Genomic DNA, 55371 nt, shown 5'->3' on the forward strand with positions numbered 1-55371 from the left:
CTACGCTGGAATCATGGGGATGATGACAGCTTCAGGGCTAGCTATTTGGATTTCTAATATTTTTGCAGATATTGCAACAACTAAAACATTACCACTTTTCACATTCTTTGCGGCTGGAATTTTAAATATGTTTGTTCCTTCTGGTGGTGGTCAATGGGCCATTCAAGCACCAATCTTTTTACCGACTGCCATGGAGTTAGGCGTAGACCCAGCGAAAATTGTTCTTGCAGTTGCATGGGGAGATGCGTGGACTAACATGATACAACCATTCTGGGCATTACCGTTATTAGCTATTGCAGGGCTAAAAATACGTGATATTATGGGCTTTACAGTGATTACTCTACTATACACAGGGATCGTCATCTCAGCAGTGTTCCTTATCTTATCTTAATATGTTAGCGCTTTCAAATATTCATTGGAAGAGTTAGCTGTTTGATAACTTAGTTGTAAGAGGCAAGAAAAAAGCTTAGTTTGCGTAGAATGGATGCGCATGACTAAGCTTTTTTCTTGTGCTGGCGAGTCAGGGGGAAGCCCCTGAAATACCTCCATTATTTTATCCATGGGAGTTGAAATCGTTTGGGTGGCCCTTGATTAGGTTCTATCACCGTTTTTTCGATCAGGTTGAAGTTTTGAATATTTGTTTCTACCGTGATATTCACTTTAGCTTCTTTAAATGCTTGATCCCAATCGTCTTGAACTTTTTTCCAATACTCAGGATGCCGGCGGCGAACTTCTGTCCCCATTCCGAGTACATCGGTGACAGGTTCTTCTTTCATCTTTTCCAGCAGCTTTTCCATCCTCCATCGAACCTCGTCAGCATATCCTTTTTGTATTTTTTTAAACATGTGTGCATCTATTTCAGCACTTGAGTGCCATTCATTGATATTGGCTAATGTACTGACGGATACATCGATAACTAACTGATTGTTTTGTACTTTCGGAAGAATGGAGGTTTGTGCGCGCAACCGCTCTAAGGCGAACCAATCATCTCCATCTGGCACCTGAAATGTAAACGTATCGTTTCCTGCTTCATTGCGATATAAACGAAGGGCATCGGCTAGGATGTCATTGATATCCTTTACATAAACTCCTTCTTTAATAATTGCTGTTCCATCTAAATCGATATGCGGTTCTTTTTGAGCATCATCGGAATGCTTTTTTAATCGTATAACATAAGCACTCCGGCCGGGTTCATAGCTCATTTCGAGAAATTCTTTTAATGTAGGGGTAATGACCCTTTGGTGACTATCTTCAGCGGCTTCAATTCCGTTGGCTAAGCTTATTCCTGACAATGGGTCTACTGGAGAAGGTAAAGCAAGTAAGGTGGATGGTTGGTCAGCAATAAACAAATAACTTGTCAGACGGAACATTTGATCACGAAAGATAATATCAAGTGCAGGAAATATTCCTTCTTTAGCGATTTCACTACTCACGATAAACGTTTGGGCGTGTGAGAAAAAAAGTCGTCGATGCAGTCCTTTAATGGCTGCTCGTCCCGCTCCGAGATGTGAAAAACCTTCAGTAGCAATCATGATATGGGCATCAGTGGCACCTTGATCTAACTTGACAGGTTGAAGAAATTGAAGCTTCGGTGTAAATAAATCACCTTCTCTTTCAATCGCAACTGCTGCAACGAATGCAGATTCCCCAAGTTCTTTGGAACTCCAACAACCAGTGAGTAAACTGCAGATTAATAAGCTTAAAAGCGCTTTTTTCATAGATGCTCATCCTTAGGTTCTATTCGATGTATGGTTGCTTTTATTTTCCATAATATATTATGTAATTTCCCACAGATCCACATTTAATATCCATGTAATTTCCAGTTATCTTACATTTTATGAGCATTTTTGTTTCAATTAAATGTTAATAGCTTGTTTAAAGGTGAAATCCTATTGTAGTTAGTTATTGTACAAAAGGGTTTCTTTCCTTTTTGTTAAGTAGGAATGAACATCGAAAATAGAGCCTATTTCTTAAGTTAAATAGGGGAAATCGCTACTAAACTTTCAGTATATATCCCGATAACAATTTCTAGTAACTGACGATAAGATTTAAAAGAGGTAGCAGATAAACCATAAACGTATGAAAGGAACACTCACATGGAAGTTAAACAAAATACGCAAAGACCACTCTTACATTATTTCTTAATCTCAATGTTAGTTGTAATCATGCTTAATGCATTTGTGTTTCCATTTATTTCAGATCAACAGGTTAAGGAAGTCGATTATGGTACTTTTTTAAAAGAAATTGAAATGGGAAATGTTAAATCCGTAGAAATTCAAGATAGTCAAATAGGATTTACCTTACTCAATCAAAGTGAAGCAAATCAGATCTATGTCACTGGTCGAATGGAAGATCCGGATTTAGTAAATCGGTTGTATCAAGAAAATATTGTATTTAATCGAATCATTCCAAAAGAAAGTTCTCCAATCCTAACGTTTTTATTAATGTGGATCCTTCCGTTTTTCCTATTTATTCTAGTTGCCCAATATTTTATACATAAGCGAATAGGAAGCGAGACTAACGTTCTAAAGTTTGGAAAAAGCAATGCTAAAATCTATGTAGAGGCACAAACCGGGAAGTCGTTTAATGATGTTGCTGGGCAAGATGAAGCGAAAGAGGCTCTGATAGAAATTATTCATTTCCTTAATAATCCTAATAAGTATAAAGAGATTGGGGCAACCATTCCTAAGGGTGCTCTTCTTGTAGGACCTCCTGGAACGGGAAAAACACTGATAGCGAAAGCCGTAGCAGGAGAATCAAAGGTTCCTTTCTTTTCGATCTCTGGTTCAGAGTTTGTTGAAATGTTTGTCGGTATGGGGGCAGCTCGAGTCCGAGATTTGTTTAAACAAGCCGAGGAAAAAGCACCTTGTATCGTGTTTATTGATGAAATTGATACGATTGGGAAAAGTCGTCAATCGACGGGGTTTTCTTCCAATGATGAAAGAGAGCAGACATTAAATCAACTACTCTCAGAAATGGATGGGTTTGAGGCAGATAAAGGAGTTGTCATTTTAGCAGCAACCAATCGACCAGAAACATTGGATAAGGCCTTGTTACGATCAGGAAGGTTTGATCGTAGAATCCCAGTGGAATTACCTGATATTGCAGGAAGGGAAGCCATCTTAAATGTTCATGCGAAAAAAGTAAAGTTAGCTGACGATGTCGATTTGAACATGATCGCAAAAACGACGCCAGGGGCTTCAGGTGCTGATTTAGCCAATATTATGAATGAAGCCGCTCTGCGTGCCGTAAAATTGGACCGGAATCAGATTATCCAAGCAGATTTGGAAGAAGCGGTAGCGGTCATTATCGCAGGTTATCAACGGAAAAACACAGTTCTATCACCGGAAGATAAACTAACGATATCCTATCACGAAATTGGCCATGCCTTAGTGGCAGCGAAGCAAACGAATTCTGCCCCCGTGCACAAAATTACAATTATTCCAAGGACATCAGGAGCTTTAGGATATACGATGCAGTTAGAAGAAGTGGAACAGGTGCTGCTGAGTAAGGAGCAAATTCTCGATAAAATTTCCGTGTATATGGGCGGACGTGCTGCAGAAGAGTTAGTCTTTCAAAGAATAACTTCAGGTGCAGCCAATGATATTGAACAGGCGACCAAGCTGGCAAGAGCGATGATCACTAGATATGGGATGAGTGACGAGTTTGGAATGATGGCATTAGAAACTGTAAATAATCAATATTTAGGCGGTGATACATCGCTATTGGTATCGGAAGGGACAGCAACCAGAATTGATGATGAAGTGTTAAGAACAATTAAAAGCTGCTATCAAAATGCCGTGAAGATTTTAGAAGATAATAAGGGAAAGCTCCATGAGTTAGCCAAATACCTTTGTGAGAAAGAAACCATTTCAGGCGACGAGTTCATGAAAATCTTAGAAAGGAAGGATTCGAGTTTATAAGGTTAGTATCGGGACTATTAGTTATGGGATCATTCAAAAGTGTGTAGGATTACGATGGTTCTTGGCAAAATAGCCAATTTTAAGGCGGCAGCAGCAGTTGGATCGTTGGCAGGGGAATGAGATTTTTAGCGGACTGAGAAGCCCTTATTTTCAGAAAAACCGCCATTGCAGAATTGTTATCGGACTGAGAGGACCCTATTTCCTATAAATCACGTAAAAATCAACGCTATTTTGCTAGATAAGGGCCTCTCAGTCCGTTCCAACCGCAAATCATTGATAATGCAACAAATAACGGCCTCACAGTCCGCTTAGGGATGGGAGGTCCACTATATTTGTGTGATCACTATTCGTGTCATGTTTTAATTATAATTTTGTATCGAAATGAATTCATCATATCGTATATAAACTAGAAAGGGTTTGAAAAGTGAATGTTACACTTAAAATTTTTGGGTCTTTTTGTCGTTGCCCATACCGTTTCGTATTTAATTGCAGGAGCTATTTCTTTAAGATTTAGTAAAGATATTTATGAAAGTAAGCAGAGGTTATGTACGTTTTTAATGGACATGTCCAACGAACAAGAGAGAAAGCATGTTGAAAAATACTTTTTACCTGCTCAAATATTACGTGGAATTCTGATGGCAATTGTGCTATTACCTATTTTAAGTAGTTTAGGAGAGCTATCTTTTTTATTAAAATTTTTCTTCTTTGCTAGTTTAATGTTTGTATATTCTCACTTGGCTGCTGTGTCCCCGTTTTTGGATAACATCGAAGGTCAAGTTTATTTTAGAAGAAAGTACATTCAAAAAAAGTCATTTTACAAATTTCAATTAGAAATGCTTATGTACTGCATCTTGTTCGGATTACTAATGGCTGTTTTTCTTGGTTTTATTTTATAGTAAAAAAAGGGGGGGCGAGATATTTGGAGCTGGTAAAATAGCGGTCCAGTTATTTACAATACATTGACCGACGAATGAAGTGGAGGAGAGTCCTCGTAATTACGTGATGTAGTTGAATATAATTTAAGTGGTTAATGATTAACTGTTGATGTAGTAACATTTGCACAGGAATGGACTGAGGTTCTGTTCAAAAGAGGAGCCAAATAGGTGGGATAGACCGTTGGCAGGCGAATGAGATTTTTTAGCGGACTGAGAAGCCCTTATTTTCAGAAAAACCACCATTGGAGAAGTGTTAGCGGACTGAGAGGACCCTATTTCCTATAAAACACGTAAAAATCAACGCTATTTTGCTAGATAAGGGCCTCTCAGTCCGTTCAGACCATGAAATCATTAATAATGCAACAAATAACGGCCTCTCAGTCCGCTTAGGGATGGGAGGTCGACAATGATAACAGCTTGATTTTCTGCTGGGGTTAAAACATATGAAAATATTATATTGACAAAATTTCAAGTTTCATAGATAATAATCTTAATTTAATACTGGTACCTTTAATTCAGTCCTGTGAGGCTGACAAGGTAGGTCGTTACAGATAGGGGATTCGTGTGTCTTTTGAAGCCTTGTCTATTTATGCGTATCTAGGTTTCTTGTCAGCAAAAAAGGTTGACGAGAAACCTTTTTTGTTGTCTAAAAACCACCGATCGTAACGAGAGCTTCAACCTCCATGGTGCCAGGTACCTAATATATTGGAGGAATGTATTATGAAACAAACAGTTGATCGAGATTATGCCCTACAACCTGTCCCGCAATCGGCACGACAAGGATTTTGGAAAATGTTCGCGGTGATGCTAGGACTCACCTTTTTCTCAGCGAGTATGTGGTCTGGGGGAAGTCTTGGTGCAGGGTTAACGTTTACGCAGTTTATTTTGGTCGTCATTGCCGGTAATTTAATTCTTGGTCTTTATACGGGCACACTAGGTTATATCGGTGCCAAAACAGGGTTATCAACACATCTTTTAGCACGTTACGCGTTTGGTGAAAAAGGTTCTTATGTTGCATCATTCATGCTAGCGGCAACACAAGTTGGCTGGTTTGGAGTAGGCGTTGCGATGTTTGCTTTACCTGTACAAAAAGTGACAGGCATTGACTCTTATATTTTAATTGCGATTGCTGGTGTGTTGATGACAGCGACGGCTTATCTGGGAATGAAAGCACTAACGGTTTTAAGTATTATCGCTGTACCTTCGATTGCTGTACTAGGAAGTTATTCGACGTTTGAAGCGGCAAATACCGTTGGAGGACTTGGTGGATTACTCGAGTACCAACCGACGGAAACGATCGCGATCGCTGCGGCGTTAACGATTTGTATCGGTTCTTTTATTAGTGCGGGAACATTAACACCAGACTTTGCTCGTTTTGCTAAAACGAAAAAGACAGGATTTTTTACAACGGTGATTGCTTTCTTTATTGGAAACTCATTAATGTTTCTTTTCGGAGCTGTTGGTGCGATTGCAACAGGGCAATCAGATATTTCTGAAGTGATGTTTTTACAAGGGCTAATCATTCCTGCTATTATTATCCTAGGCCTTAATATTTGGACAACGAATGACAATGCGTTATATGCTTCCGGATTAGGGTTTTCACACATTACAAAGATCTCTAAAAACAAAGTTGTCATTTTTAACGGGATTGTTGGTACGATATTTGCGATGTGGTTGTACAATAACTTTGTGGGCTGGTTAACGTTCTTAGGTTCAACATTACCGCCAATCGGAGCGATTATTTTAGCGGATTATTTTCTTGTTCGCCGTAAACAAGGTTTAAAAGAAAGTGCAATCAAAGTCGTGAACTGGACGGCATTAGCGGCATGGGTGATCGGGGTATTAGCGGCAACATTTATCCCTGGAATTGCACCGCTAAATGCACTTTTCGCATCAGCTCTAGCTTATGTTGTACTCACATTTATACAAAACCGTAGAAACAAACAAGAAGAGGTAGTCATTGAACAGAAAAAGGTGAGTTAATTTGTTAGTAAAAAATGCAAAATTACGTGGCCGTGATGGCCTTTGGCAAATTTTAATTGAGGACAATCAATTTAAAATGATCTCTGAAAATGTAGAAGGATATGAAGGAGAGATTTTAGATGTGGAGGGCAATCTTGTCCTTCCTCCATTTGTAGAGCCCCATATTCATTTGGATACAACACTAACAGCCGGAGAGCCTGAGTGGAATAAAAGTGGAACGCTCTTTGAAGGTATTCAACGATGGTCAGAGCGAAAAGAGTCTTTAACGAAAGAAGATGTAAAGACGCGCGCCAAAAAAGCATTAACTTGGCAAATGGCACAAGGAATCCAGCATGTACGTACACATGTTGACGTAACAGATCCATCTTTAATTGCCTTAGAAGCCTTGTTAGAAGTAAAAGAAGAAATCGCTTCTAATGTTAATTTACAAATAGTTGCTTTTCCTCAAGAGGGGATTTTATCTTATCCTAACGGGGAAGAGTTACTTGAGGAAGCGCTTCGGATGGGAGCAGATGTCGTTGGAGGCATTCCGCACTTTGAATTCACTCGCGAATATGGAGTCGAGTCGATGAAAAAAGCGTTTGCACTTGCGGAAAAATATGATCGTCTCGTTGATATTCACTGTGACGAAATTGACGATGAACAATCACGTTTCGTGGAGGTTGTCGCCGCCGAAGCGTATCGTCTCGGGATGGGAGAGCGTGTGACGGCGAGTCATACTACAGCGATGCATTCTTACAATGATGCCTATACGTCTAAGCTGTTTCGTCTATTAAAACTTTCCAAAATTAACTTTGTAGCTAATCCACTTGTGAACATTCACTTACAAGGTCGTTTTGATACGTACCCGAAACGAAGAGGGATTACACGAGTGAAGGAGTTACAAGAGGCAGGGATTAACGTCTGCTTTGGGCATGATGATATTTTTGATCCTTGGTATCCACTGGGAACAGGGAACATGCTGCAAGTTCTTCATATGGGAATCCATGTATGTCAGCTATTAGGCTATGATCAGATCGTTAATTCGATCGACTTGATTACGAAGAATAGTGCAAAAACGTTACACATTGAAGATCAGTATGGCATTGAAGAAGGAAAAGTAGCGAATTTCATTGTTCTTCACGCTGAAGATGAATATGATGCGATCCGCCGCCAAGTTCCTGTGCGATATTCGGTTCGTAACGGAAAAATCATATCGGAAACGAAACCAAGTGAAACTACTGTTCTAATGAATGATCAAGTCCAACACATTACTTTTAAAAAGTAACATAATACCTATTACTATAGTGAATGGTTCGGTTTACATGCCGAGCCATTTTTCTTTTGTTAAGATGGTTTTTCTTTTTATATGAGTGTGTAGTTTAGACAATCTTGTTGAAATGTCTAGAAGTAACTCACAAAATACTCCAAGCATAGCGTTTGAATATAAAATAATAAATATCATAGAATGAGTATTCTATTTTTATATATGATGTTATAATTTACAAATTGGCGAATGTATGATCGCTTTGAATACTATTATTCTCAAAATTAGGAAAGAAAGGACTGTTTATATTGTTATCTCTCATGTGTGGAACATGTGCCATAGAAGGAGAACTATCTGTCGAGCAAAGAAAGGATTTGTCCAAAAGATTAAGGCCGAATAAAGTACATCAATGTCCAAGTTGTAGCTTCTATTTTGGCACGTTTAACTATCAACCACGTAGAGCTAAAGAAGTAGATAGTTTACTGGACCTTGAAGAAGAAGGAGAAGAACAAATCGTAGAAGAAGAAAATGAAGTAATTGAAGAAAAGAAGCCAAAAATCATTGAGGAACAAATTAGTTTGTTTTAATGGAAAGGGACGTATAATGAAAGGATCATCTCATTTAGTAGTCGGTATAGCACTAGGGGGAGCCTTTGCATACATCGGTCAATATGAGCTAGTGGAGACGATAGGAATTGTCACAACTTGTGCAATAGCATCGGTCATCCCTGATACGGATACGAACAGTAAGATTACAAGAAAACTAACGATCCCAGTTACGCTGGTTTATGCCTTCTTAGGAATTGTTGGATTCATGATTACCGGATATGGATACTGGCTATTGGACGGAACAGAAAAACTAGTAGGAATCGTCATTGGATGTAGTTTAATCATATTACCACAATTAATTATTAAGCCTAAATCCATGCTCATACTCACTGGTTCAGGTACATTCGTGATTGGCATCTTACTATCTCACCTTTGGATTATTGGACTAGCAATTTTTATGATTATATCCGTCTTTGCGCCTCACCGTGGCATCACTCATAGCATCTGGGGATTTGCTTTTTTTGGCTGGATCTTATATGAATTTCAAGCCTTTGTTGGGATGGATATGTTGATGGTAGCAGGATTAATCGGGTATGCTTCGCATTTAATTTGTGATATGAAATGGCTCCCTACCAATCGCAAAGGAATTAAGCTTTTTCAACCGTTTATTCGAATAGAGTTTTAGATTAAAAAAACACTTACATATTAGTGAAGTAGCAGAAAGAATTCTAACTCTTATTTTTTATTAATAGGGGCTCGCATCCAGCACTTATTTTTCTGGTTGCCGGTATTTGTATAACCTTTAATGCTTTCGCGAACGGTAAAAAAAGCAGTGGTAATTATTTTATTAAATTCCTTACATACACACGTAATGATGTGATAGTTTCGAGCTATCTTGTTGCTATCATTTATATATACTTATAGCTATCGGGTTTACAAGTCTAGCATTATTTGTCTTCAACCGACCTTTTATAATAACTGATATTGCGATCGGTGGAGGCTTATTCTTAGTGTTTGCCGCATTCACTTTCCCGTATTTTTAGATATTCAGAGTAGTATTTTTTATTTTCATTGAGGAAATGGTCTCATGACATGATGAAAAACTATTGGAGCTAAGACTTTGGGTTATGCTTTTGACAAACTGAATGCGAATATAATCGAATATAATTAACGCACAGCTATTCTTCAAAAGGAGAATAGCTTTTGCTATTGAGATAGAAAGGTATTATCGTTGGATAAAACAAAACCTAAACCTATAGAGGATGTTTGGATTGCAGATCTAAGCATGCTTTTTTTATCTTTAGTCTGTTTATTCCTCTATAAATCTCACTTAATAAATAATAGAATTAAAAATAAATGAGGAAAAATATAAATGGTGAAACATTTTGTATGTCTATATCACTCTAATTAGTGAGAGGAGGGAGTGATGACACGATGAAACACGATCTACACACTGTAAAAAGAGCCATTAATGGAGACCCTGAAGCTTTTGAAGAATTGCTTCTGAAAGAAGAAAAAATGCTATATTACAAGGCGCTTTCTTATGTTGGTAAAAAAGAAGATGCTTTAGATGCCATTCAGGAAACCGCGTGTAAAGCATTTCTTGCGATAGGGCAATTGCGAAATCCGGAGTATTTCTCAACTTGGCTGTTTCGAATTTTAATACGTGAATGTTATAGCCTGCTGAGAGAACGAAACCAATTGATTGTTTATGAGGAAAGTGAATTATTGAAAAGATTAGACCGTAAGCAGGACGAAGAAATCGATTCTTTTCATTTAAGCGAGGCATTGTCGAGGCTAAATTCATCCTATCAGACAACCATTATCTTATTCTACTATCATGACCTGTCTATTAAGGATATTGCTGAGGTGATGGAGAAGCCAGTTGCTACAGTGAAAACGAATTTACGTAGAGCGCGGAAAAAATTAAAAAGTGAATTAGAAAGGAGATATCAATTAAATGAAAAAGTCACATGATCCTTTCGAGGAGTTTCCACAAGACGAAGTTCGTTCAGCTATTCGTTCCGGAATCGCACAAGCTAAAGAGAAAAAAGAGACGCCTCGTACTAGAATGACCACTGGGAAAAGAAAAATAATGTATGCTTTGTCTAGTGCTGCGGCTATTTTTGGACTATTGGTTGGTTCCTCTTACTATTCTCCAGCTTTGGCAAGTAGCTTGTCCCAACTACCGATTATCGGCTCAGTTTTCGGCAATTCGGATCTGATCAGTTTACAACAAGCTCAAAAAAATGGGTTGACGAATGAAATTGGTGAGACACAGACGATCAATGGAATTTCCGTTACGCTTGATGAAATTTTATATGATCAAAATAATATTACAATTGGCCTTTTCATTGAATCTGATAAGGAACTTGATGAATTTTATTTTGGTGCTGGTATGGATTTTACGATTAATGGGAAGTTCCCTGCTACTGCCTCTGGAAGTTACGGTGAAGAGAACCTTTCGCCGACAACTTTGACTGCTATTCAAGAAATCAATGTGAACGAAGGTTTGCCGGAGGAATTTGAACTAGGATTAATGCTACATGGAAAAAATGGAGAAACGTGGTACTTCTCAGCTCCTGTTGAGAAAATTACTGGCATTCATAAAATTCCTGTTCAACATTCACAAACGGTAGATGGTTTGACGCTAACTGTAAAAGAATTGTCAATAAGTGAAACAGGCGTAAGTATATCCTATGAGAGTTTAGAAGAGGAAACAGATTTTGATCTAAGTCGTGGAGGAAATATTGAATTCTTGGTAGTTGATCAAGATGGAAATGAAATTACTGGCCGCTCGGGTGGCGTAACAGGTGAAAGGGTGAAGGATAAATTACAGTTCAAGAGTAATAAGCAATTTGATCCCATTAGTTCTAATGTTACTGATTTGACAATTACTCCTTATGTAGTCATCCCTTCTTCCGGTGGAGGAGTTGAAATAGACGAAGAAGGCAACGAAAAGGAATTAGAATATAAAGGACATACAATCCAGCCGGTTGATTTTGATTCTTTTAAAGTGAAAATCTCAAATTAAATTCATTGTTTTAATAGAGTTAGTTCTTATGCTATCTAAATTATATTATTCCGTTCGTGCTAAGAGTTAGTTTATAGAAATATTGTAAATAAAAATTTATTTGAGTGTATTGTTTTTATTCAACTTAAGGGAGCATTTCTTCGTTTAGAAGGAGTGCTTTTTTGTAAGTTATTAAGCGACTTGTGAAGAAATCAGCACTATTGGTTTATTATGTTAGTTTAAGTGTAGTCTTTAGTATAAGGTTATATAAGGTATTCAAATTTATTACTAATAAACTACGAGTTGAAGCACTAGGCAACGAGGGGGAAATTGATATGGAAGAAAATAAAATAGAGGCGAATAAGATCGCATGGGGAAAAATCGCATTCGATCATTATGTTCATTTTAAAGTCCAGTTAGCTCAAGATGATTTTAAACTAAATCCGATGGTTGAAGAAGAGCTTGGCGACGTTACAGGTAAAAAAATCCTTCATCTTCAATGTAATACTGGAGCGGATTCGATTCTTTTAGCAAGAAAAGGCGCTTTAGTTACAGGTGTGGATTTAGTTCCTGAGAATATACACTACGCAAGAAAGTTAGCAGAAGATTTTGGGTTAACCAATGTTCAATTTGTAGAATCTGATGTTTTAAAATTAATGGACGTACATACGGGCGAATACGATATCGTCATGACAACGGATGGAGTCCTTGGCTGGCTGCCAGATCTAAATCAGTGGGGGAAAGTCGTTGGACACTTTCTAAAAAAAGAAGGTTTCTTCTATATGCATGATTCTCATCCTTTTATGATGATCTTTGATGAGATGGCATTAACCGAAGGAAACTTAATTCCTAAATATCCTTATTTTAAAATGACAGCTGATATCGAAACGTCTATTGGAGGTTATGCCTCAGATGTGAAAGAAGCAAAGAACTTCTTCTGGGGTCATCAATTGAGCACAATTGTTAACGGACTTTTAAGTGGAAATTTATATGTCTCGTATATAAGAGAATATGATCGATGTGTTCCTGGAATGGGTGGAAGTACAATAGATGAGAATGGACTAAACTACTACCCGGAACTTGAAGGTAAAATCCCATTAACTATAAGTATAAAGGCAGAGAAGATATAACCTAATTTATTTTGTTAATACACTCTATTTTTTAAAGGACGCATTCCTTTCGTAAAGGATGCTATTCTTTTAATACTAAACAAGGCAGGATCCTTTAACGCAAAGTATGTATTGCTAGATTAAATGTTCGTTTCAAGATCACTTCGTAACTACGGAATTGGAAAACAGTTATTTCAAAAGTGTACAGAAAAAGCAAAGGGATGGGGAGCCGATAAACTTTATATGTGTGTAGCTTCTTCACAAGAAACCATTGCCTTTTATCGCTCTCTTGGCTGCGTCGAAGCAAAAGAAGTGAATAAACAGCTTTATGAAAGCGACCCACGCGATATCCAGCTTGAATATGAACTAATTAATTTAGGCAGTAATTCCACTTTTTAATGACTATCATTAGTTCTAAGTTAAGGAAAGTAAAAAAGATTAAGCAACTAGAAGATGATTCCTATATTTGATTAGGAGGCATCTTCTTTATTATTCCAATTATCTTAGGGATAGGGTATTCCAATGATGAAGCATCATTCTGCAAAATAAGGGATGCTTTTTTGTATAAACAACTCAAGCCGGAAAGTCTAACAGGAAGTATAATATTTGAGGTAATTTTAAAAGTCCTCTTGAACCCCCAGTTACGTGAGGATCTATAATGAACTTATATTTTTTATCGGGGGATGTTGATGGATGAGAATAATAAATAAGTTTTCCATTGGCGATTTTTTAGAAAAGACAGAAGTATCTAATCGTACGCTGCATTATTATGAAATCGGTTTATTTCGACCAGGCTTACCCTTCTTCTAAAAAGAGCTCAATCGCTATTTTTTACTGGTTATTACAGAACCGAAACAGAAAAAACAACCTTTATTATTTTAAACCTTATATGAACCCGCTTCATTCGTACACAAAGGAGCGGTTTCTTTTTTATAAACACTGCACAAACTCGAACTAAGGAGGACCGCATCATGACACCATATGAAGAAGTATATCAATGAATCAACATAATGGGGAGGTGAAGGAAATTACCAACAAAGATCTGATGCAGAGTATTTTGATTCTTACCAATTAGACCAACTAATGACCGTCTCTAGAGAAGTCATCACCGTTGCACAACATTTAAAAAGATTTAGGTATTGGAGAGTTTAACTATACATGACTATAAAGTTTGAATAGCATAGTAGAAAGTCTTATAGAGATAGGAGTTAGAAAATATGGGAAAAGGGAAAAAAGGTTGTTCTTCATGTATTTGCAAACAATTAAAAAAGCTAAAGAAAGGCACCATTGTTCAGCTTTTCTTTAAAAAAGGAAGTAAAATTATTATATTAGACCGTGTAAAAAATAATTGCATTAAAGGAAAAAATAGAAATAACTTTACGACGGTGATTGATTGTAAATTTGTAAAAGCATTTACTAAATTACCAGAATTACCACCTCCAGGACAACAACAAACATTTAACTTTACAGGAATGATCGTTACAACTACTGTTCCAGAAGGTGTAACTACGGCAACAATCCAGGCGATTGGAGCTGCGGGAGGAATAGGAACTTCAGATAATGGACTTGGGGCATCTATCCAAGGTGATTTCCCAGTTACACCTGGTGAAACTTTGAGTATATTAGTTGGCCAACAGGGACAAACTGGCTCAAATTTTCCTGGATTGTTTAATGCAGGAGGAGGAGGGGGTAGCTTTGTTTGGCGGGGAACTGAACCTGTTACTCCTTTAAACCTTCTTGTTGCAGCAGGAGGAGGAGGAGGAGCTAGTAATGTACCGGATGCAAGTGGAGTTGATGCATCTCTTACAAGCAGTGGCACGAGCGGAAATCCTGGGGGCACAGGTGGAACAAATGGTAGAGGTGGTAACAGCAGTTTTTTCTCCGCTGGCGGTGGTGCAGGAATTTTACCAAGTCCTCTAGGGGATGGTGGAAGCAGCTTAGGAGCTGGGGGACAATCGATATTTAACGGGGGCGCTGGTGGTGCCGGATTTACTACTGGAACTAATGGCGGCTTCGGAGGTGGAGGCGGCGCTGGATTTGCTGAAGGCGGTGGAGGCGGCGGATTTAGCGGTGGCGGCGCTGGTGGCACTGATAATTTTATTGGAGGCGGCGGTGGTGGTGGTTCCCAAAATAATGGAACTAACCAAGTTAATACAGCTGGCGTAGGTATTGGCAACGGTCAGGTAACCATCAGCTATATGTAGAATATCATCAAGTAAAAACAGTAACACACCAAAATAAGCGCTATTCGCAGCAGCGAACGTTTGAACGTTTTATAAAGGTAGGCGAATACGTCATGTTATGAACAACAAACCGTCATAGTAGTTTGTGCAGTCGATAACAACGACCCTGGAGAGTTTCCAATAGACTCTTCAAAGAGAATCTCGAATGAATACTTTATAGGAAAAGAACGGAGAATTTTTTCCCTTTGTATATTAGTATTATTCCATCGGTACACCTTGAAATTGGATTTCAGCATTTACTGATCACCTTTATATCAGCTGAACTTCCATAAAAGTGAATGGCGTTACTTTATTCCAATATAGAATTCAAATATTACTTAAGTGAAGGTAATTTTTACTTCTGTAATATCGGTGAGCGAATTCAAAAGCCAATTGAAGAAGATCATTTTCTACATTGGGTGGATCCATCTGAAGCGACAGAAAACTTATTTCACGAACATCAAGGCTGGGTCATTTTTCAGGCAGTAAAAAAATTGAGTTCTTAGTTTCAGGGTTGGGTTGTAAATTTTTTTCTAGAGGGAACCAATGACAAAAAAGGCTAAAAGAAATATGATGGCAGTGTTCACCATATTTTGTCCATTTTATTACCAACAGTAGGGATGGTATTAGGAATGATCGGTATTGTTTTTCAGTCGTTGCCAAAAAATCAAATCAAGAAAACAAATGAAACGGGAAGAGGCATTGCTACAGCTTGAATGATATGAAGTATTGTTGGTGCGTGTATTCAATTGCTCTTAATAGTTATAGGTATTATTTCGGTATTTTCTTCACCAGTTGGATAGGAAGAGTTGTGGAAATATAGTTAGTTAGAGGGGAGAATGATGAGAGGAATCTGCAAAATTTGAGAATTAATATTATTTATAAGCATAATTGAAGGTCTGGTCTGTTGTGAAAGTTAAATTGTTTACGATGCAAGTTCAATGAATACTCACTCGCGGGAACGGAGAAAAAAGTGCCTGTTCCCAGTACTAAAAGTGACTAGAAATAGGCACATAAATAGATTAAATCTTTAATTTCATTAATTCACTTTCAGATAACCCGGTGATCTCACTAACTTCTTTTAGAGAGAAACCCTTCTTGAGCATTCGTCGAGCAATATCATTCTTGACTTCAGCTTTTCCTTCCATTTTCCCCTCAATCTTTCCCTCCATTTTTCCTTTCTCAATTCCTTGTTCAAGTCCTTTTTCCATGCCTTTTCGTTCCCATGAAGTCATTAGTTCCATAATGTGACTCACCTCATTTTTTGGAATGTGTGTAAGTTGTCCTCTAAGTTCATTCTCTTCGTCCGTCGATAATTTAAAATAGTTTTCAAAAATCCCTGCAACTAATTGTTGTCGCGCCGGATCAAGTTCAAGCTTAAGCAGCATCCGTAAAAAAATGAAGTTTTATCATTACTTTTTCACTTTGATCGTAGCCCATTTTCCCTAATAACGCAAGGGCTACAGGATTTGGTTGATGAATAAACTCACGCCTATTTTTATTTTTAATTGAACAGTAAGGTAATTAAATGAAAGTACTTTTTTAAAAGGGAAATGAATAAAAAAGTGATCCACTTCGCGTCTCGGTTGATCGTAACTAAATATGGCAATAGGTATGATTGGACGGCGGTAAGTTTCGTATAGGCGACTATAATAGAAAAACATGCGGTCGTTAAAATGACTATCATAATAGGATTGTGGTTCGATATGAACAATTATTAATGCGTCTTGTCCTTTTAGTTTGGTTTCAGCCACGATGTCGACAGTTCCTTTTCTTCCTTTAAGGATATCTGTAAACACCTCTTGTTGTAGGAAAGTATTGTGATGAAAGTCAAGATATTCATATACATCAGGAAAGAAAGCTAGTATAAACTCTTCAAAAAACGTAGTAATCAGTTCTTTAAACCAACGATCATGATCATACCTTTCTGTTTTCATCCATTTCACCTCACATAGGAATATATGTTCTTATTATAGGTTAAGAACGCTCGTTCGTTTGTGGAGTTTATGTAAATATTTCTTTTCTTTTTTATTACCCGCTTTAATGGAAAAAAGGCTGTAAGTACCAGGGGTTATCGCGAAGGTATTATCTTGACTTTTAAAACTGTACACTTCTCAAATAGTGAATTTACTTTTAGGGCACATGCTAATTTACATTTTTTTAGTATCGATTTTTTGCTGCCCTAGATTATATAATATTAGATATGTCGTTATTAGTACGAACGCATTTATATGCTTTTATTGAACTAGTTATATATTAAATGTAATAAACGAAAGGGGTGTCCATGGTGGATGCAATTTGGATTGTAGCTGAGGATAAAATTAAGGCTGCTATTAAAAATGGGGAACTTGATAATTTGCAGGGTATGGGGAAACCGATCGTTTTTAAAGATGTTCTGCCAGGAATGCCCCAGGAAACGAAGATGGCTTATCAAATGTTGCGGAATGCCGGATTTGATCCTTTAGAAGTTGAAAAAGAAATTGAGGAACAAACAAAAGGTGCAAAGTTAGACGATTTATTAGAGGAACGTCAGACAAAAGAAACCAAGTCGTTCAAACAGTATGCTAAAAAAATCTACAATAAGTTTTCTAAGTAGGACAGCGGCAGATCCGCCTGTCCCTTATATATGATCGTCTGTCTCTACCTTTAGAGGAGAGGCTTTTTTTATTGAAAATCATCAGATAAGAATCATTGCTGTGAGCGCACGGCCTTTTTACTTAATTTGTGACTGTAGCTCATTTTACCGCACTCACAGGCCCTTATTTTCATTAAGTTTAGTAGTTTCGGTACTTTAGCGGACTCCAGGGCCCTTATTTCTTAATTTTTCACTTAAAACCACATGCATTTGAGCAAATAAAGGCCTCTCAGTCCGCTTAACTTCTCAATCAGTGGATTACCCTCTAAATAAGGGCCTCTCAGTCCCCTAATCTATAATTCTCCTTTTGTTGAATAGTTTTTTTCTCTCCAGATCAACTCATGGCAGTTCTTTCCTCCATAACCATGGAAGACATTACAGGTTTAAAGACTATTCCATATTTGTTATGGTGGTATATGAATTAAATTTTTGACGTTTAGAAAAGCTTGATTTGCTTTTCTTTTTTATTAGATCGATCATTTGACCATAAGGAGGTTTTACAAATGGTTAATATTATTACTACATTGTTATTATTAACGGGAGCAGAAGTTCCGGAAGAACATTTGCCAAAGTTATATGAGGAACAATTACCACAGTTACACGAGGAACGTCTCGTTTATAAGACTGAAAAAGATATAGAAGAATTGAATGGACTAGCTGTACGAATTTCCCTCACTGAAGAAGAGCAAGACCTTTTAGAACGACTTGTCACTGCAGAAGCAAAAAGCGAACCGTTCGAAGGGAAAGTTGCAGTCGCTGAAGTCGTTTTAAATCGAATGGAAAGCGAGCACTTCCCAGACAAATTAGAAGAGGTCGTGTACCAAGAGAACCAGTTCTGTCCTGTAACAAATGGTTCCATTCATAAAGAAGCTACAAAGAAGGCCGAGAAAGCGGTTGAGGTAGCTTTGAGAGGAACTAATGAAACGAATGATGCGTTGTATTTTTATAATGACAACATTGTTAGGACCAGCTGGCTCCAAACCAAACAAACGACAGCTCGAATTGGGCAACATGTGTTTAAAAAATAAATAATTTACCAACCAACTATTCCTTATAAATAGTTGGTTTTTTTACGTGATTTTTGAGGATGGACAAAGACCCGCTCTTGCAACTGATGAAAGGTTGACACAGCTCGAATACATATCATAACCATATCTAGGGAAATATACTCCTAACACAGAACAAATGAGGGTGAGCTATGAATAACTTTAACCCGACAAACCAAGAACGCAGATTTAAGGCCTACGTAAGTTCAATTGGAACAACGCAGCTACATCTAAGGAATCCATATATCATTGCATGGTGGTCAGCCGCATTTCCTGGTTTTGGTCACCTTTTATTATCAAAATACCTTAGAGGTTACTCCCTTTTTTTATGGGAAATCCTCGTTAATAATATGTCTAACTTAAATCATGCGATTATGTATTCCTTTACTGGCAATATTGAAATGGCAAAAGCGGTACTTGAACCTAGATGGTTACTTTTGTATCTTCCTGTATATATCTTTGCGATATGGGATAGTTATCGAACATCCGTCGATATGAACAAAGTCTTCATACTAGCGGAAAGAGAAAATGCTGGTTTTAATTCATACAACATAGGTGCTCTAGAAATTAATTATTTAGATAAAAGAAGACCATTGATGGCAGTATTATGGTCACTCTTTACTCCTGGATTGGGACAATTATATATCCACCGTGTTCTAACAGCCGTTTTTACTATGGTCTTCATGATTATTTTCGTGTATTTTTCGAACATTCTCGTCGCTGTTCACTATCTTTTCTTAGGAGAAATTGGACAAGCAACACAAGCTATGGATCCACAGTGGTTTTTATTTCTACCATCGCATGTTGGGTTTGCTGTTTATGATTCTTACGTTAATACAGTAGAAAACAACAAACTATTCGAAAGTGAACAAAGAAAATTTTTACAGAGTCAATATCAACAATATCGTGTGAGATTTCCTAAAAAGGCATGAGGTGTGGAACCTTGCAAATTTTTTCGACTTTTGAGCATTCAACGTATCTGGAGTTAGCCATTTCTGCTTTAGAGAAAGTAGGAATAAAGAAAGAGAACATACTAGCGGTCCCATTAATTAATCGGGTGGAAGAAAGAAGACTTTTTGATACACTTCATAGAGCAGATGGAATTAGTCTGTTCGATAAGGGTGCAGCGATTGGAACAGCATTTTCTGTTATCGGAGCAAGTGTTGGGTTCATATTGGAGTGGGGTCCGATCTATTGGGGGATAATAGGTGCAGCAAGTGGATTTATACTTGGTTTTATGATCGATTATATCATTTATAAAGTCGTTCATAAGCGGAAAAGAGAAGTAAAAGGAAAGCAATCCGAAATCGTCTTAGTAATCCATTGTCCAGTTGAACTTGTTGAGAAAGTAGAAGAAGTGCTATGGGAACATCTAGCCATAGGTGTTGCTAAAGTAGAGGGAGAAATTTAATCATAATCTAGCATCAAAATTTGTCTACTTTTAATATATTTTATGAGGTATTGCCATAATATCAGACACCTAAACTGAACACCCTAATTTGTAAAGGAGGGTCCCTGTGAATGATAAAAAATAAGAAAGAAAGGTTTCTTTTAAGAAGCTTACTTGTTTTAGGGTTCATCTTGTTACCATTATTATTGAGGAAGCCACCTATAAAAGACTGGTTGCTTGTTTATCTCTGGAATGCGGTAACTAATGGAATTATTGATAAGGTCGTTGTCACTAACAAAACAGTGAAGTATCCAGTCCGACTACTTCCCAATATGTTTAAAACCAATATATTGTTTGATTTTTTATTATATCCAATTATAACTATTGCTTATAATCAGCTAACACGAAAAGATAAACCTATTGTTATATTTTTAAAACTATTTTATTTCACAATCCCAATGATTTTGATTGAAATTTGGGCAGAACGAAATACAGGTTTAATCAATTTTAAGAGGGGCTGGAGATGGTATCATTCTTTTATCAGCCTTACTATCAAATCATTGTTAACTAGGCTATGGATTGGTTGGGTAAGAAACGTAGATAAAAAACAAAAATCAGTACAGACGCTTTAGTCTTTGATTCAATTCTAGAATGTTTCTTTAATATCGAGGGACATACTTTACATTAATGTACTTAAAGCAAAGAGAGCTTTTTTTTACTAATAAGTGATTGTTAATGGCAGACTAAATGTCTGCTTTTTTATTTGTAGCGGAAATCTTTAAATTAAACTGAAATTAATTTGACTTAAAGTAAATTAACTATTGTACGAAATTTGACATACCTAAATATACCAAAAAAATATATGATAAAAGTAACGGTTCAATAGTATATAGAATAAGAAAGTTAGAATGGTCATAACAAGGGAGGGGTTAAATTGAAGATACGAATTGTATTCACGTTATGTATTTTGCTTCTAGTTCTACCACTGCAAATTAATGCAACAGCGACGCCAGATAAAGGCATCGAGATCACTAAAGAAAATGTGCAAGCGTTTGTTGAGCAAATGTTTGAAGAAAATATGGAAGAGTACCAGATTCCGGGAGCAGTTATCCTAGTTGTGAAAGATAATGAGATCCTTTATGAACAAGGTTTCGGCTATGCGAATCTCGAAAAGGAGCTTAAAGTCGATCCGAGTCAATCGTTCTTTCGAATTGGATCGGTATCGAAGTTGTTTACAGCAACGGCGATTATGCAATTAGTCGAACAGGGATTGGTCGATCTAGAGGCGGATGTTAATGATTACTTAACTAATTTTCAAATTGATACGCAACATTTTCAACCAATCCGAGTAAAGCACCTTTTAACACATACACCAGGGTTTGATGAAAAAATTTTCGGAATGGCTGTTGAGCATTATAGTGACCGACAACCATTACGAGACTATTTAAAAGAAAACCAACCACAGATGATACGAGAACCAGGTCAGTATATCCAATACAGTAATTACGGAATGGGATTATTAGGGTTAATAATCGAAGAAGTTTCTGGCTTGTCTTATGAAGAATACATTGAAGAACATATTTTAAAACCGCTCAATATGAACGATACTTATGTGGCGATGAACGCAGCTGTTGAGGATCAGCTAGCTCGTGAGTACTTTCCAAGGGGAGAAAATCTTCAAGAAGAACCATTATATGATTACCACTATCCTCCTGCAGGATCGTTCGTAGCTACAGCTGAAGATATGGCCAAATTTATGCTTCTTCATCTAAATGAAGGCACATGGAATGGAACGACAATCATAAACGAAAGTACAGCAAAGCTTATGCATGAACGACAATTTTCTCAACATCCGAATGTACAAGGTTTTGGGTATGGTTTTTTTGAACGACTGCAGAACTCCCATCGCTTTTTGGAACATGGGGGTAACACAGGTGGAACGAATAGTATGTTGATGATTGATAAGGAGCGAAATATTGGGATATTTACGTCTAATAACGGGTTTGCAGGAGGACTACTAAGCTATTATTTTCCGTCTGATTTTATTAACCATTTTTATCCGATGAGTCAATCCGTTGCAGCAATGGAACCTGCCGCACAACCTGTGGAAGAAAATCTCAAACGATACGAGGGCAGCTATTATACAAACCGCTACAGTCATGAAGAAGCGTCAAAAATTACACTAGCGATGGCACCTCCAATCAAAGTAAGTCAGGCCACTGATCATTCTTTGATTGTTAAGAATTTAGGACAGGAAAGTACATTTCTCCAAGTAAAACCGCTTGTATTTATGAACCCTGAAACCGAACAGTATCTGGCTTTTGAAGAAGATGGAAAAGGGCAGATCACTCATTTGTTTTATCCAGACAGCTTCGTGTATGAAAAAGGGAGCTGGTATCAAAATGCATTGTTGCACGGTATCCTATTCGGTCTATTTGTTCTGTTATCCGTCATTACAGGTTTAATCCTAATTGTGATGCTTATTAAGAAATGGGTGAAAAGGAGTAAAAAAAGACTGTCGACAGAAACGAGACAGAGCTGGTATAAAGATGCAGGTAAACTAAACATGTTGATTTGTTTGAGTTTTTTACTCTTTTTAGTTGTACTAGTTACGGGGCTCCTGCAGATGGATGGGATTGCCGCTGTGTTTCTTGAACTTCCTATCGCGGTTCAATTGGCACTCTATATTCCATTGATTACTCTAATATTAGTCCTCATCCAAGGCTTTGCGCTTATTTTCGCTTGGTTGTCTAGATCAGGTCCGGTGTTTAAAAGGCTATATTATACGACCGTTTTATTTTTGGCCATGAGCGTACTGCTCGTATTGAATTATTATAATATGATAGGGATCTAGATTTTAAGCGGTAAGTTGTTATAACGTCCCAAAACTGTACGGAAAAACCTTCTTCTACAATAATTGTGGAAGAAGGTTTTTTAAAATTAAAAATTTGAAGCTCTATGGTGACCGTGTGCTTCGTTTTATAAAGGGTACGGGTACTAATCGGGGCGAATGGTGACCGTGTGCTTCGTTTTATCAGGGGTACGGGTACTAATCGAGCTCTATGGTGACCGTGTGCTTCGTTTTATAAAGGGTACGGGTACTAATCGAGCTCTATGGTGACCATGACCTTCGTTTTAATCAGGGTACGGGTACTAATCGAGCTCTATGGTGACCGTGTCCTTCGTTTTAAACAAGGTACGGGTACTAATCGGGCTCTATGGTTCCCGTGCCCTTCGTTTTAAACAGGGTACGGGTACTGATCGAGCTCTATGGTGACCGTGACTTTCGTTTTAAACAGGGTACGGGAAATAATAAAGCTCTATTCCTTTATTTCATACGGTGCGAGCCAGTCCGTTTGTCGCTAAGCAGCCGCTTACGTTTTTCTTATTGGAGAAGCGTTCTCCTCATTATCTATGATGATATCTTTTTCCGATAAAAATTCCTTTGCCATAACGACTTGATTGTAGGCAGGATGTGAATTCAAAATTGATTTTTGTATCAGAATATACTCTTTTGATTGACTACTTTTATAGGTACTATATTAATCATTAAACTTTTCCTTTCTAGTCATGCCAAAACTCTCATTTCTTAATTTCACATGGTAAACGATTAATCCTTTTAAAAGATATTAAATGGTGAGAAAAACATTTGATGTCGGTGTATCTTTTGCACAGCAGAGTATATTAAAAAAATATACTAGTAAAAGAGTTTGGGGAAGATAGAGTCCCTTTCCTGAAAATTAATTTTTATTTATATGAATATTCTGATATTATTAGACTATGTATCTTGTAAGCGGTTACACAATTTTCCTTTGAGAGAGCTATTATTTATTGATTGGGTGGTGACTTTTTAATGTTTACACGGCATTTTGAATTTTGGCCAACGCATTTACCGAAATCTTTACCGATCCCTGAGTCCACAATTTATGACAACTTAGAAACGACCACAAAACGTTACCCTAATAAAACAGCGATTGTTTTTTACGGAACAGAAATCACCTATCATCAACTTCACAGAGAAGTCGAACAAATGGCAGGTTATTTACAGCAGGAACTGAATGTGTCCAAAGGTGACCGAGTGTTACTGTATATGCAAAATTCACCGCAGTATATCATTGCCTTTTATGCAATTTTACGTGTAGATGCTGTCGTTGTTCCGATTAATCCAATGAATGTAAAAGATGAAGTTGCCTTTTATTTAACCGATTGTGACGCAAAAGTGGCGATTGCTGGCCAAGAGTTAATGCCGGAAATTGAGCCGTGTCTTGGTGTCACTCCACTTCAACATATTGTAGTCGCTGCTTATTCAGAATATGCTCAGCAAGAGTTGGATTATGCGGTCCCTCCTGTCGTCGCGGCGCCGAAAGAACTTTTTATTTCTTCAGCGATTACTGACTGGAAAGAAGCTTTATTAGCGGGTCACAAGCCTAGTCCAAGTGAGGCGAAAAGCGATGATTTATGTTGCTTGCCTTATACATCAGGTACGACAGGAAAACCAAAAGGCTGCATGCATACCCATAAAACCTTGCAAGCTACTCTTGTAGGAGGGGCGGTTTGGGGCGGTGCAACACCAGCGGATACGAGTTTGTCCACGTTGCCACTTTTCCATGTGACAGGAATGCAACATAACATGAACGGTCCGATCTATTTAGGAGGAACGACGGTTATGATGACACGCTGGGATCGTGAGGTTGCGTTAACCTTAATGGAACGGTATCAGGTCACGAGGTGGACGAACATTTCGACGATGGTTGTTGATTTCTTAGGCAACCCTAATTTAAAGAAAGAAGCGATCGAGTCGCTTCGAATGATTGGCGGAGGTGGTGCTCCTCTTCCTGAGGCTGTTGGACAGAAGCTGTTTGAATTGACCGGTCTTCGCTATGTCGAGGGATATGGACTGACAGAAACGATGGCGCAAATTCACCAAAACCCAGTAGATCGAGCGAAGTTGCAGTGTCTAGGGGTACCGCAGTTTGATGTTGATGCTAGAGTCGTAGATCCGGTAACGTTAAGAGAACTAGGTCCGCACGAAGAAGGAGAAATCATCGTAACGGGAGAACAGGTGTTCAAAGGATACTGGAACCGACCAGAGGAGACGAACGGTGCTTTTGTTACGTTTGATGGTAAGGAATTTTTTAGAACAGGCGATATCGCTCGCTATGATGAAGAAGGCTATTTCTTCTTAGTCGACCGAGTGAAACGAATGATTAATGCGTCTGGTTTTAAAGTATGGCCAGCAGAAGTTGAAATGTCTTTGTATAAACATCCATCTGTTCAAAATGCTTGTGTCATCGGGGTACCGGACGCTAGACGAGGTGAGACGGTCAAAGCGTTTATCGTACTAAATGATAATGGAAAAGATACAACTGCCGAAGAGATCATCGCTTGGGCCAAGGAGCATATGGCAGCTTATAAGGTACCAAAAATCATTCAATTTCTCGCTGCACTTCCCGTCTCAGGAAGCGGCAAGATCCTGTGGCGAAAACTCCAAGAACAAGAGCAGCAGAAAGTAGAAGGCTAGTTTATAGCTTATATATTTGATAAGAAATCACCTTCTCCTATTACTAGAGAAGGTGATTTCTTATTAGGGTTACCTATTCAGAATTGTTTTCCGAGCAAATTGCTTTGTATTGAGTACTTTCCTTGTTAGTATAATAAGGTATGAAATTACTCAAGAGGGGAAAATGTAAATGTCTAATATACAAATTCCTGTGTCTGTTTTAAATCTAGCACCGATTCGCTTAGGACAAGGACCTAAGGAAGCCATTGATGCTATGGTTGACTTGGCACAAGCAACAGAGAAAATGGGATATACACGGTATTGGATTGCAGAACATCATAATACGCCTACTTTAGTCAGTTCTGCCACTTCGATTTTAATTAAACATACATTAGAGAATACAGAACATATTCGTGTAGGTTCCGGTGGCATTATGCTGCCGAATCATTCACCGCTAGTCGTAGCCGAACAATTTGGAACAATGGCGACGATTTACCCGGACAGGTTAGATTTAGGTTTGGGAAGGGCGCCTGGTACTGATATGCATACGGCTAGTGCACTCAGACGATCCAAGCATGATGCGGTTCATTCATTTCCTGACGATGTAAAGTCTTTGTTGACGTATTTCGGGCCAGAAGTGGATCAAGGTTTTGTCAGAGCATATCCTGGTGTTGATACGAATATACCGATTTATATTCTTGGCTCTTCCACAGATTCAGCTTATTTAGCAGCTAAATTAGGTTTGCCGTATGTTTTTGCTGCTCATTTTGCACCTCAATATATGGACGAAGCCATCGCCATTTATCGTCAGCGATTCCAGCCATCAGAATACTTAAGTTCCCCGAATATGATTGTTTGCTTAAATGTCATTGCGGATGAAAGTGATGAAGAGGCGAAAAAGGAGCTAACAACGATGCAACAATTTTTCTTAAATGTTGTACGTGGTACAAGGCAGCCATTGCGTCCTCCTGTTGATAGCATGGATTCCATTTGGAGCCAGCCTGAAAAAGATATGGCGAATGCCATGTCGAGAGTGACTTTGATAGGTAGTAAAGCATCCATTAAAGACCAATTAACAAACTTCCAAAACAAATATAACGTGGATGAGATCATGGCTGTGTCCTATATCTTTGACCCTGATAAACAAAAGCGATCCTATGAAATACTAAAAGAAGTTGTGGATGGAAAATAAAAAAGAAACTCTGTCAGGTGTGGCAGAGTTTCTTTTCGTTTCTAATTTTTAGTTGAAGAAAACAAAAATCCTTACCAAAAGTTATGTTAGTAAAATATTTTTTAGTATTTATCAATGATCTTGTCTGGGTTTAAAATGCATTTTGGATCTAATGCCTTTTTAATCGTAATCATGACGTCGTAAGCCGCACCATGCTCCAAACGTTGGTATTTCTTTTTGCCCACTCCAACACCGTGCTCACCCGTGCACGTTCCACCGCGAGAGATAGCATATTTTACAAGGTGCTCGGTAAATTTCTCGGTAAGTTTCATTTCATTTGGATCGTTTTTATCGACCATTAAGAGGACATGGAAGTTGCCGTCGCCGACGTGACCGACGATGCCACCTACAAGAGCGAGCTCTTCCAATGTTTTTCTAGCATTATTTATTGCTCCAGCTAGCTCGGATATCGGAAGGCAAACATCGGTTACTAATAACTTCTTACCTGAAGCGCCGTGAATAAAAGCATAAGCTAGATTATGTCGCGCTTCCCATAATTGATACGCGGCTTTTGAGTCGTTTTCGAAAATGATTTCTTGGCAGCCTAAATCATAGACAATTTCCTGTGTAAACTCTACATCTTGTGCGAGACCCGCTTCGTTCCCGTGAAATTCTACGAAGAGGGTAGGAGACTCAAGATAATTCGTTTTACTGTGATGATTTACTTGTTTCATAGAATAACTGTCCACCAGTTCGCAACGTGCGATTGGGATTCCGGCCTGGAGGATCTTGACGACAGCATCAACCGCTTGAGAAACAGTAGGGAAAACGGCTCTTGCAGCCGTTGTGAACTCTGGAATTCCGTATACTTGTAAAGTTATTTCTGTAAACAGACCGAGCGTCCCCTCAGAACCTACGAAGAGAGAATTCAGATGATAGCCTGAACTAGATTTTACAGCTAAACTACCCGTTTGAATAATGGTACCGTCTGCTAGAACAACTTCTAGATTTCGAACTTGATCACTCATCACACCATATCGAACTGAGGTCGTTCCACTCGCATTTGTGGCGATCATTCCTCCAATGGTGGCGTCCGCTCCTGGGTCAACAGGGAAGAACAATCCGTATTGTTTTAAGGCTTTGTTTAACTGGGTTCGAGTGATGCCAGGCTGGACTTTGACGAGAAAGTCATTTTCTCGAATTTCAATAATTTGATTCATTAACGAGAAATCAACGGTAATCCCACCTTGGTAAGGAATCACATGGCCTTCTAAACTAGACCCAAGGCCAAATGGGATGACTGGTACTTCATATTGACTTGCAATCTTGTTAATCCCACTAACTTCTTCTGTACTTTTAGGGAAGACGACGACATGAGGTAAGGCTTCGGTATGGTGAGATTCGTCTTTTCCGTGATTGCGTAGAGTCGTTTCATTTGTTGATACACGATCTTCAGAAAGTAGTTCGACTAATGCAGTGATGTGATCCATATCTAATTCCCCCTTGAAGTAGCATACTAACTATTTTTCTATAAATGTTATCACAAGACAATTCAAAATTGTAAATAAGATTTCTTCATTTTACACAATTTCGACAAATTATAATTGATTGACTATTTCGAATTGCCTATATATAATACTCTTAAGTTAACAGGTCTTATGAAGACTTAGAGAAGGTGAAAACTTGAAAGTAAGACGTACTTCTTTAGTTGATGATGTTGTTTCTGCATTTATCCAGGATGTTGAAGAAGGTAAGTATGAGAGTAGTAAAAAATTACCTTCACAAAAAGACTTAGCTGAGTATTATCAAGTGAGTTTAATTGTTTTACGAGAAGCGCTTTCGAAATTATCTGCGATTGGAATGGTAAGTTTTCATCAAGGAAAAGGCACTTATCTCAATAAAGAGGGAAGGTCGTCTACTTCTTCTGACTTTTCATCGTTGATTTTCCATGATGTTCAAAATTTGAGATCTATCATCGAAGCGCGACAACTCATTGAGAAGGAAACGAGCTACTTAGCAGCACTACGAAGAACTGATGAAGATTTGCTAGAGATCGAAAAAGCGATTAATGGGATGAGAGAAAACTTCGATCAGATGGAAGTGTTTGCGAAATGGGATTTAGAGTTTCATATTGCCGTAGCTAAAGCTTCCAAAAACCCAGTCATGCAGAGAGTGATTACCCTTATGATTGAAAGCTATCGAAAGCAAGTACATAAATTTTTTAGTATACCGGATGTCGTTGAACGAGTATTTGGGGAGCATGAACGTATATATGAGCATATTCGAGATGGAAAGGCGAAAGAAGCGTCCAGTATCATGTATTCACATTTTGAATTACCGGAACGAGTATTTTCTTTAATGCTAGAAGAGAAGTGATTTGAACTTAGACCGTATTGAAAGCGCTCCTTTGATTGTTAGATTTTTTAACAAGTCATCTCATGTTTTCCTACTATCTTGTGAGTCATAGCCTAGCGATATGTGCTAGTTTTATAGATTACGAAGAGAAGAGGTAGATAGAAAATGACCACCCTACATAAGATTGCGGTTTTACCTGGAGATGGAATTGGTCCCGAAGTTGTCCGTGAAGCTATGAAAGTGTTAGAACTATTGAAAGAATTAGATCCGTCATTACATATCGATTTTAAAACGTTTGATTGGAATAGTGATTATTACCTTGAAAACGGCAGGATTATGCCAGAGGATGGCCTAGAAATATTAAAGCAGTATGATGCGATTTTATTTGGAGCAATTGGAGATGCACGTGTTCCAGATGAAGTGACGATTTGGCAACTGATCATGCCGATTCGCAAACAACTGCAACAATATATCAATTTCCGTCCTGTAAAACTATTGAAAGGGGTTCCTTCGCCGTTAGCAAACGAAAAAGATATTGATTTTGTTATCATTCGGGAAAATGCAGAAGGTGAATACTCCAATAGTGGCGGAAGACTGTATACCGGATTAGATCAAGAAATAGCCGTTCAAAATACGATCATCACGAGGGCTGGTACGAAAAAAGTGGCTGAATTTGCGTTTGAATATGCGAAAAAGCACGGTAAACAATCAGTGACAAGTGCAACCAAATCGAATGCAATCCTTCATTCGATGGTGCTGTGGGATGAAGTCGTCAAAGAAGTAAGTAGAAACTACCCTTCGCTTCATACGGATCACTATTTCATTGATGCCCTTGTTGCTTATTTTGTATCGAGACCACATGATTTTGATGTTGTCGTAGCTTCGAATTTATTCGGTGATATTTTAAGTGATTTAGGATCTGCGGTCGTAGGGGGACTAGGTCTTTCACCATCAGCTAACTTAAATCCTGAACGAGACTTTCCTTCCATGTTTGAGCCGGTGCATGGCTCAGCACCTGACATTGCGGGTCAAGGAATTGCCAATCCGATCGCGCAAATCTGGTCAGCTGCTTTGATGCTTGAACATTTAGGAAGAGCGGACCTGGCAGATGTGATTGTTCATTCGATTGAGCAGGTATTACTAGACAATCAAGTCCGTACGCCAGACCTCGGGGGGACGTCAACAACAAGTGAAATGGGAACTGCAATTTGTGAATCGATTAAAAAGGAGATTCAAGAAAGGCAGGTTAATCATTCATGAGATTACGAGATGAAGTGTTTGTAGTTACCGGTGCCCAAGGTGGAATGGGTAAGGAGACGGTCAAACGTTTTTTAGAGGAAGGCGCTTATGTCGCTGCTGTTGATTTAAATATTGACCACTCCTTAAAAAATGACCGGTTGCTTCCGATTTCTGCTGATCTGACAAATGAAGAAGATGTGAAGAGAGTCTTTTCTGAAACTTATCAAGTGTTCGGGAAAATTACTGGGCTTTTAAATATAGCTGGGGTGGCCCAATCCGCTACGGCAATTGAAGAAGTGAGCTTAGATGAGTGGAAAAAAATTATGGACGTAAATACAACAGCTGTTTTTCTCACCTGTCGTGAAGTTGCACCTTTTTTAAAAAAGCAAAACGATGGAGTGATTGTGAACGTGGCTTCCATTTCAGCGGTACGACCACGTCCTGGCTTAAATGCGTACATCGCTTCAAAAGGTGCCACCGTTTCATTATCACAGGCGCTAGCAATTGAATTGGCGGAGTATGGCATTCGCGTCAATGTGGTGAATCCGGGACCAGCTGATACGCAAATGTTAGGACAATTTTCATCGAAAGATATGGATATCGAAACAACGAAGGAAACGATTTTCAAAAAGAGTGTTCCATTAGGAAAGTTAATTCAACCGATTGATATCGCCAACTCCTTAGTTTATCTCAGTTCAAAGGAATCTGCGATCGTAACAGGCGCTGTCTTAAATGTCGATGGTGGAAGGGGGATTTAACGATGAGTAACTCAGCAACGAAAGTCCAAGGGTGTTATATCAACGGCGAATGGGCCATCCCAGATCCATCAAAGCTTATTGAAGTAAAAAATCCCGCGAATGGCGAAGTGATTGCGGTCGTTCCAAGAGGAAATCAAGACGACGTGAACCGGGCTGTAAATGCAGCGAAAGAAGCCTTCCGTTCAAAAGAGTGGAGAGCGTTAGAACCCCAGAAGAGAGGCAGACTTCTTTTTAAAGCAGCGGAGATCATCCGTGAAAATAAAGAGGAGCTAGCAGAAATCGAAACATTGGATGTCGGAAAACCGTTAAAACAATCCGAAGTCGATGTCGAAGTGGCCGCTCGTTATTTTGATTTTTATGCAGGTATTGCTGATAAGATCATGGGAGAAACCATCCCGGTTCAAGCAGGAATTATTAATTATACTGTTCGAGATCCGATCGGAATCGTAGGCCATGTCATCCCATGGAATTATCCATTGCAAATTGGGGCAAGAAGTATTGCTGTTTCATTGGCAACAGGTAATGCGGCAGTATTAAAGCCTGCCGAAGACACTCCTTTAAGCATACTTAAGCTGGTTGAACTGCTTGAACCATTAGGATTTCCTAAAGGAATTTTAAATGTCGTGACGGGATACGGTCATGAAGCCGGTGCTGCACTGTCAGGGCACCCAGACATCAATCACATTACGTTTACAGGTTCGGTTGAAACAGGAAAAAGAGTCATGGAAAGTGCGGCTCAAAATATTGTTCCTGTGACACTTGAGCTTGGTGGAAAATCGCCGAATATCGTATTTGACGATTGCAACATTGAAAATACGCTTGATTGGGTTCTTCGTTCCATTGTTCAAAATTCAGGACAAACGTGTTCAGCTGGCTCTCGTCTGGTCATACAGGAGACCATCAAAGATTCGTTTGTGACACAGCTTGCTGAAGCAATGGAAAAACTTACAATCGGTGCAGGAATAGACAATCCTGACCTTGGCCCTGTCCTTTCGAAAAAGCAATTTGAACATATTGAAAGATTTTTAACATTAGCGAAAGACGATGGTATTCCAGTCGCGACTGGAGGCAACTGGGTGACAGTCGATGGTTGCGAAGAGGGTTACTTTTTACAACCGACCATATTGGATGATGTACCAGCTGAGCATCTGTTAGCACAAGAAGAAATCTTTGGTCCTGTATTAACTGTAAGCACGTTTCGTACCGAGGAAGAAGCCATCCAAATGGCGAATGGGACTCCGTATGGACTGGTTGCAGGTGTGTGGACCGAAGATGTGGGAAGAGCTCATCGTGTGGCAAACCAATTGGAATGTGGTCAAGTCTTCATAAACCACTACGGTGCTGGTGGAGGAGTCGCTCAACCATTTGGTGGCCATAAAAAGAGTGGGTTTGGACGAGAGAAAGGTTTAGAAGCGATCCAAAACTATACCCAACTAAAGAACGTAGCTTTACGTTATTCATTCTAGGTTTTAATTTTGTTGTCTATTAAACATCAAAATTAAAATAGATAAAAACAAAGACATTAGGGGGAATTCAGTATGAAAAGGTGGCCTTTTTTAACAGCTGCTGTATTAGCAACAACGATGTTATTAGGAGCTTGTGGAGGTTCTCAGACATCAACAGAAGGTGAAACTGGAGGAGAGAGTGAAGAAACAACAGTTTCAACAGGGGAGACATTTGTATTACAAGCAGGACATTCTTTACCAGAGGATCATCCTTATGAGTTAGGTCTTCAAGAGATGGCAAAAAATATTGAAGAGCGAACGAATGGTCAAGTTGTAATTGAAACGTTCCCGAACAGCCAAATTGGTGCAGAAAGAGAGTTAACAGAAGCTCTTACACTAGGAACGGTTGACTTAGTTGTTACATCAACAGCTCCTGTATCGAACTTTGTACCTGAACTCGAAGTTTTAGATTTACCATTCTTATTCAACGATCGTGATGCTGCAGTTGCGGTTCTTGAAGGTGAAATTGGACAAGAGATTTTTGCAAGCTTTGAACAGTATGGAATTGTTCCACTTTCTTGGGGTGAAAATGGTTTCCGTCATGTGACGAATGGGTTAAGACCGGTTACAGAGCCTGCTGACCTAAAAGGATTGAGCATTCGTACGCAAGAAAATCCTGTACACAGAGCAGCTTTTGAAGCTCTAGGTGCACAACCGTCTCCAATGGCTTGGACAGAAGCATTAACTGCTTTACAACAAAAAGTAGTTGACGCACAAGAAAATCCGGCAATCGTTGCGGATCAATTCAACTTATTCGAAGCAAACCAAAAGTACATGACATTAACAGGGCATGTCTACTCAGCGGCTTTATTCTTATTAAGCCAAGAGACGTACAATAAACTTCCTGAAGATTTACGAGCAATTGTTGTTGAAGAAGGACAGAAAGCTGGGGAGTTCCAACGTAACTTAATTATCGAAATGGAAAAAGAATCTCTACAAAACTTAAAAGATCAAGGAATGGAAATTATTGAAGATGTAGATGTAGAACCTTTCCGTGAAGGAATCGTATCCGTCTACGAAAACTTCTCTAACCAAGACTTACTTCAACGTATTTTAGACGCACAATAAGTTTTATAGTTTAGTAGTGAGAAAACGGGAAGTCTTTTTCTTCCCGTTTTTTTATAGAATGTTCGTAAGACAACACCAGCCCCAATGAATCCGTTTCGATGCCGGGCCATTGATAAACAGGCTTTTTATGCTTATTTAAAAGGTGGGAGACAAATGAGAAAAGTAATTAATTCAATCAACCTAACCGTAAATTATCTCCTTATTGCCATATTCATAGTATTAATCGTAGCTGTATTTTGCCAAGTGCTCTTTCGATTTGTTATCAACCAACCGCTGGCTTGGACAGAGGAGCTTTCACGTTATTCATTGGTATGGGTTACTTTTTTAGGGGCGGCACATGCGATGGCGACCAAGTCGCATATTGGTATGTCAGCTCTAGTCGACAAATCGCCACTTCTGTTACGTCGTTTTTTCATCATTTTGGCAGCGCTCGTTAGTCTAGGGTTCTTCTTTATAATGGTACAGCAAGGGTTCAATCTCGTAGGACGTTCAATGACTCAATTATCGGCCGTTTTGCGAATTCCGATGGGCTATGTCTACATGGTCATTCCGATCAGTGGAATCCTCCTTGCGATTAACTTGTTAGATGTCACGTGGCAAGAGCTAAGGAAAGGAGAGGAATAGGTATGGAAATGTTAGTTTTTGCATTATTAATTCTATTATTTATTATTAATGTTCCCATCGCAATTGCGTTAGCGATGTCAGCTGCTATTATTTTTATTATTCAAGATTCCATTCCTTTACTTTCCATTATGCAACGAATGTTTAGTTCGGTTGACTCGTTTCCGCTTTTAGCCATTCCGTTTTTTATTCTAGCAGGGAAACTGATGGAAAGCGGTGGAATGTCCAAACGGCTGATCCACCTTGCAAACGTCATCTTTGGACGAATGCGTGGGGGGCTTGCGGTCGTATCGATCATTGCTTGTGCTTTCTTTGCCGCACTATCTGGATCAGCGGCTGCAACGACAGCAGCAATTGGCTCAATTTTAATTCCAGCAATGGTGAAAAAAGGCTATGACCGAAATTTCTCAGCAGCCGTACAAGCAACAGGTGGTACGATTGGAATCGTCATTCCTCCTAGTGTTCCGATTATCCTCTTTGGTGTAGCAGCAGGTGCGTCGATTAGTGACTTATTCATTGCAGGTATTATTCCTGGACTATTTATCGTCGTGTCGTTGACTATTCTTGTCTATGTCATTTCGATTATCAAAGGATATGGTGGGGGAGAAAAATACAACTTTAAAGAGTTTTTAATTGCATTAAAAGATGCTTCGCTTGCTTTATTAATGCCTGTTATCATTTTAGGCGGTATTTACGGTGGGATTTTTACACCAACTGAAGCAGCACTCGTTGCTGTTGTTTATGGTTTCATTGTTGGTTTTATTATTTATCGAGAAATTAAGATAAAAGATTTGTATCATATTTTTACTGCTTCGATCCAAATTACGTCAGTCATTATGTTTATTATTGTCGGGGCTTCGGTTTTCGGATCGTATTTAACACGTGAAAAAATACCAGCTCAAATTACAGAGTTTATGCTAGGGCTATCGGATAACTGGATTGTGACGTTACTATTAATTAATCTACTTCTTTTAGTCGTTGGTATTTTCCTAGAGACGGCTGCAGCGATTATCATTTTAACTCCAATTCTAGCGCCAGTCGCTCATGCCTTAGGGATCGATATGGTCCATTTTGGAATTATTATGATTGTAAACTTAGCGATCGGCTTTATTACGCCACCGGTGGGAATTAACCTCTTCGTCGCTTCGAATATAGCAGGAACCAAGTTTGAGAGTCTCATAAAAGCAATAGTTCCTTTTATCTTAGTTATGATTGTGTGTGTCCTTATCATCACATTCTTACCTGTGTTGAGCTTGTACTTAGTGAGATAGTAGGATCTTTTGTATGCGTAGAAGCAGAACTCGTTGGAGATGGGTTCTGCTTTTTTGTATTTTGTTATGAATATTAGGTTGCGCTACGTTGAATCCTATGAATTCGGTCGCTAGATCTGAGCTACGCTAATTGTAAAAAATTCAGACACTTGGACTAGAGTTACGCTATTAAGTCTGGGATTTGTTCCAAGCTGCGTTGATCTATGAAATTTCGATGCCTGCTGATCTGAGCTACGCTTAACCGAAATTTGGAATCTTGGTCTTTTTGTGGACTGAGAGGCCCTTATTCCCTTAAAATTGACTCTATTTCAGCTATTAGGGGACTGAGAGGACCTTATTAGCTATAAATCTAGTGTCATGGGCTCTTTTTATGTGAAATAAGGGCTTTTGAGTCCCCTAAATCGTAGAAAACAGTAGTACCGACACAAATAAGGGCCTCTGGAGCCACTAAACTTTTTCCATAATACGCTTCTACCGGGTTGGCTCCAATGAAATAAAAAAATCACCTTCTCTTAAAGAGAGAAAGTGATAGGCGTGTACAGATAGAAAGTCTCGGTTCCTAGCATAAACTTCTTTTCGTAACTGGGTGCAAGTTTTTGTGTTAAATTTTTATTATTTCTTCTTTTTGGCTGACTCAGCGTTCGCTTTGCTTTTTTTTACTTCAAACGTAACGTCTACATAATACTTTTCATCGATGTTTTGAACAGTGTCCACTTTACTTTTCCGACCTTTAATAGTTACATTTTGACCTTCAGTAGGTACCTGTTGCAGCAGCTGACATAGTAATAGATCTCTTTTGTTGAAAAAATAAACATTATACATTTGATATCACCTATTTCATATGGGATGTGTTGCTCAGTGTGCTATGTCGTTTTCTTCTTATAAACTATTAGGATTTAAGCACTTTTAGAACTGAAACACATTATGATTTAGTAAGAAACTGATTCTACTTTGTGGCCTTGTGCACTTATCAGCTGAGTATGTGTGATCTCTATGAAAATCTCATCATCTATACTTAGAGTGAAATAGGTAACTGTTTTATTTTAAAGGAGTTTAACAAACAACAGTCGAGGGCAAAATGATTCGAGTAGCATGTCAACTATAAAATAGGAATATACTTTTCTTTAAATACAGAATATTCTGATGTATAGTAGAGTTGTAATCGTTTACTTGTCACATTAAATTTCTTTAATCACAGCACCCAATCTTCTAAATACAACATATCTACTCATAAAATCCATCATAGTAACCATACCACCATTTATACTATCTATTCACATCCCTTTACCAGACAGAACTAAGTGTAGTTTCTTGAAGAGCAATACATAGGTTCTTCAATATCTTTTATCTGAGCTTTTATTTTACTAGAAAAATAAACAGCTATTAAAAAGGAGGAGATAAGTAGTGAGTTGGGAAGCAGAAATTCAAGAACTTCGGCGTAGAGAAGAATTAGCCCGCCAAATGGGAGGGAAGGAACGAGTAGAGAAATATAAGTCGTATGGTAAATTAACGGTACGTGAGCGAATTGATAAGTTGCTAGATGAGGGGACGTTTCACGAAACCGGTACAATTGCTGGAAAAGCAAAGTATGATGAAGAAGGAAACTTAATTGATTTTACACCTGCTAACTTTATTTTAGGTACAGGTCGAATAGACGGTCGCAAAGTGGTTGTTGGCGGCGATGATTTTACCGTACGTGGAGGGGCTGCGGATGGGGCGATTTTTGGAAAGCAAGTGTATGCTGAGAGAATGGCGCACGACCTTCAATTGCCGATCATTCGTCTCGTCGATGGAACCGGTGGTGGAGGAAGTGTGAAGACGTTTGATACGAGTGGACATACGTATATTCCAGTCAATCCAGCATGGGATTACGTTGTCGCCAATATGGAACGAGTCCCTGTTGTAGCAGCGTGTATGGGGTCGGTCGCAGGTTTAGGCGCTGCACGAGTGGCTGCTTCTCACTTTTCTGTCATGATTGAAGAAAACTCGCAATTATTTGTGGCCGGACCACCCGTTGTTAAATACGGCATGGGACAAGATTTAACGAAGGAAGAATTGGGTGGAATTCAAGTCCACCGTTCGAGTGGAGCTGTCGATAATGTAGCCAAATCAGAGGAAGATGCATTCGAACAAATGCGGACGTTTTTATCGTATCTTCCATCGAATGTCTGGAAGCTTCCGCCCGTAGTGGAAGCGCATGACTCGTCCGAACGCAGGGAAGAACGATTGATTTCTTTTATTCCGAAAAATCGACGTGCTCCATATAAAATCCGTGAACTGCTGCCACTTTTATTTGATAAGGATTCTATTTTTGAAATGGGTCGCTTTTACGGTGGCGGCACAGTTACTTGCTTTGCTCGTTTGGATGGACATCCAGTCGGAGTACTTGCTCCTGATCCGTTTATTAATGGAGGAGGACTAACCGCTGAGAGTTCAGAAAAACTGGAGCGCTTTGTGGACCTTTGCCAGACCTTCCATCTTCCAATTGTTAATCTTGTGGATCAACCAGGGATGGTCATTGGTCTTCCGTCTGAGAAAAAAGGCACGATTCGTAAAGGTGTACGAGCGATTTCCGCTGTTTATCAAACAAAGGTGCCGATGATTGAAATTATTATGCGCCGCGTGTTTGGGGTAGGCGGAGCAGGAATGAGTAACGGGCATGGATTAAATCAACGGTATGCGTGGCCGTCTGGAGATTGGGGCTCACTACCAGTTGAAGGCGGTGTACAGGTTGCCTATCGTCGAGAGCTCGAAGCAAGTGAAGATCCAGATGCACTGTTAAAAGAACTACTTGATCGCATGGAATCAATCCGCTCACCATTTCGAACCGCTGAAGCATTTGGAGTCGAAGAAATCATTGACCCGAGAGATACGAGACCACTGTTATGTGAATGGGTAAGAGATGCTTATGAGCGTCTGCCGCAACAGTTGGGCATTTCACGTCATGGGATGCGACCTTGACTTTAACGTTTTAATGTAAAACTTGTATTAGAAGATTTTAACTATTAACCCAACAAGGAAATGTTCATTGCGCTAGCCTGTTGAAACTATAAGAGTTTCGGTTAGACATTACATGAAAACGTTATGGTATTATTTAAGAAAGGATCATAATGGTGGTGATAACTATGGGGAAAATCCTGTCTTCTGAAGAGCTAATGAAGTATATCTCTAATATGAATAGTGAGAATTCTATATTACAGTTTTCTATTCCTGGAAAAGGGAAATTTACACTTGTTCTACAGGAAGAAGATAAACAATCCATAAAGATTGAAGCTGAAAAAAATCCTGAGCTGGAACGTATGTTAAAGGAAAGTATGGAGCAGTACGAAAATGGACAGGGCATGACGACTACAGAGTTATTAAGATCACTTTCCAAAAAGGACTTTATGTAATGCATGATCGAAAAGTTATCTGATCTCCTGCTGTTATGGAAAAACTCACCATGTTTAGAAGTGAAAAATACACGCCTGAAGAAACCTTTGACTTTATTTCTCAGATTATATTAGAAACTGAAGGTCTATTAGAGAATGATATTATTGGTAAATCTTATAATGAAGAATTTGGAAAATATAAAGGGATTTCAAGGGTAGTGGTTAAGAAATTTAGGGTTTATGCAAGTTAGTAGATAAGGTTGTAGTAATTTTAGCTGTCCTTTTCCCAGGTGAAAACTAAATAGGAAATAGAATAACATAACCCAAGTCATGAATAGGATCACTTCTCATGACTTGGATTTATTGTGTTACTTCGTCTTCATTTTTTGTGGCTCTAGGTCTTGGTCTGGTGAGAACTGAAACATTTTAGTACACACGATCTACTCATTCGCAAGTTTCCATAATACATCCTTCATCACCGCAACCCCATCTACGCAATCAGTTAAGTACGTAAATTCTTCGGGTGAATGACTTTTTCCGTTCACACTTGGAACGAAGATCATTCCCGCCGGAACATACTTTCCAACGATCATCGCATCATGCCCAGCGCCACTTACTAGATGACGGTAGGAGAGGTCGTGATTGATTGCTGCTTCTTTAATATACGTCTGGATGTTTTCAGGTACAGGGACCGGTGGAATATTTGTTGGGTTTTCGTGATGTACAGTTAAGCCCCGTTTTTCAGCGATTTCATGTGCTTTTGCAACGATTCGTTCGTTTAGCTCAGACAGGGTATCGGTGTGAATGTCTCTCGCATCAACATTGACCGCGGTTTTCCCAGCGATGACGTTCGTCCCGTTCGGGTAGACGTACATTTTACCGACTGTAGCTACCGCGGTTTCGTTAATTTGTCTCGGAAGTTTTTCCACTTCAAGAATAAACTCAGCTGCACCCGTCACGGTATCTTTTCGCATATGCATTGGCGTGTTTCCAGCATGATCGGTTTCACCAAAAAATGTAAAGGTGTGCCAAGATGGACCGGCAATTCCTGTGACAATTCCGATCGTCTCTTCATTTAATTCTAATTGTTTTCCTTGCTCGATATGTAACTCTAAAAAGGCGTATATGTCTTCAGGTTTTTTGTGATTTTGTTCGATATTTTCTGGTGTTAGACCTTGTTGCCGCATCGCTTCAGCAACCGTTATACCATCATCATCGTGATGAGCCTCTAATTCCTCATAAGTAACTTCGCCCATCATTGCGCGGCTTCCGAAGATTCCATTTTTAAAGCGAGAACCTTCCTCATTGACGAAAATGACAAATTCGATCGATCGTTTTGGTTTTTCTTTTTGTTGAATCATCGCTTCAATCGCCATTAGAGAACTTAAGCAACCTAAAGGTCCATCAAAAGCTCCGCCATTTGGGACACTGTCAATATGGGAACCTGTCATGACTACAGGTAACTCGGGATCAGTTCCTTCATAACGCGCGAAAATATTCCCTGCGGTATCTTCAGTCACCTTGAGCCCCGCCTCACCAATCCATTTTTTAAATAATTCTTTTGCTTGTTTTTCCTCATCAGTATAGACAAAGCGGGTTACACCGCCATCAAAGGTTTTTCCGATGGCAGCTAACGCGTCTAAGCGATCAGCTAACACTTTGGGATCAATCGCTGGGTAAGCTTTACATTTCTCTACATCTTTTAATAATCGTTCTTTTGAAAAAACATTAGTCAAACTATGTCACTCCTTCATTATTGTAAATATTTGCAACTTCCAGGTCCTGAAGACAAGCCGAGGAAGTACTAGAAGACGAAAAAGACAATCCATACTAACCCAAATCATATACTGTATGGTAGCATCACTGCAATTAATGAACCCAGCCCTAAATATTTCTTTCGTTACGACGAGCTAATGCAAAATATTATTGTAAAATACGCAAACATTGGTAAGATCGGGTTTGTCATCGAATCTCTATTACGAAAAGCAAGTTGTATAAAGACAAGGGCATAGGTTATTAAAAAATCAGGGTGAAGAATATTCGAAAAAGTAGTTACATTACATAAAAAATTCTACTATAATTTAGTGAAGCGAAACATTAATCTATTAAATTATATAACTATTTAGAAAAGATATAAATATAAGAATGAGGGATGATATTGAATACGAAACTATTAGATCGACTAGAAGAGTTATACCCTGAAATGGTAGAACTGAGAAGATATTTACATCAAAACCCTGAACTATCTTTTGAAGAAGTAAAAACACCAATTATGATCGCTGAATACTTAGAAGAGTTAGGTATTGAAGTGAAACGTGGTGTTGGAGGCCGCGGGGTAGTCGGTATGATTCGTGGGGGAAAACCGGGGAAAACAATTGCTATCCGTGCCGATTTTGATGCATTACCGATCGCAGAAGAAACGGATGTACCTTACAAATCAAAAGTACCTGGGGTTATGCATGCATGCGGGCATGATGCGCATACGGCTACTTTACTTGGGATTGCAAAAGCTCTATCTGAAAGTCGTGAGGAGTTAAACGGAAATATTGTACTTATTCATCAATTCGCTGAAGAATTATCACCTGGAGGAGCGAAGCCAATGATCGAGGACGGCTGTTTAGATGGCGTCGATGCGATCTTCGGGACTCATATATGGTCAAAGATGCCAGTTGGTGAAGTTTCGTATTGTTCAGGACCGGTCATGGCAGCATCTGATGCGTTTGATATCGAAATTATTGGAAAAGGTGGTCATGGTGCCGCGCCACATGAGACGATTGACTCGATTGTCGTTGCTTCACAATTTGTAACGAGCATTCAACAAATTGTCAGCCGAAACATGGACCCATTAAAATCAGCTGTCATTAGTGTCGGTTCCTTCCACGCAGGCAATGCGTTTAACGTAATCGCTGACAAAGTAAAACTTAACGGTACGGTACGAACGTTCGATCCGGCGGTACAGGATGAAATTATTGAGAAACTTGAGCGCCATTTAAAGGGTGTTTGTGAAGCATCTGGTGCAACGTATACATTTGAGTATCGAAAAGGATACCCAGCGGTTGTCAATCACGAAGCAGAAACAATCCACCTTGCTGAAGTGGCGAAAACAATCGTCGGGGAAGAAAACGTGAAAAAGATGGACCCGATGATGGGCGGAGAAGATTTTGCCTACTACCTACAGGAGGTACCAGGTACCTTTTTCTTTACGGGGGCAGGAAATGAGGCGGAAGGAATCGTTTACCCGCATCATCATCCCAAGTTCAATCTCGATGAAAAGTCGATGCTGATTGCTGCGAAAGTTTTAACAAAAGCGGTCATGGAGTATATGGAAGAGAGAACAATCAGTAACGAAAGAGGAGAGCAAGCGGAAAATAAGGTGCGTTAAACCTTTAGGGGACTGAGAGGCATTCCAGCTACAGGCGGTTGGCTATCAAAATTACAGATCAGTTTGAGCCAATGGTTACTGGTTACTGCTTAATGGTTAATATGTCCGGAAAGTTCAGGATGTTGGCCATTGAAGCTCAAATCACAGGACCACTGACTCCAAAAACTTGCAGGAAGCTGACGCTGACCAACGCCCCCCGTCAATAAGAGGACTGAGAGGCCCTTATTTTAACGAAAACCACCTAATTGGAGTACTTTGCGGACTGAGAGGCCCTTATATGGCTAAACTAAGCTAAAAGCACCTCAAACTTTAGTAAATAAGGGTATCTGAGTCCTCTAAATTCTATAAATGTCCTCTTTTTACCGAAATAAAGGCTTCTGAGTCCGCTAACTATTGCAGCCGTTATCTACTGCGATTTCCTCGTTAAGTTAAGGCACCCGGACTCTGCCCTAGTTATGTCAACGGAATCGTTACTAGAGTCCGCTTTTTTACTTTGTATGCTACTAGACAATATAACGATTGAACTTTACATGTTCGCCTCAGTGTCTTCAGCCAGAATTGCACTCCACAACAGAATTGCCACTGTATCTTCAACTTAACGCGTCCCACAACAACCAAACAATCAACCTAAATCTCATCTTCCTTATCACCATGTTCATCCCATATAGGCAATACAGACGAATATTTTATTTCTCTTAGCCCTAAGCTGGTTTGGATTTTCGTGATCCCCAGCTTATTTAATTTGCGAATAAACGTTTGCAAATCTCTACGGTCCTTATTCGCAACCTTTAACAGGTAGTCGTATTCTCCGGTTAAGCAATGGCATTCTAATACTTCGGGCATTTGGCGAAACGCCTCTTCTAAAACATCTAATTTCTCAGAATGATGGATATTGGAACTGATAAAAACAAAGCACAGTAAATCAAACCCTAATTTCTCAGGATTTAAGATCGCAACCTGTTGGCTAATATACCCCTCATTTTCCAACCGTTTAATCCTAGTGTGAACAGCTGGTGAAGACAAATTAACGCGTCTCGCAATTTCTGCATTGCTGACATGTGCTTGTTTTTGCAAAATGTCTAATATTTGAATATCAACTTGATCAAGTACTTTACTAACGATTGACTCCATTAAAAACGCCCCCTTTAAATTATTCCAAATTAAGCTATTAAACTGCACAGCAACAGAAGAAAATAAACCACACAACCTCTTAAACTTTAAAATATTTTAATTAATCCCTATTATACAAAACATTATTTTGTATTTGAACTATAAATGTTAAAGTTATTAACATATAAATCGAAAACGAATTGGAAACGACTACATAATTTGGGGGAGTTTGAGGTGCGGTATTTTTATTTTGGATTGCTACTTTTGACGAGTTTTTTGTGGGCGGGTAATTTTATCGTAGGAAAGTGGCTTGTCGAGCATGCTTCTCCAATGACGTTAACAACGCTGCGGTGGCTGATTGCTGTTTTGTGTTTACTTCCGATTGTATGGCGGGTAGAGAAGAAGATATTACCTTCACGCAAGGCAGTGCTTCCGTTGATTTTAATGGGAGTAACCGGAGTCGTGTTATTTAATGTTTTACAATTTATGGCGTTAGAGCATACGTCTGCGACAAATGTAGGGTTGATCTCGACCTTAATCGCGCTGTCAATCGCCTTTTGTTCGTTTATATTTCTAAAAGAAAAACTTACCTCATTTCAGGTTGCTGCGATGTTCATTTCCTTATTTGGTGTATTGCTTGTTTTAACGAATGGCCATATAGAATTATTGTTCTCGCTACAATTTAATGTTGGAGATTTATTCATGATCGGAGCCGTTTGCATTTGGGGAATTTATGTTGTCCTCAGTAAGTGGGCGATGAATTACACCTCACCGATGATGGCGACCTTGTACTCAGGAATTTTCGGCTTGCTCATCTTATTCCCGTTTAACGTCTCTAATTTTACGGTGACAAATTTGAATGCGACCTTCATTTATTCCATTTTATATACAGGGGCCATTTCAACCGTTGTTTGTATTGTCTTATGGAATATCGGTGTAAAAAATTTAGGAGCATCGACAGCGGGACTCTTTCTTAATTTCAACCCTGTTTTTACAGTGATTTTAGCTTTTCTTATACTAGGAGAAAGACTGACCTTTATCCAAATGATTGGTAGTGTTATTGTAATCGCTGGTTGTTACTTATTTACATACTTTAAAGAAAAGGGCTATTCTTCTCGTAAACTACTGCAATATCTGCTCCAACGAAATGTGGGACGGGCAAGCTAGCTACTTCAATGATAAAAACAAGTTCCACTTTATCCCTTTAACATAAAAAAACATAAAATTAATAAAGGAATTTAGATATTCATCTAGAATTTATTCTAGCAGGTGTATCTAGAAAATGATTTTACAATAGGGAACAGTGCAATGTTCTCTATTTTTTATTGTTGTAAAAGGAGGTGAGATTGTATGAATGGAGATTATCAAATAAAAATGGGCAAAAATCTTGAAGAGGCCGGGAATTACATTTTAGAATTAGTAGAAAAATTTATTCCTGTAAATACATTTTGTATTACAAGTATCGACCAAGAACAAAGTTATTTTATTAGTGTATTCAACAGGACAGATACGATTGCCAGTTCAGGGGTAAAGATATCTGTATATGATGCCTACTGACACCTTTTGTTTCGAAGTGGTCGGGTACCACTCATTATTAATGATGCCATGACGCATCCAGATACTTGCCATATGCAAATTTCACAGGATTTTCAAATTAAAAGTTTTTTAGGGGTCCCTATTTTTCGGAAAAGTGGAGAGCTCTTTGGTAATCTTTGTTGTTTTGATAAAGTAAGCTATCATTTTACGAATGAAGATGTTTTATTGTTACAAACTTTATCTACGTTTATGACCTATGTAATTGAATTAGAAATACATAATACCAACAAAGAACTAGATTACGAAAGATTATATAATGAAAACAAACTAGTTCTTGATTCCTTGTCTGAAGGGGTCTTTGGAATGGACCTCGATGGCCTTGTAACGTTCTGCAATCCCTCTACTTTAAATTTGGTCGATTATGCTTCAGAAGATTTGATCGGCATTAGTCCATTTAGCACATTTCTGAAAGGGAAAATCAGTGATAAAACAAATCTATTTCTAACCTTACAAGATGGTCTGACGCGAACACAGGACAACGGATCATTTTGCCGAAGCAATGGTTCCTTTTTCCCCGTCGAGTATACAAGTAGTGCCGTTATAGAAAATGAAGAGATCGTCGGAGTCGTTGTCACTTTTAGAGACGTGACAGAGGAAAGACAAGCAGAGGAACTCATGCTGAAGTCAGAAAAATTAAAGCTCGCAGGTCAATTGGCTGCTGGGATTTCCCATGAAGTTCGAAATCCGCTGACGGCGATCAAAGGGTTTTTTCAATTAATAAAAACAACCGGCATGAACGATGACTATTTAAAAATAATCGATGATGAACTGAGTCGGATTGAAGATATATCAGGTGAGTTGCTCATTTTGGCTAAACCACAGACCAATACCTATCAAGAAAATGAACTACACCAATTGATCAAAGAAGTGGTATTGCTCCTTGAAACACAAGCGATTTTAAAGAGTATTCAAATTGACACCTTGATTTTGAGTGAGAGTTTGTGGATCAATTGTGATAAATCAAAAATTAAACAAGTATTAATCAATTTAATAAAAAATGCAATTGAAGTCATGGACACAGGGGTTATTACAATAGAAGTGAGTCGTTCCACAGAAGAGGCAATCATAATGGTTACCGATAATGGTCCGGGGATCCCAGCAGATCGGCTGCACAAAATCGGGGAACCTTTTTATTCAACAAAAGAAAAAGGTACAGGCTTAGGATTGTTAACGAGTTATAAAATTATCGAACACCATAAAGGGACGATTCAAGTCAAAAGTCAAGTCGGTAAAGGGACAACGTTTATTGTATCTTTACCAACAGCATAACCTGTTTTCATTTCTAGTAAACCAATACCATTGTTCATCTAGTCACATTTGGAAGGGTAGCCACAACATAAAGTGGTTACCTTGATTTGTGTATCGGTTTTTTGTACAAATTTTACAGTAGCCTTATGGCTAATCTTTCTCATTCTTAAAGTGAAAAAGCAAATAAATTCGATAGGCATGAACGGGGGTGCTTGAGTGAAGTATAAAATGAAAAGAAAAGACTTATTAACGAAAGAAGATATTTGGAATGCAGTCATAACCGTAATGGGAGAATATAATTATCCAACTGAAAATGAAGTGGCCAATGATACATACATAATCTACAATTACTATTCTGAACTGGAAAGCGGTGGTCATGAAAGCTTGTTTAATTGGTTTTCGTGGCATATTGAGGAAGTCGGTATTTCCAATTATGTAAAGCAACTAACGCGTATTCTCGATAAAATCGGTGCCAATGATTACTCCAAGATAGAAAAAAAGTATGGTGAAGAGCTATGGAGATTATTTCAGGAATTAGAAAATGGTGAAGCAGCAGAAGATGATTTTTATGAAGTAATTGAAAAGGCAGATCAGGCTTATCATCATCTCAATGGAAAACTAGATAAATTGTTAGAAAGTTATTTTGTTCAAATTTATGAGGAGTTAATTGACATAGAAGAATAGTTGTTATTTATGTAACATAGTTGCATGTAAGGTCGAATTGTAGTTGATCAATTCGTTTAATAAGTAATAACAATCAATTTAACAGGCTTTTACGACCAGTTAGCAAACAAAACAAAGGGAACCTACAATTCGAGGTTCCCTTTGTTTTGCAACTAACTAATTTTTTTAGCTCTCTGTTTATTCTCTTTAATAATATTTTGTTCCAACGCTAATGTACGCGCTACTTTTGGAGCTAACCAAATCATCGGTAAAAGTATGAGTGAAACCGGAACCGCCGTTACAACGATAAACGATTGTAAGGCACCGATACTACCTTCCCCAATGGATAAGAGGATGACGGCAACGGCCCCCATGACAACAGCCCAAAATACGCGCAGGCTACTTGATGGGTTATCAGTACCTGTAATAGCCATAGAAATCGTATACGACATCGAGTCGGTAGTTGTTGCTACAAAGACAATCGTTACTAATAAAAACGCAGCTGCCATTAATGTCCCTAGAGGAAGCTGTTGCGTAATAGCGATCATCGCTGCAGGCATACCTCCAGTAGTTAACGCATCTGAAACTGAACCTGGGTTAAGTAATTCATAGTAAATACCTGAGCCGCCGACAACGGTAAACCAGAAGTTAGTCACAATAGGTGCGATAATAGCTACTGCGAGAAATAACTCACGAAGTGTTCGTCCTCGAGAAATACGACTGATGAAAATCGCCATCATTGGACCATAACCGATAAACCAACCCCAAAAGAAAACAGTCCAATAAGCTAACCAATCACTATCTCCACGATACAGACTAATCTCTAAGAAACTATGAATATAAGTTCCCATCGTGCCAATAAAGGCATCAAAGATAAATGCACCTGGCCCAAGAAAGATCACGGCAATAATTAAAAATAAAGTAAAAAGAACATTAAATCGACTTAACAACTGGATTCCTTTATGGATTCCGGTAACAGCAGATATCGAAGCAATCGTAATTAATCCAATAATAATGAGTAGTTGCGTTACATAAACATTCGGAATGCCAAAGAGGCTTTCTAATCCGTAGGCGGCTTGTAAGCCGAGAAACCCAATCGGCCCGATCGTTCCAGCGGCCACAGCAATAATAGCAAAAGAATCGACTAGTGTTCCTAGGAGACTCTTTTTCTTTATTTTTTCGCCAAAGATTGGGTAGAGGAGAGTTCTAGGTTTTAACGGCATGCCTCGATGATAATGACCGTACATCATCACGACTGCACTTAATGTACCTAAAATCGCCCAAGCAAGAAATCCCCAATCCATAAACGACTGTGACAAAGCAGGAATGATTGCCTGTTCAGTTGCAGCTTCTACGCCATCAAACATAGGCGGAACCGTTAAAAAGTGATACATCGGTTCAGCAGCAGCCCAAAACACACCACCACCGGCTAATAATGTACACATAATAATAGAAATCCATTTAAATGTACTCATTTCGGGCTTTTCTTTATTGCCCAATTGAATGTTCCCGTATTTAGAGACGGCCATTCCGATCGCGACAACAAACGTAGCCAGCATCAGCACTTGCCAAAACGCCCCAAAGTACTGAACAGACAAATTAAATGAATTGTTTACTAAATGACCTACTAAGTCTTCGTTAATGATTGATGTTAACACAAATAATACGAGCAACCCGCCACTAATTAGTAATACGGGCCAATCAAGATTACTTTTTTGTTTCACAAATACCCTCCTAAATTTCCGATAATGAAAATATGTTTTTTGTCTTAAAAAAGACGTAAGGGGAAATCATACCACGCCTATTTCTGGGTTGCTAACCGCAAAAATAGCGATATCTAGCGAGTGTGCGTCTTGTATATAGATATATAGTAAAAATGACAGTAAATATGAACAATTACTGGATTATATTTTAAAATAGTTCTGTTTTTAATAAACTAAAAATTAAAATAATAGCGGGTAACTAATGAAACTAAGTTAGGAGGTTAGGTTAGTCATAAAAAAGTTTAGCAGATGAGGCTATAAGAGCGTTTAAAAAGAATTAAAATAGGATTTCATTCTAGTTTATGATATAATAATATATCTAAGTGTAAAAAATTCTCACCAGCTTTGAGGTGTTGTAAAATAGTGAAGTCGCCACATTCGGGGTTTAAAGTGTGGTTTTTTCATATGTAAAACTATTATTAAAGTAGATGACGTTACTATAGTGGTCAAATCTTATAAATCTAATAAACTGATAAAATAAAAAGATATAAACTAAATAGAAAGGGTAAGTGGTGGAGAGAGATGGAATTAAAAAACAACGAAGAACTAAATCCAAATCGTAGTTCCTTTAGAGAAACCATGAGACAACTCGTTGAGCATAAATATTTTCAACCGATTGTAATTGGTATTATCCTTTTAAACGGGCTTATTATTGTGACTGAGACTTATTTGACCGGAAACAGCGTTTTACTAGCGTTAGATAAAATTATTGTTTGGGTGTTTGTGGTCGAATTGTTCATAAAAATGATAGGCCTCGGCTTTAGAGGCTATTTTAGAGATCGATGGAATATCTTTGATTTTATGATCGTTATCGGAAGTCTAGTCTTCTATTCAACGCCTTTTGTCAGCGTGTTACGTCTGATCCGAGTGTTACGTTTAATCCGGATGATCCCAGCGATTCCAGCCTTACGAAAAATCATTGACTCATTATTGAAGTCCGTCCCAGCGTTAACAGGGATCTTAGGCTTATCAATCCTGCTGTTTTCGATTTATGCGATCATTGGGACAACCTTCTTTAGTGACGTTCTTCCGTATGAGTTTTTCGGAAGCTTCCACACAGCGCTTTTCACGTTAATGCAAGTAGTAACATTTGAGTCTTGGGCGAGCCAGGTAGCCCGACCGATTATTAATGAAGTGCCGTGGGCTTGGGTGTACTTCGTATCGTTTATTATCATCGGTGCGCTAGTTATCTTGAACCTTGTCGTTGCGGTGATCTTAAGCTACTTAGGCCAAGACGATGATGCAAAGCGTGAAGAACAGATGGATCGTTTATTTAAAGAAAATCAAGAACTAAAGAGCGACATTGAGGAAATAAAGCAATTGCTTATTAATCAAAACAATAAAATCAATCATTAAATATAAAAGGCTAAAGTCAACGATTTGTGAGACTTTAGCTTTTTTGTTGGACTCTACCTTAGATAAGAACCTAATTAATTTTCAGTCCACCAGCGGCAAGTAGTCCAGCTGGTTAGGAACAAGAAATACAACTATCCAAAAGGCGATAGGTGTATTTCTATTCCATTATCATTGTTTAATCATTCGTTAAAGTTTTCAAATCTTACGTTAGGCACCTTACAAAACCGAAAAATTAATTCTTGGCTCGGATTGAATGATCAGTTTCCCGTCTTTTTCTTCAAGGGCTAATCGGTAAATGTTTGGTGTGCCAGAAATGGTAATATCGACGACAGGCTGTGTGTTCATGTTTGAAGCAGGTCTAACTTTGTATTTTAAATACGTGTGTGTGCCATTTCGCACACGCCGTCTAATTTTTTGATGTTTTTCATCACAAAACAAGGCTTCATGTAAGTTTTCATTGGTCAACTCTTGTCCAATTAACGAAGCTAATCGTTCATGTATATCAGATTTTTTTATCATGCCTATATTTCCTTTCATTCATCAGGGTCTCATTACCAAAAAGAAGCGATAGTAGGTTCATACTTATATTGTATACAAAGAATCCCGAGACGCAATCCATAATGAAAAATTTAAAACGTTATTGATTACAACGTTCTTAATTTAACTGAAAAGCCCTGTGTAATAGTTCAATAGGTTGAATATGATGCACCTTATGAGATACAAGTTTTTGTTATCCTTCCTAATTTTATCCTTTAAATGGGATATTAAGTAACAAATCAAGGCCTAAAGATATAACAAATTTGTTCATTTCCAATTTTATAAGACAATAGTAATGTTCAAAAATAGGTATTATTGTCATAGTGAAAAGCTACTAACTATTGTAGTATGAAAATAGCGTAAAAACTCGACTTATGAAATAATTGGGAGAGTTTTCTAGTTTTTTGTCGAAGTAGTATAAGTAGTTAGGAGCTAGTGATGCAAAATCAAATTAGGCTAAATGAAGAGCACCAAACCATTAAGTGGTTTTTATTGCTGTTTTATCTCATTTTATTTTCTTATGATATCTTTTATCATTTTTTTGTTAAAGCCATTCCAGGTTTGCCTAGTGATGGTATAGGTGTGTGGTTTCATATTATTATGATTGCCCTATTACCAATTGCGATTTATCTATTAAAAAATAACAAACCTGAAAAGATCAAATACGTCTATTTTATAACCTTTTCACTTTTAACGATCTTTAACGACATTATCATTTATTGGGACAACCCAAATTCGTATAGTAGTGGGAATATTGTAGAGTTAATGATTGTTTTATTCTCGCCTATTTTTGTAAATAAGTTTTATTTTGTGCTCGTATCCCTAGGTACTATAGTCCGTTTAGGTATTGTCGGCTTAGTGATCCAAGACCTTGCTGTTATGCAGCCGATGCTTATTGTTGCTGTTTTAGCCTTAATAGCTTTCATTCTTCTTAATCGTTTTATTAGCTATTTATCGGCTCTTAAGAACTCCTATGATAAACAGTTAGAAGGTATTGTAAAAGGAATTATTTCAACTTTAGAGTTAAAGGACCCGTACACAAGAGGTCACAGTGAAAGAGTAGCAGATTATGCAATGTCCTTAGCCAAAGAAACAGGGAAATTCAAAGAAGATGAACTGAACTCTTTTTATAATGTATGTTTATTGCATGACATTGGTAAAATTCATATTCCTGACTCGATACTAATGAAACCAGGTAGACTCACTGAAGAAGAATTTGAAAAGATTAAGTCCCATCCGGCTGTTGGAGCTGAAGCTGTTAAACACGTTGAAGGCGTAGCTGAACATCTTGATGTGATCAAGTACCATCATGAACGTTGGGATGGGAAAGGGTATCCCGAACAATTACAAGGTACGAACATACCAATACTAGCTAGAATCACATCGGTAGCCGATGCCTTTGATGCGATGACTTCTTCTAGATCTTACCGTTCGGCAATGCCGGTTAGTGAAGCCTATAAACGAATTATCGATGGTAAAGGCTCTCAGTTTGATCCTCAATTAGTTGAATTATTTGAAAAAGTTTATCCTTCTTGGTGTGAATATCATAAAAACTATTCGTGGTCGGACACGAAAGCATAATGATCTGATGTTACTGAGAAAGGAGGTGACAAACTATGAAAATCCGTAAACTAAAAAAGATCAAATTAACTTGCTGGTGGTGCACTTATTTCGGTCGTAACTAATGGTGATAATCTGTTAAAAGGATGCTGAATACAATTAGCATCCTTATTTATTTTTATAGAGGGGAGGCACAAACATGAAGCTATCACTTCAAACGAAACTGAGATTACATCCGTTAACTATTCGTAAAGATAAAAAACATTATATTGTTGAAGACGTAACAACAGGCGAGTTCTATGAGATGCCGCAAGTTTGTATTGATGCGATTAATCGGATTAACAATGGGATCTCATTGGAACAAATCGAAATCGAGCTTAAGCAAAAATATCCAGAAGAAACGATTGATATGGTTGATTTTGCCGAGCAACTTTTTGAATTACAGTTAATTAAAGAAGTCGACGGTGTAACGGTTGAAATGAAGGAGAGAGTTGCGCCAGATCCTGGATTTACATGGATCCCTTCAAATGTGGGTCGTGTCTTCTTTAATCCATTTTCAAATAAATTGTATGTTGTTTTACTAGCTATTAACGTCTTATTTTTTATTGTAAATCCGCAATTTTTTCCTAGTTATAAAGACATCTTTATTTTTGAAACGGTCATGCCAAGTTTATTGTTATGGATGGGTGTTTCCTTAGTGTTGGTTTTAATTCATGAACTGGGACACATTTTAGCAGTTCGGTCGTACGATTTACCTGCGAAACTTGGGGTCGGGCATCGCTTATTTTTTGTTGTATTTGAAACGGATTTAACACCTGCATGGAAGCTCGCACCTAAACAAAGAAATATATTGTACTTTGGCGGGTTATGCTTTGATCAGTTGATGCTTTTTATCGCCTTAAGCTTGCAGTTCTTTTTCGATGTGAGTCACGGTTTGATTGTTGGTATCTTAGGGCTCGTCGTGCTCGATATCTTCATTCGTACGATCTATCAATGTTGTTTTTACATGAAAACGGATTTATATTATGTTTTTGAAAATTGTACAGGTTGTTACAATGTGATGGAAAACGGGAAAAAGCTATTAAGTCGTTGGCTGCCGTGGATTAAAAGCCCTTCTGCGACGGAGACATTTGCGGGTGAAGAGAGAACGGTGAAGCTTTATTCTATTTTTTATGTAACTGGAATCCTATTAACTTGTAGTCTATTTCTCTTTTATTTTATTCCACAGACGATATATGCCTATACGAAAATACTTCCAGGCTTTTTGCAGCCAATCAACGATCCTGTCTTTTGGGATGCAGCGGTCTTTGTCGGACAATCCGTGTTGATCCTCGGGTTATTGTTGTATTCGTGGATGAAAAATCGTGCAGAGAATGCCGTATAGGACTGGTTATGTATTAAGGACTTGGACGAAGCAAGATGCAGGAGAGCATTAGCTTAGGGTAAACTATTATTTGGTATAAAATGAATAGAACCATTGGAGTAGGAATGACTGCTACGCCGAGATATTTAGAGTTATGCCGATAAAATCAAAGTTACTCCGATATATCGAGATTTGCGCCGATATATTAAAAGTTACGCTGATTCTTCAAAAGGTCTATTACGCTACGAAGCGTTTGAATTGATTTATTTATGATCAAGTTATAAAATAGATTTGAAAGTTTTACCAAGAAAATACGCTCTACTAGGGGAGCCTGTCGTTCAGGCTGAGAAAAAAGGAACAGACTTTTTGACCCTCAGGACCTGATCTGGGTGATACCAGCGTAGGGAAGTAGTTGAGTTCGAACTATAACTAGGTCCTTATTTTAGGCCTAGTTTTTTTGCGGACAAAGCTAGATTTTATTACATAAAATGGAGGGATTGCTGTGGAATTACGTCAACAAACGGTGTTAATTACTGGGGCAAGTCGTGGAGTAGGAGCTGCATTGGCTAAAGCTTTTGTAAAAGAAGGCGCAAATGTCATAGTGAACTATTTTCAAAGTAAAGAAAAGGCAGAGAACTTGGCTCAGACATTAGGTGAAAAAGCGATCGCTATTCAAGCCGATGTAAGAGATAAAGATCAAGTCGAAGCGATGGTAGCTCAAGCGAAAGATTACTTTAAAACCCCAGTTACAACGATCGTAAACAATGCGTTAATCGACTTTCAATTCAATCCTGTGGCTCAAAAAAATGCATTTGAACTTCAATGGGAAAACTTTAATACCCAGTTTGAAGGAAGTGTGAAGGGCTCACTAAATACGGTCCAAGCATGTTTAGCTGACATGAAGGAAAACGGGTTTGGTCGTATTGTGAACGTAGGTACAAACTTAGTGCAAAATCCTGTGGTCGCTTACCATGAGTATACAACGGGCAAGGCTGCACTTCTCGGCTTTACGCGCAATATGGCCAAAGAACTGGGACAATACGGGATCACAGTTAATATGATTTCGGGAGGGCTCTTAAAAGAAACCGATGCAAGTAGCGTCACAACAGAAGAAGTGTTTGGTATTATTCAAGCCACGACGCCATTACAAAAAGTGACGACACCAGAAGAATTTGCTGAAACCGCTCTTTTCTTTGCATCCCCGTGGGCACGTGCAGTAACAGGCCAGAACCTTGTCGTTGACGGTGGATTGGTGATGGACTAAACGAATATATAAAAAAAGTTTCGTGTGGGGCACAGAACAAGAATTAGCCATAATTAGGATTATAAGCAAAAAATTAACATATGAAAACCTCGCTCAAACAGTAGACTTTGCTAATACCAGCAAAGTCTTTTCTGCTCTGTAGATTTTTCCCAGTTTGGATCAACCTAAATAATGGACACTTTATTTTCCTGGTGTTTTTTCAGCAAATCCCTGATATTTTATGATAGAAGATAAAGAAAAGGACTACGCTTCGGTTTACGATATAAAATCTCTTGAAACTGGATAAAGCGGGTTCTACACAGAAACATAGGATCGAACATTTACTGATATTGGATATATCGAGCTCTATTAATCTACTTACGACCTACTTTATCCATATATTGAATAAACTAACCTCTAAACCGCTACTTAGAACCTAAAATTTCCTGATACTGGATAAAATGAGCTCTAAATCGCTATTTAGAGCTAAAAATTCCCTGATACTGGATATATCGAGCTCTAAACCGCCACTTAGAGCCGAAAATTTCCTTTTACTGGATAAAATGAGCTCTAAACTGCTACTTAGAACCTAAAATTTCCTGATACTGGATATATCGAGCTCTAAACCGCCACTTAGAGCC

General features: G+C 38.5%; 49 protein-coding genes, 1 pseudogene and 1 riboswitch (1 of these 51 cut by a window edge). Of the genes and pseudogenes, 42 read left to right on the forward strand and 8 right to left on the reverse strand.

Translation table 11 applies throughout. The features are described 5' to 3' along the window. Window positions 1-391 carry the end of a short-chain fatty acid transporter gene (locus tag AC2VNP_RS21900; protein WP_486919494.1) on the forward strand. 992 nt of this gene lie to the left of the window's left edge, so only the last 391 of its 1383 coding nucleotides appear in the window; its start codon lies beyond the left edge, outside the window; the stop codon is at window positions 389-391. Between the two features lie 157 nt (window positions 392-548). Here AC2VNP_RS21900 and AC2VNP_RS21905 read toward each other — a convergent pair whose 3' ends face one another. Beyond that, window positions 549-1718, reverse strand: coding sequence for a Ger(x)C family spore germination protein (locus tag AC2VNP_RS21905; RefSeq protein WP_486919496.1), 1170 nt, complete (start codon window positions 1716-1718; stop codon window positions 549-551). 378 nt (window positions 1719-2096) lie between these two features. On the opposite strand from AC2VNP_RS21905, the gene ftsH reads away from it, so the two are divergent. From ftsH to AC2VNP_RS21975, 14 genes are all read left to right on the forward strand, one after another. Beyond that, window positions 2097-3923 carry an ATP-dependent zinc metalloprotease FtsH gene (gene ftsH, locus AC2VNP_RS21910; protein ID WP_486919498.1) on the forward strand — a complete coding sequence of 609 codons (1827 nt, stop codon included), beginning with the start codon at window positions 2097-2099 and terminating at the stop codon, window positions 3921-3923. A gap of 428 nt (window positions 3924-4351) precedes the next feature. Further along, window positions 4352-4819, forward strand: coding sequence for a hypothetical protein (locus tag AC2VNP_RS21915; protein ID WP_486919500.1), 468 nt, complete (start codon window positions 4352-4354; stop codon window positions 4817-4819). A gap of 759 nt (window positions 4820-5578) precedes the next feature. Continuing rightward, complete coding sequence (codB, locus tag AC2VNP_RS21920) at window positions 5579-6841, forward strand: cytosine permease (protein WP_486919501.1); 1263 nt, start codon at window positions 5579-5581, stop codon at window positions 6839-6841. Between the two features lies 1 nt (window position 6842). Then, window positions 6843-8108, forward strand: coding sequence for a cytosine deaminase (locus tag AC2VNP_RS21925; RefSeq protein WP_486919503.1), 1266 nt, complete (start codon window positions 6843-6845; stop codon window positions 8106-8108). Between the two features lie 299 nt (window positions 8109-8407). Further along, complete coding sequence (locus tag AC2VNP_RS21930; RefSeq protein ID WP_486919504.1) at window positions 8408-8674, forward strand: hypothetical protein; 267 nt, start codon at window positions 8408-8410, stop codon at window positions 8672-8674. A gap of 16 nt (window positions 8675-8690) precedes the next feature. After that, complete coding sequence (locus AC2VNP_RS21935; protein WP_486919506.1) at window positions 8691-9320, forward strand: metal-dependent hydrolase; 630 nt, start codon at window positions 8691-8693, stop codon at window positions 9318-9320. A gap of 110 nt (window positions 9321-9430) precedes the next feature. Continuing rightward, window positions 9431-9559, forward strand: a complete 129-nt coding sequence (locus AC2VNP_RS21940; RefSeq protein WP_486919575.1) for a hypothetical protein — start codon at window positions 9431-9433, stop codon at window positions 9557-9559. A gap of 510 nt (window positions 9560-10069) precedes the next feature. Continuing rightward, window positions 10070-10612: a sigma-70 family RNA polymerase sigma factor gene (locus AC2VNP_RS21945; protein WP_486919507.1), complete on the forward strand. Its 543-nt coding sequence runs from the start codon at window positions 10070-10072 to the stop codon at window positions 10610-10612. Next, the gene (locus tag AC2VNP_RS21950) at window positions 10596-11669 is read left to right on the forward strand and encodes a DUF4179 domain-containing protein (protein ID WP_486919509.1); all 1074 of its coding nucleotides are present in this window, start codon (window positions 10596-10598) and stop codon (window positions 11667-11669) included. Before AC2VNP_RS21945 ends, AC2VNP_RS21950 begins: the two co-directional genes overlap by 17 nt. 314 nt (window positions 11670-11983) lie before the next feature. After that, window positions 11984-12778, forward strand: a complete 795-nt coding sequence (locus tag AC2VNP_RS21955) for a class I SAM-dependent methyltransferase (protein ID WP_486919511.1) — start codon at window positions 11984-11986, stop codon at window positions 12776-12778. Between the two features lie 123 nt (window positions 12779-12901). Next, on the forward strand, window positions 12902-13156 hold the full coding sequence (locus AC2VNP_RS21960) for a GNAT family N-acetyltransferase (RefSeq protein WP_486919513.1): 255 nt from the start codon (window positions 12902-12904) through the stop codon (window positions 13154-13156). Between the two features lie 818 nt (window positions 13157-13974). Beyond that, window positions 13975-14961, forward strand: coding sequence for a hypothetical protein (locus tag AC2VNP_RS21965; RefSeq protein WP_486919514.1), 987 nt, complete (start codon window positions 13975-13977; stop codon window positions 14959-14961). A 317-nt stretch (window positions 14962-15278) separates the two neighbouring features. Then, window positions 15279-15485, forward strand: coding sequence for an NUDIX hydrolase (locus tag AC2VNP_RS21970; protein WP_486919515.1), 207 nt, complete (start codon window positions 15279-15281; stop codon window positions 15483-15485). 87 nt (window positions 15486-15572) lie between these two features. Beyond that, complete coding sequence (locus AC2VNP_RS21975) at window positions 15573-15695, forward strand: DUF4190 domain-containing protein (protein WP_486919517.1); 123 nt, start codon at window positions 15573-15575, stop codon at window positions 15693-15695. Between the two features lie 306 nt (window positions 15696-16001). Here AC2VNP_RS21975 and AC2VNP_RS21980 read toward each other — a convergent pair. Beyond that, window positions 16002-16916 (reverse strand): annotated as a pseudogene (locus AC2VNP_RS21980) (Rpn family recombination-promoting nuclease/putative transposase). A gap of 347 nt (window positions 16917-17263) precedes the next feature. Here AC2VNP_RS21980 and AC2VNP_RS21985 point away from each other — a divergent pair. The 8 genes from AC2VNP_RS21985 (at window position 17264) to AC2VNP_RS22020 (ending at window position 26742) form a co-directional block, all read left to right on the forward strand. Further along, complete coding sequence (locus AC2VNP_RS21985) at window positions 17264-17575, forward strand: DnaJ family domain-containing protein (protein WP_486919518.1); 312 nt, start codon at window positions 17264-17266, stop codon at window positions 17573-17575. A gap of 542 nt (window positions 17576-18117) precedes the next feature. Further along, on the forward strand, window positions 18118-18642 hold the full coding sequence (locus AC2VNP_RS21990; RefSeq protein ID WP_486919520.1) for a cell wall hydrolase: 525 nt from the start codon (window positions 18118-18120) through the stop codon (window positions 18640-18642). Window positions 18643-18812: 170 nt separating this feature from the next. Next, window positions 18813-19592, forward strand: coding sequence for a hypothetical protein (locus tag AC2VNP_RS21995; protein ID WP_486919522.1), 780 nt, complete (start codon window positions 18813-18815; stop codon window positions 19590-19592). A gap of 11 nt (window positions 19593-19603) precedes the next feature. Then, complete coding sequence (locus AC2VNP_RS22000; RefSeq protein ID WP_486919523.1) at window positions 19604-20071, forward strand: hypothetical protein; 468 nt, start codon at window positions 19604-19606, stop codon at window positions 20069-20071. Between the two features lie 110 nt (window positions 20072-20181). Further along, window positions 20182-20682 carry a CBO0543 family protein gene (locus AC2VNP_RS22005; protein ID WP_486919524.1) on the forward strand — a complete coding sequence of 167 codons (501 nt, stop codon included), beginning with the start codon at window positions 20182-20184 and terminating at the stop codon, window positions 20680-20682. Window positions 20683-20984: 302 nt separating this feature from the next. Further along, window positions 20985-22904: a serine hydrolase domain-containing protein gene (locus AC2VNP_RS22010; protein ID WP_486919525.1), complete on the forward strand. Its 1920-nt coding sequence runs from the start codon at window positions 20985-20987 to the stop codon at window positions 22902-22904. Window positions 22905-23903: 999 nt separating this feature from the next. Further along, window positions 23904-25571, forward strand: a complete 1668-nt coding sequence (locus AC2VNP_RS22015; protein WP_486919526.1) for a long-chain fatty acid--CoA ligase — start codon at window positions 23904-23906, stop codon at window positions 25569-25571. Window positions 25572-25740: 169 nt separating this feature from the next. Then, window positions 25741-26742 carry an LLM class flavin-dependent oxidoreductase gene (locus AC2VNP_RS22020; protein ID WP_486919528.1) on the forward strand — a complete coding sequence of 334 codons (1002 nt, stop codon included), beginning with the start codon at window positions 25741-25743 and terminating at the stop codon, window positions 26740-26742. A 101-nt stretch (window positions 26743-26843) separates the two neighbouring features. Here AC2VNP_RS22020 and AC2VNP_RS22025 read toward each other — a convergent pair whose 3' ends face one another. Continuing rightward, window positions 26844-28211: an FAD-binding oxidoreductase gene (locus AC2VNP_RS22025; RefSeq protein WP_486919529.1), complete on the reverse strand. Its 1368-nt coding sequence runs from the start codon at window positions 28209-28211 to the stop codon at window positions 26844-26846. Between the two features lie 193 nt (window positions 28212-28404). Here AC2VNP_RS22025 and AC2VNP_RS22030 point away from each other — a divergent pair, with 193 nt between their 5' ends. The 7 genes from AC2VNP_RS22030 to AC2VNP_RS22060 all read left to right on the forward strand — a co-directional run bounded on the left by AC2VNP_RS22030 (window position 28405) and on the right by AC2VNP_RS22060 (window position 35538). Further along, window positions 28405-29097, forward strand: coding sequence for a FadR/GntR family transcriptional regulator (locus AC2VNP_RS22030; protein ID WP_486919530.1), 693 nt, complete (start codon window positions 28405-28407; stop codon window positions 29095-29097). Window positions 29098-29241: 144 nt separating this feature from the next. After that, window positions 29242-30336 carry a tartrate dehydrogenase gene (locus tag AC2VNP_RS22035; protein WP_486919531.1) on the forward strand — a complete coding sequence of 365 codons (1095 nt, stop codon included), beginning with the start codon at window positions 29242-29244 and terminating at the stop codon, window positions 30334-30336. Next, the gene (locus tag AC2VNP_RS22040) at window positions 30333-31073 is read left to right on the forward strand and encodes an SDR family NAD(P)-dependent oxidoreductase (protein ID WP_486919532.1); all 741 of its coding nucleotides are present in this window, start codon (window positions 30333-30335) and stop codon (window positions 31071-31073) included. Before AC2VNP_RS22035 ends, AC2VNP_RS22040 begins: the two co-directional genes overlap by 4 nt. A 2-nt stretch (window positions 31074-31075) precedes the next feature. Beyond that, the gene (locus AC2VNP_RS22045; protein ID WP_486919533.1) at window positions 31076-32539 is read left to right on the forward strand and encodes an aldehyde dehydrogenase family protein; all 1464 of its coding nucleotides are present in this window, start codon (window positions 31076-31078) and stop codon (window positions 32537-32539) included. 72 nt (window positions 32540-32611) lie between these two features. Then, window positions 32612-33646, forward strand: a complete 1035-nt coding sequence (locus AC2VNP_RS22050) for a TRAP transporter substrate-binding protein (RefSeq protein WP_486919535.1) — start codon at window positions 32612-32614, stop codon at window positions 33644-33646. A gap of 153 nt (window positions 33647-33799) precedes the next feature. Then, window positions 33800-34270 carry a TRAP transporter small permease gene (locus tag AC2VNP_RS22055; RefSeq protein ID WP_486919536.1) on the forward strand — a complete coding sequence of 157 codons (471 nt, stop codon included), beginning with the start codon at window positions 33800-33802 and terminating at the stop codon, window positions 34268-34270. 2 nt (window positions 34271-34272) lie between these two features. After that, the gene (locus AC2VNP_RS22060; RefSeq protein ID WP_486919538.1) at window positions 34273-35538 is read left to right on the forward strand and encodes a TRAP transporter large permease; all 1266 of its coding nucleotides are present in this window, start codon (window positions 34273-34275) and stop codon (window positions 35536-35538) included. Window positions 35539-36150: 612 nt separating this feature from the next. On the opposite strand, the gene AC2VNP_RS22065 is transcribed toward AC2VNP_RS22060, so the two are convergent. Further along, entirely contained in the window at window positions 36151-36360 is a 210-nt protein-coding gene (locus AC2VNP_RS22065) for a hypothetical protein (RefSeq protein WP_486919540.1), read from the reverse strand. Between the two features lie 582 nt (window positions 36361-36942). Between AC2VNP_RS22065 and AC2VNP_RS22070 the strand changes: the two genes are divergently transcribed. From AC2VNP_RS22070 to AC2VNP_RS22080, 3 genes are all read left to right on the forward strand, one after another. Continuing rightward, window positions 36943-38499, forward strand: coding sequence for an acyl-CoA carboxylase subunit beta (locus AC2VNP_RS22070; RefSeq protein WP_486919541.1), 1557 nt, complete (start codon window positions 36943-36945; stop codon window positions 38497-38499). Between the two features lie 164 nt (window positions 38500-38663). Further along, a complete protein-coding gene (locus AC2VNP_RS22075) occupies window positions 38664-38930 on the forward strand; it encodes a hypothetical protein (protein WP_486919543.1) in 267 nt (88 codons plus the stop codon). A 35-nt stretch (window positions 38931-38965) separates the two neighbouring features. Further along, window positions 38966-39160, forward strand: a complete 195-nt coding sequence (locus AC2VNP_RS22080) for a hypothetical protein (protein ID WP_486919545.1) — start codon at window positions 38966-38968, stop codon at window positions 39158-39160. 189 nt (window positions 39161-39349) lie between these two features. Here AC2VNP_RS22080 and AC2VNP_RS22085 read toward each other — a convergent pair whose 3' ends face one another. Continuing rightward, entirely contained in the window at window positions 39350-40645 is a 1296-nt protein-coding gene (locus tag AC2VNP_RS22085) for an allantoate amidohydrolase (protein ID WP_486919546.1), read from the reverse strand. A gap of 416 nt (window positions 40646-41061) precedes the next feature. On the opposite strand from AC2VNP_RS22085, the gene AC2VNP_RS22090 reads away from it, so the two are divergent. Then, the gene (locus AC2VNP_RS22090; protein WP_486919548.1) at window positions 41062-42291 is read left to right on the forward strand and encodes a M20 family metallopeptidase; all 1230 of its coding nucleotides are present in this window, start codon (window positions 41062-41064) and stop codon (window positions 42289-42291) included. Window positions 42292-42918: 627 nt separating this feature from the next. Here AC2VNP_RS22090 and AC2VNP_RS22095 read toward each other — a convergent pair. Then, window positions 42919-43422 carry an Lrp/AsnC family transcriptional regulator gene (locus AC2VNP_RS22095; protein WP_486919549.1) on the reverse strand — a complete coding sequence of 168 codons (504 nt, stop codon included), beginning with the start codon at window positions 43420-43422 and terminating at the stop codon, window positions 42919-42921. A gap of 144 nt (window positions 43423-43566) precedes the next feature. Here AC2VNP_RS22095 and AC2VNP_RS22100 point away from each other — a divergent pair, with 144 nt between their 5' ends. From AC2VNP_RS22100 to AC2VNP_RS22115, 4 genes are all read left to right on the forward strand, one after another. Then, window positions 43567-44568: a DMT family transporter gene (locus AC2VNP_RS22100; RefSeq protein WP_486919550.1), complete on the forward strand. Its 1002-nt coding sequence runs from the start codon at window positions 43567-43569 to the stop codon at window positions 44566-44568. Window positions 44569-44751: 183 nt separating this feature from the next. Then, window positions 44752-44958, forward strand: coding sequence for a hypothetical protein (locus tag AC2VNP_RS22105; RefSeq protein WP_486919552.1), 207 nt, complete (start codon window positions 44752-44754; stop codon window positions 44956-44958). A gap of 6 nt (window positions 44959-44964) precedes the next feature. Beyond that, window positions 44965-46266 (forward strand): ATP-binding protein, encoded by a 1302-nt coding sequence (locus tag AC2VNP_RS22110; RefSeq protein WP_486919554.1) that lies wholly within the window; start codon window positions 44965-44967, stop codon window positions 46264-46266. Between the two features lie 195 nt (window positions 46267-46461). Then, the gene (locus tag AC2VNP_RS22115) at window positions 46462-46929 is read left to right on the forward strand and encodes a DMP19 family protein (protein WP_486919555.1); all 468 of its coding nucleotides are present in this window, start codon (window positions 46462-46464) and stop codon (window positions 46927-46929) included. A gap of 152 nt (window positions 46930-47081) precedes the next feature. Here the strand turns inward: AC2VNP_RS22115 and AC2VNP_RS22120 are convergent, their stop codons facing one another. Beyond that, on the reverse strand, window positions 47082-48632 hold the full coding sequence (locus AC2VNP_RS22120; protein WP_486919556.1) for a BCCT family transporter: 1551 nt from the start codon (window positions 48630-48632) through the stop codon (window positions 47082-47084). 561 nt (window positions 48633-49193) lie between these two features. Between AC2VNP_RS22120 and AC2VNP_RS22125 the strand changes: the two genes are divergently transcribed. Next, entirely contained in the window at window positions 49194-50027 is an 834-nt protein-coding gene (locus tag AC2VNP_RS22125) for an ion transporter (protein WP_486919558.1), read from the forward strand. A 216-nt stretch (window positions 50028-50243) separates the two neighbouring features. Here AC2VNP_RS22125 and AC2VNP_RS22130 read toward each other — a convergent pair whose 3' ends face one another. Next, complete coding sequence (locus AC2VNP_RS22130; RefSeq protein WP_486919559.1) at window positions 50244-50546, reverse strand: hypothetical protein; 303 nt, start codon at window positions 50544-50546, stop codon at window positions 50244-50246. Window positions 50547-51002: 456 nt separating this feature from the next. On the opposite strand from AC2VNP_RS22130, the gene AC2VNP_RS22135 reads away from it, so the two are divergent. From AC2VNP_RS22135 to AC2VNP_RS22145, 3 genes are all read left to right on the forward strand, one after another. Next, a complete protein-coding gene (locus AC2VNP_RS22135) occupies window positions 51003-52145 on the forward strand; it encodes an HD-GYP domain-containing protein (protein WP_486919560.1) in 1143 nt (380 codons plus the stop codon). Between the two features lie 178 nt (window positions 52146-52323). Next, entirely contained in the window at window positions 52324-53508 is a 1185-nt protein-coding gene (locus AC2VNP_RS22140) for a PqqD family protein (protein ID WP_486919561.1), read from the forward strand. 292 nt (window positions 53509-53800) lie between these two features. Beyond that, window positions 53801-53911, forward strand: a riboswitch (TPP riboswitch). A 78-nt stretch (window positions 53912-53989) separates the two neighbouring features. After that, window positions 53990-54751, forward strand: a complete 762-nt coding sequence (locus AC2VNP_RS22145; RefSeq protein ID WP_486919563.1) for a 3-oxoacyl-ACP reductase — start codon at window positions 53990-53992, stop codon at window positions 54749-54751. Window positions 54752-55371: the final 620 nt, after the last annotated feature.

The organism is Alkalihalobacterium sp. TH-98, from assembly GCF_057473385.1.

What these genes read in the sequence shown, in the direction of transcription:
- AC2VNP_RS21905 (WP_486919496.1), bottom strand. Translation starts at nt 1,718, where the DNA reads ATGAAAAAAGCGCTTTTAAGCTTATTAATCTGCAGTTTACTCACTGGT.
- ftsH (WP_486919498.1), top strand. Translation starts at nt 2,097, where the DNA reads ATGGAAGTTAAACAAAATACGCAAAGACCACTCTTACATTATTTCTTA.
- AC2VNP_RS21915 (WP_486919500.1), top strand. Translation starts at nt 4,352, where the DNA reads ATGTTACACTTAAAATTTTTGGGTCTTTTTGTCGTTGCCCATACCGTT.
- codB (WP_486919501.1), top strand. Translation starts at nt 5,579, where the DNA reads ATGAAACAAACAGTTGATCGAGATTATGCCCTACAACCTGTCCCGCAA.
- AC2VNP_RS21930 (WP_486919504.1), top strand. Translation starts at nt 8,408, where the DNA reads ATGTGTGGAACATGTGCCATAGAAGGAGAACTATCTGTCGAGCAAAGA.
- AC2VNP_RS21935 (WP_486919506.1), top strand. Translation starts at nt 8,691, where the DNA reads ATGAAAGGATCATCTCATTTAGTAGTCGGTATAGCACTAGGGGGAGCC.
- AC2VNP_RS21945 (WP_486919507.1), top strand. Translation starts at nt 10,070, where the DNA reads ATGAAACACGATCTACACACTGTAAAAAGAGCCATTAATGGAGACCCT.
- AC2VNP_RS21950 (WP_486919509.1), top strand. Translation starts at nt 10,596, where the DNA reads ATGAAAAAGTCACATGATCCTTTCGAGGAGTTTCCACAAGACGAAGTT.
- AC2VNP_RS21955 (WP_486919511.1), top strand. Translation starts at nt 11,984, where the DNA reads ATGGAAGAAAATAAAATAGAGGCGAATAAGATCGCATGGGGAAAAATC.
- AC2VNP_RS21960 (WP_486919513.1), top strand. Translation starts at nt 12,902, where the DNA reads ATGTTCGTTTCAAGATCACTTCGTAACTACGGAATTGGAAAACAGTTA.
- AC2VNP_RS21965 (WP_486919514.1), top strand. Translation starts at nt 13,975, where the DNA reads ATGGGAAAAGGGAAAAAAGGTTGTTCTTCATGTATTTGCAAACAATTA.
- AC2VNP_RS21970 (WP_486919515.1), top strand. Translation starts at nt 15,279, where the DNA reads ATGGCGTTACTTTATTCCAATATAGAATTCAAATATTACTTAAGTGAA.
- AC2VNP_RS21985 (WP_486919518.1), top strand. Translation starts at nt 17,264, where the DNA reads ATGGTGGATGCAATTTGGATTGTAGCTGAGGATAAAATTAAGGCTGCT.
- AC2VNP_RS21990 (WP_486919520.1), top strand. Translation starts at nt 18,118, where the DNA reads ATGGTTAATATTATTACTACATTGTTATTATTAACGGGAGCAGAAGTT.
- AC2VNP_RS21995 (WP_486919522.1), top strand. Translation starts at nt 18,813, where the DNA reads ATGAATAACTTTAACCCGACAAACCAAGAACGCAGATTTAAGGCCTAC.
- AC2VNP_RS22005 (WP_486919524.1), top strand. Translation starts at nt 20,182, where the DNA reads ATGATAAAAAATAAGAAAGAAAGGTTTCTTTTAAGAAGCTTACTTGTT.
- AC2VNP_RS22015 (WP_486919526.1), top strand. Translation starts at nt 23,904, where the DNA reads ATGTTTACACGGCATTTTGAATTTTGGCCAACGCATTTACCGAAATCT.
- AC2VNP_RS22020 (WP_486919528.1), top strand. Translation starts at nt 25,741, where the DNA reads ATGTCTAATATACAAATTCCTGTGTCTGTTTTAAATCTAGCACCGATT.
- AC2VNP_RS22025 (WP_486919529.1), bottom strand. Translation starts at nt 28,211, where the DNA reads ATGGATCACATCACTGCATTAGTCGAACTACTTTCTGAAGATCGTGTA.
- AC2VNP_RS22035 (WP_486919531.1), top strand. Translation starts at nt 29,242, where the DNA reads ATGACCACCCTACATAAGATTGCGGTTTTACCTGGAGATGGAATTGGT.
- AC2VNP_RS22040 (WP_486919532.1), top strand. Translation starts at nt 30,333, where the DNA reads ATGAGATTACGAGATGAAGTGTTTGTAGTTACCGGTGCCCAAGGTGGA.
- AC2VNP_RS22045 (WP_486919533.1), top strand. Translation starts at nt 31,076, where the DNA reads ATGAGTAACTCAGCAACGAAAGTCCAAGGGTGTTATATCAACGGCGAA.
- AC2VNP_RS22050 (WP_486919535.1), top strand. Translation starts at nt 32,612, where the DNA reads ATGAAAAGGTGGCCTTTTTTAACAGCTGCTGTATTAGCAACAACGATG.
- AC2VNP_RS22055 (WP_486919536.1), top strand. Translation starts at nt 33,800, where the DNA reads ATGAGAAAAGTAATTAATTCAATCAACCTAACCGTAAATTATCTCCTT.
- AC2VNP_RS22060 (WP_486919538.1), top strand. Translation starts at nt 34,273, where the DNA reads ATGGAAATGTTAGTTTTTGCATTATTAATTCTATTATTTATTATTAAT.
- AC2VNP_RS22065 (WP_486919540.1), bottom strand. Translation starts at nt 36,360, where the DNA reads ATGTATAATGTTTATTTTTTCAACAAAAGAGATCTATTACTATGTCAG.
- AC2VNP_RS22075 (WP_486919543.1), top strand. Translation starts at nt 38,664, where the DNA reads ATGGGGAAAATCCTGTCTTCTGAAGAGCTAATGAAGTATATCTCTAAT.
- AC2VNP_RS22080 (WP_486919545.1), top strand. Translation starts at nt 38,966, where the DNA reads ATGGAAAAACTCACCATGTTTAGAAGTGAAAAATACACGCCTGAAGAA.
- AC2VNP_RS22090 (WP_486919548.1), top strand. Translation starts at nt 41,062, where the DNA reads ATGATATTGAATACGAAACTATTAGATCGACTAGAAGAGTTATACCCT.
- AC2VNP_RS22095 (WP_486919549.1), bottom strand. Translation starts at nt 43,422, where the DNA reads ATGGAGTCAATCGTTAGTAAAGTACTTGATCAAGTTGATATTCAAATA.
- AC2VNP_RS22100 (WP_486919550.1), top strand. Translation starts at nt 43,567, where the DNA reads ATGTTAAAGTTATTAACATATAAATCGAAAACGAATTGGAAACGACTA.
- AC2VNP_RS22105 (WP_486919552.1), top strand. Translation starts at nt 44,752, where the DNA reads ATGAATGGAGATTATCAAATAAAAATGGGCAAAAATCTTGAAGAGGCC.
- AC2VNP_RS22125 (WP_486919558.1), top strand. Translation starts at nt 49,194, where the DNA reads ATGGAATTAAAAAACAACGAAGAACTAAATCCAAATCGTAGTTCCTTT.
- AC2VNP_RS22130 (WP_486919559.1), bottom strand. Translation starts at nt 50,546, where the DNA reads ATGATAAAAAAATCTGATATACATGAACGATTAGCTTCGTTAATTGGA.
- AC2VNP_RS22135 (WP_486919560.1), top strand. Translation starts at nt 51,003, where the DNA reads ATGCAAAATCAAATTAGGCTAAATGAAGAGCACCAAACCATTAAGTGG.
- AC2VNP_RS22140 (WP_486919561.1), top strand. Translation starts at nt 52,324, where the DNA reads ATGAAGCTATCACTTCAAACGAAACTGAGATTACATCCGTTAACTATT.